This is a genomic window from Cellulomonas sp. (genome assembly GCF_017744555.1).
Taxonomy (GTDB): Bacteria; Actinomycetota; Actinomycetes; order Actinomycetales; family Cellulomonadaceae; genus Cellulomonas.
Genome location: NZ_JAGIBD010000008.1, coordinates 57,233 through 113,179, shown reverse-complemented (window position 1 = coordinate 113,179; position 55,947 = coordinate 57,233). Strand labels below are relative to the sequence as shown.

Genomic DNA, 55,947 nt, shown 5'->3' with positions numbered 1-55,947 from the left:
GTCGACGAGGGCACCCTGCTGAGTCATGAGACGAGTGTCTACACGCCGCCGCGCGGGACCGCAGGTCGACCGGGAGAATCCCCAGGGTGCGCCTGGCGACCTTCAACATCCTGCACGGCCGGTCCGTGGTGGACGGCGAGGTGCGGCTCGACCGCTTCGCCGCCGCCGTCGAGGCCCTCGACGCCGACGTGCTGGCCCTGCAGGAGGTCGATCGCGACCAGCCCCGCTCGCACGGCGCGGACCTCACATCGCTCGCGGCTGAGGCCATGGGCGCCCCCGAGCACCGGTTCGTCGCGACCCTGCACGGCGAGCCCGGCCTGTGGACCGCCGCGACGGGCGACCACCAGCCCGCGCAGGCGAGCTACGGCATCGCACTGCTCAGCCGCCATCCCGTGCTCGAGTGGCGCGTCCTGCAGCTGCCCACGTTGCGCCGCCGGACCCCGGTGCGCTGGCCCGGGACGCGCTGGCCGACGCTCGTGCGCGACGAACCTCGGGCGGCCCTCGCCGCGGTCGTGCAGGGCCCGCAGGGCGTCCTCAGCGTCGTCGCGACGCACCTGACGTTCATCCCCGGCTGGAACGGGCGGCAGCTGCGCCACCTCGTCACGCAGGTCCGTCCCCTCACCCGGCCGATGGCGCTGCTCGGGGACCTCAACCTCGACGAGCCCGGCGCCCTGCGCTGGTCGGGCATGCACCCGCTCGCCACCGCCCCGACGTTCCCCGTCGTCGAACCGACCCGACAGCTCGACCACGTGCTCGGCGACGGTCCCGTGCACGCCACCGGCGCCGCCCGCTCCGTCGACACCGGGCTGTCCGACCATCGCGCGCTCGTCGTCGACGTCGCGCTGGGCGCTCGGTGACGCCGAGCCGGCGGCGTCGGCCCCCGATGACGAAGGGCCGGTGCGGATCGCTCCGCACCGGCCCTCCTCGTCACAGGGACGGGGTCACTTGACCTCGCCCTCGACCGCCTTCACCCAGACGTTCTTGTTGTCGGCGCCGTACTTGTAGACGCCGATGAACGCGCTCGACGGGTCGTTGTCGGCGTTGAACGGACCGACACCGGCCTGGCCGGCGTACTGGATGTCCTTGCCGTCCTTGATCAGCGCGACGCAGTCCTTGAAGGACGTGCACTTCTCGCCACCGTCGGCACCGGAGACCGCCGCCATGTTCTTCTGGATGGTCTCGCCGTCCGTCGCCTTGCCCTTCTCGGCGGCCAGCGCCACGAGGATCGTCGCGTCGTACGACTCAGGGCCGTACGCGAAGTCCTTGAGGTTCGGGTCGACCTCCTTGAGGCGGGCCTGGAAGTCGTCCGACGGGAACGCGCCGGGGATGGTGCCCTGGGCGCCCTCGAGCGTGCCCGGCTGGAAGTCCGCCGAGTAGTCGGCGGTGTTGCCGTCGACCAGGTAGATGTTCGCCGGGCTCACGCCGCCGGCGACGAGGCCGGGGATGATCTGCTTCGTCTGCTCGAACGCGAGCACGACCACCGCGTCCGGGTTCGTGGCGAGCAGCGCCGTGATGTCCGAGTCGAAGCTCGAGGCCTTCGGGTCGAACTCCTGGCCCTTCTTGCCGTACGTGATCGTGCCGCCCGCGTCCTCGACCGTCTTCTCGACGACGTCGCGCAGCGACGTGCCGTAGTCGTCGTTGAACACGAGGATGCCGACGTTCTCGTGCCCGTCACCCGTGATGAGGTTGCCGAGCGCCGAGCCCTGGACCGTGTCCGGCGGGGCCGTGCGGAAGTAGAACGGCGAGTAGCCGGAGAGCTTCGTGGCCGTGTTGGCCGGCGAGACCTGGACGATCTTCGCGTTCGTGATGTCGTCGACGACGTTGAGCGTCACGGACGACGACGCGGCACCGATGATCGCCGAGACCTTCTTCGAGATGAGCTCGGTGACCGACTGGGTCGCGACCTCGGCGTTGTCCGCGTCTGACGAGTCGGTGTGCTCCACCGTGACGTCGTTGCCCAGCACGCCGCCGGCCTCGTTGATGTCCTTGATGGCCAGGTCCACGCCCGCGATCTCGGGCGGACCGAGGTACGCGAGGGAACCCGTCTGCGGCAGCAGCGAGCCGATCTTCAGCGGACCCGAGGCCGCAGCGGTCGACCCTTCGGTCGCGTCGTCGTCGCTGTCGCCGCCACCGCTGGAGCACGCGGCGAGGATCAGGGCGGCAGCGCCGGCCAGCGCGGCTGCACGAACTGCATGTGTCGAACGAATCATGCGTGGTACCCCTCTGTGAGTACTGCGATCCGCAGATCCATGGGGATCTAGCAGTGTTGCGCGAAGGTACTCATTCTTTGTGTCGGCCATGTGAATCCGCGACGTTTGTTGCAGAGTTGTGACAAAGCGGAGCCCGGCCGAACTGGACGTCCGACCGGGCTCGTGACCAGGGGTGACGCCTAGGAGGCGCCGCCTCCGACCTGCTCGATCACCGCGTCGGCGACCTCGCGCATGGTGAGGCGGCGGTCCATCGACGTCTTCTGGATCCACCGGAACGACTCCGGCTCGGTGAGGCCCATCTTCGTCATGAGCAGGCCCTTGGCGCGGTCGACGCGCTTGCGGGTCTCGAACCGCTCGGCGAGGTCCGCCACCTCCGACTCGAGCGCCGAGATCTGCGCGTACCGCGAGATCGCGATCTCCACGGCCGGCAGCAGGTCCGCCGGGCTGAACGGCTTGACGACGTACGCCATCGCACCCGCGTCGCGCGCGCGCTCGACGAGCTCGGTCTGCGAGAACGCCGTGAGCAGCACGACCGGCGCCAGGTGCGCCTTGCCGATCTGCTCGGCCGCCGAGATGCCGTCGAGCACGGGCATCTTCACGTCCATCACGACGACGTCCGGCTTGAGCTCGGTCGCCAGCGCGACCGCCTGCGCGCCGTCACCCGCCTCGCCGACCACGTCGAAGCCGGCGTCCCGCAGCGTCTCGACGACGTCCATGCGGATCAGCGCCTCGTCCTCCGCCACGACCGCGCGGCGCGCAGGACGTGCAGGGGCGGCGGCGGCCGCCGGCTCCTCGGCCGGTGCCGGCGCACTCAGGTCGAGAGCCTCGGGGGCCTGCTCGGTGGGCTCGGGGGTCACGTCGTTGGTCACGGGGACAGCGTAGTGGCCGGGTCCCGTGACGCCGCGATGGTTCCACTGTGAGCCAGGTCGCGCCGCGCGTGGGCCCGGGGCCGGCCGCGGTGCCTCACCGGGCTATCCTGCTGACCTGCTCGGCCCCGATAGCCCAACCGGCAGAGGCGTTCGGCTCAAACCCGATCCAGTGTGGGTTCGAATCCCACTCGGGGCACTCTTCTCGACCGCGGGCCCGATCGTCCGTTCAACGGTCCCCGTCCGGCTCGGCGGCCTCGGGATCCTCCTCCGGCTCGAACGTCGACGGCTCACCGGCGGAGATGCCGACGCCGCCGGACTCCGCGAGCTCCTCCGTGTCCGGACCTGGTGTCGCCTTGGCGTCGCCGGGCTGCGTCTCGCTCATGTCCCACCACCCCTGGATCCGCCTCGGACGAGTGCGGGCCGGTGCCGGTCGTCTTCTCCGACCGCGGCGTCGATCATCCGTCCGGTCGACGACCGCCGCATCCGGTCACCCTCGGTGGGCGCGGCGTGCGGCGGCGCGCGATCCCGGGACCTCGAGGGGCTAGACGAGGACGTCGCCGTCGCGGGCCACGACCCGTCCGCCCGACACCACCAGACGGCGCGGCGGGACGCGGACGAGGGCGTCGGGGACGTTCTCCGCGTCGACGAGCACGACGTCCGCCGGGGCACCGACGACCAGGTCGTGCACGGACCGTCCGACGAACCCCGCGGCGGACGAGGTCGCGAGGCGGACGGCGTCGGTGAGGTCGTCGTCGGTACGCAGCCCGTGCAGCCGCGCGAAGCCGAGGGCGATCCGCAGCACGTCGCCGTCGCCGAACGGCGACCACAGGTCGCGGATGCCGTCGGTCCCGAGCCCCACGGGGATGCCGCGCTCCCGCATCCCGCGCCACGGCAGCGGTGCCGTGCCGACGGGCGCGACGGTCGCCCAGGAGACGCCCGCGTCGCGCAGGTCGTCCAGCAGGGCGTCCTGCCGCGCAGGTGGGAGCTCGCCGAGCGCGAAGCCGTGGGCGACGGTGACGCGGCCGCTGAGGCCCGCACGCCGGGTCCGCTCGACGATGAGCTCGATCTGGAACGCCCCGAGCTCGCCGCGGTCGTGCAGGTGGATGTCGAGGCCGACGCCGCGCCGCTCGGCGATCGCGAACAGGCCGTCCAGCTGCGCCACGGGGTCGCGGTCGATGGAGGCGGGGTCGATGCCGCCGATGTGGGTGGCGCCCGCGACCGCGGCCTGGTCGAGCAGGTCGAGCACGCCGGGGCGCCGGATCACGCCGTCCTGGGGAAACGCCACGATGCTGACGTCGACGGCGCCGCCGAGCTCCTGCGCGGCCTCCCGCACGTGCGCGAGGCCGCGCAGCCCTACGCCGAGGTCGACGTCGACGTGCGTGCGCGTGGCGGTGGTGCCGTGCCGGACGAACTCACGCAGCACGGCAGCCGCTCCGGCCGTGCTGGGGATGCCGTACCGGTCCCTCAGCTCGCGCTCGTGCGCGATCCGGCCCTGCGTGGTGGCCTCGCCGCCGTACGAGACCCACGGCTGTCCCCACCAGCTCTTGTCGACGTGCGCGTGCGCGTTGACGAGGCCCGGCAGGGCGAGCAGCCCGGCGCCGTCGACGACCTCCGCGCCGTCCGGCAGCGGACCGCCCGCAGGGCTGACGGAGGCGATGACCCCGTCGCGCAGGACAAGGTCGGCTGCGGCGCCGCCCCACGGGCGCACACGGGTCAGGACGAGGGTGCTCATGCCCGTCAGGACTACCAGAGGCGGCCAACACCCGCCCCGGAGGGATGCGGCCCCCAGCCTTCGGGCGTACAACGGACGGCATGTTCGAAGAGGGTCAGCTCTACGCCCCCGTCACCGCGGACGAGGACGGCAAGGCCACGGTGCACCTCGCGGACGACCACCCTGGCGCCAAGGACGAGGAGTACCGCCGTCGTCGCAACGAGATCGCCGCCCCCGCGCTCGCGTGGCAGCCCGGCGAGCCGGTGCCGCGCGTCGAGTACACCGAGTCGGAGAACGAGATCTGGCGGACGGTGTGCCGCGAGCTCGCTCCGAAGCACGAGCGTCTCGCGATCCGTGGCTACCTGGAGGGCAAGGAGGCCCTGGCGCTGCCGACGGACCACGTGCCGCAGCTCGACGAGGTCAGCGCGGGGCTCATGCCGCTGAGCGGGTTCCAGCTGTACCCGGCCGCGGGGCTCGTGCCGCTCGACGTGTTCTACGGGTCGCTCGCGGACGGGGTGTTCCACTCGACGCAGTACCTGCGGCACCCGTCGCAGCCGCTCTACACGCCGGAGCCGGACATCCTGCACGAGGTGGTCGGGCACTGCAACCTGCTCGCGAACCCGGCGATCGCCGAGGTCAAGCGCCGGGCAGGCGAGGCGGCGCGGCGGTGCCAGACGCCCGAGGGGCTGCAGTACGTGGCGGACGTCTTCTGGTTCACGATCGAGTTCGGTGTCATGTACGAGCACGGTGAGCTGCGCGCGTACGGGGCCGGTCTGCTCTCGTCGTACGGGGAGATCGAGGAGTTCCGCGGTGCCGACATCCGGCCCGTCGACTTCCACCAGATGGCGACGCTCGCGTACGACATCAGCCACTACCAGCCGATCCTGTTCGCGTGCGACGGCATGGGTGAGCTGACCGACCGGGTCGCGGGGTTCTTCGCGGACTTCGACGACGACACGCCCGCCCGGCTGGCGCACGAGGCCGCGTAGGTCAGCGGGCCAGCACCAGGAGGTGCTGCCGGAAGAACGCGGCGAGCTCCGCGGTGGCGTCGAGCGAGAAGACCCCGGCGACGTACTGGTCGGGGCGCACGACGACGACGCAGCCGTCACGGTCGACGCCGCGCAGCTCGAAGATGTCGGCCACGGGATCGGCGGCGAACACCTTCTCGTAGTCGACCAGCTCGAACGGGCCGACGCGGGGCAGGAAGACCTCCGGCACCGCCGAGATGTCCACGTCGGCGTGCCGCTGCTGGAAGACGACCTTGATGTCGAGGACGCTGTCGCGCTCGTCGCCCTCGCGGGTGTGGGCGCGCACGGGCGAGTCCGGCGCCGACTCCATCCACTGCGCCCACGCTGCCAGCGCGGACGGCTCCCCCGCGCCCGGACGGTCCGCGAACGCGTAGACGCGCCACCGCCCGTCGGCCCGGTGCTGGTGACCGAGCTGCAGCGGGTTCGCGTCGGCGACGCGCACGACGGGCGCGGACTTGAACCGCTTGCCGACCGTGAAACCGGTGGCGAGGGCCTGATGCGTCGGCTCGGCGACCAGCATCGACGGCGGGTACTGCGTCATGAAGCCGAACAGGAACTCCGTCGTGCGCACGTAGAACTCCGCGAGCGCACCGGGGTCGTCGAGCTCGTCGGGCTTCTTCGCCATGAGCGACGACCACTCGCGGTCGAAGTCGATGAGGTCCTGCGCGATGACCTGTCGTTCCTTCGAGTACGTGGCGAGGAGGCTCTCCGGGCTGCGGCCGGTGAGCACGTAGCCGAGCTTCCAGCCGAGGTTGAAGCCGTCCTGCATCGACACGTTCATGCCCTGGCCGGCCTTCGCGCTGTGCGTGTGGCACGCGTCGCCCTCGATGAAGACCCGCGGGCTGCGCGTGCCGATCTCCTCGACGGGGACGTCGTCGAACCGATCGGTGACGCGGTGGCCGACCTCGTAGACGCTGTGCCACGCGACGTCCTTCACGTCGAGCGAGTACGGGTGCAGGATCGCGTTCGCGTGGTCGATGATCTGCTCGATCGTCGTGCTGCGGACCTCCCCGTGCGTCTCGCGCCGGACCTCGCCGAGGTCGACGTACATGCGGAACAGGTGGCCACCCTCGCGCGGGATGAGCAGGATGCTGCCGCCCGTGCCGGACTGGATGGCGCACTTGAGCCGGATGTCCGGGAAGTCGGTGACGGCGAGCACGTCCATGACGCCCCACGCGTGGGCCGCGTCCTGGCCGAGCCGGGTGCAGCCGATCGCCCGACGAACGCCGCTGTGCGCGCCGTCGGCGCCGACGACGTACCTCGCTCGCACGACCTTCTCGGTCCCGACGTCGTCGCCCGCGGTCCGCACGAGCCGGACCGTCACCGGGTGGTCGCCGGACGATGCGACGGAGAGGTCGCGGAACTCGTAGCCGTAGTCGGGGCGCATCCGGGTCGGGGCGTTGGCCATGCACTCGGCGAAGTAGTCGAGCACGCGGGCCTGGTTGACGATGAGGTGCGGGAACTCGGTGATGCCCGACGGGTCGTCGGGCGGCCGCTCGCCGCGGACGATCCGCGTGGGGTCGGTGGGGTCCGGGTGCCAGAAGCACATCTCGGTGATGCGGTAGGCCTCCTCGGCGATGCGCCCCGCGAAGCCGAACGCCTGGAACGTCTCGACGCTGCGCGCCTGGATGCCGTCGGCCTGGCCGATCGCGAGCCGGCCGGGGCGCCGGTCGACGATCCGCGTGGTGACGGACGGGAACTGCGACAGCTGGGCGGCGGTGATCATGCCGGCCGGGCCGGTGCCGACGATCAGGACGTCGACCTCGTCGGGCAGCTCGTCGGGCCGGTCGAGGCCGACCCCGGCGGCGGGCTGGACGCGGGGGTCCCCCGAGACGTACCCGTGGTGGTGGAACTGCATGCGATGGGCTCCTCGGACGACGGTGTCGAGGTGGATCTGCACGTCTTCTCTCGGATCGTATACGGTCGGAGAAACGCACGACGTCCCGACGAAGAGGTCGCGATGCCCTCGGTCTCCGCCCACACCGCCGTCACGCTCGCCGCGCACGTGGACCACGTGTTCGGCGTCATGGGCAATGGCAACGCGTACTTCCTCGACGCGCTCGCGCGCCAGACGTCGGCGACGTTCACCGCGGTACGGCACGAAGCCGGCGCGGTCGTCGCTGCGGACGCCTTCCACCGGGCGTCCGGCCGCCTGGCCGCGGCGACGACGACGTACGGCGCGGGCTTCACGAACACGCTGACCGCGCTCGCGGAGGCCGTCCAGGCGCACGTCCCGCTCGTGCTCGTGGTCGGCGACGAGCCCACCTCGGGCCCCCGTCCGTGGGACGTGGACCAGATCGCCATGGCGTCGGCCGTGGGAGCCCGCACGTACACGGTCGGCCGCGCGGACGCCGCGGCCACGACCCTGATCGCCGTCGAGCACGCCCTGACCTACCGCGTGCCGACCGTGCTCGCGATCCCGTACGACGTCGCGACCGTCGACGCGGGTCCCGTGCCCGAGACGTCCGCGCCGCGCCTGCCCGCACCGCTCGCACCCCGCGGTCCGTTCGCCGAGGCGAGCGTGCGGGACGTCGCCGCGGCCCTCGCGTCGGCCCGGCGACCGCTGCTCATGGCCGGCCGGGGCGCCTGGCTCTCCGGCGCTGGTGCGGCGCTCGGGGCGATCGCCGACGCAACCGGCGCGCTCACCGTCACGACGGCGCTCGGCCGGGGGGTGTTCCCACGGCCGGAGTTCGACCTGGGCGTCGCCGGCGGGTTCGGTGCCGAGCGTGCGATGGACCTCGTCCGGCAGGCGGACGTCGCCGTCGTCGTCGGTGCCTCGCTCAACCAGTTCACGATGCGGTTCGGGGAGCTGTTCGCACCCGGCACCCGGGTGTTCCAGGTGGACGTCGCGCCGGCCGCGACCCACCCCCACGTCGGCGGGTTCGTGCGCGGGGACGCCGCGACCGTCGCCGCCGCGGTCCTGGAGAAGCTCGACGGAACGACACCGAGCGGGTGGCGCGAGCAGGTCGACGTCACCGCTGCCCGGCAGTACGAGCCGGGTGACGGCACCGCGCCCGACGGGCGCCTGGATCCCCGCTCGGCGGCAGCACGGATCGCGGAGCTCCTGCCCGCCGACCGCGTCGTCGTCTCGGACGGAGGCCACTTCCTCGGCTGGGCGAACATGTACTGGCCCGTCGCGTCGCCCGACCGCATGATCATGGTCGGCACGGCGTTCCAGGCGATCGGGCTCGGGTTCGCGAGCGTCCTGGGCGCGGCCCTCGCGCGACCCGGCTCGACGGTCGTGCTCACGACGGGTGACGGGGGCGGTCTCATGGCGCTCGCCGACCTCGAGTCGGCGGTCCGCGTGGCGGGCGGCCGCGGCCTGGCGGTCGTCTGGAACGACGGCGCGTACGGCGCCGAGATCCACGTGTACGGGCGCAAGGGGCTCGCCCGGGACCCGATGCTCATCCCCGGGGTCGACTTCGCCGGCCTCGCGTCGGCGGCCGGCGCCTGCGGCATACCCGTGCGGTCCCTCGACGACCTCGACCGGCTGGGCGCCTGGGCCGCGCGGCCCGCGGACGAGCGCCCGTTCCTGCTCCTCGACCTGCACGTGTCGCCCTCCGTGGTCGCGCCCTACTTCGAGGAGATCGGACGGGCGAACAGCTGAGCACCCACGAACCGGCCCGCGCACACCGAGGACAGTGAGGGACGCACATGACAGACGATCGGCAGGGCCGCGGGGAGGCGGATCCCCGGTTCTCGGCACTCCCGTGCCGCCCGGGGAAGGTCGTCGCCGTCCACCTCAACTTCGTCTCGCGCGCCGACCAGCGCGGCCGCCGCCCGGCGCACCCGTCGTACTTCGTCAAGCCGTCGAGCTCCGTGGCGCCGTCCGGCGGCACCGTCGAGCGTCCCGCCGGGACGGAGCTGCTCGCGTTCGAGGGCGAGATCGCGCTCGTCATCGGCACGCCGGCCCGGTGGGTGCGGGTCGAGGACGCCTGGGAGCACGTGGCCTGGGTGACCGCGTCGAACGACCTCGGGCTCTACGACCTGCGGTCGGCCGACCGCGGCTCCAACGTCCGCTCCAAGGGCCGGGACGGGTACACCCCGATCGGTCCTGGGCTGATCGACGCCCGCACGGTCGACCCCCGCGCTCTGCGGGTGCGTACGTGGGTCAACGGCGACCTGCGCCAGGACGATTCCACCGCGGGGCTCCTGTTCCCTCTCCCCCAGCTCGTCGCCGACCTCTCGCAGCACCTCACGCTCGAGCCCGGCGACGTGGTCCTGACCGGGACGCCCGCGGGCTCGTCGGTCCTGCGACCCGGAGACGTCGTGGCGGTCGAGGTCGACGCACCGGACGCGCCCGGCGCGCCGTCGTCCGGCCGGCTCGTGACGACCGTCGTGCAGGGCGAGCACGCGTTCGACGAGGAGCTCGGTTCGCTGCCCACGGTCGACGACGCGCAGCGCGCCGAGGCCTGGGGGTCGCCCGAGGCCGCAGGTCTCGAACCCGCACGCGGGCCGTTTCGGCTGACCGCCGAGCTGCGGGACAAGCTCGGGCGCGCGCCCGTGGCCGGGCTGAGCGCGCAGCTGCGCCGACGCGGGCTGAACCAGGTGACGATCGACGGCGTCCGCCCGATGCACCCCGCGACGAAGCTCGTCGGCACCGCGCGCACGCTGCGGTTCGTCCCGGCCCGCGAGGACCTGTTCGCCCGCCACGGCGCCGGCCACAACGCGCAGAAGCGTGCGTTCGACGCGCTCGGCGAGGGCGACGTGCTCGTGATCGAGGCGCGCGGCGAGACCGGCTCCGGCACGTTCGGCGACATCCTCGCGCTGCGGGCCCGGGCCCGGGGCGCCGCCGGGATCGTCACGGACGGCGGCGTCCGCGACCACGACGCGGTCCGCGCCGTCGGCCTCCCGGTGTACTCGGCGGGCGCACACCCCGCCGTGCTGGGCCGCCGGCACGTGCCGTGGGACGTCGACGTGGCCGTCGCGTGTGGCGGGACCACGGTCGAGCCTGGGGACGTCGTCGTCGGGGACGCCGACGGTGTCGTCGTCATCCCGCCGGACCTCGTCGAGGAGGTCGTCGAGGCGACCCTCGCGCAGGAGGAGGAGGACGCCTGGGTCGCCGAGCAGGTCGCCGCGGGCCACCCGCTCGACGGGCTGTTCCCGATGGACGCGCAGTGGCGGGCCCGGTACGACGCGCGGCGGGGCGACCGATGACGGAGACGACAGGGAGCAAGTCGCAGCAGGCCTATCGCTGGATCCAGGAGCGGATCGCGGGCGGCCAGCTCAGACCCGGGTACCGGCTGGTGCTCGGGTCGATCGCCGGCGAGCTCGACATGAGCGTCGTGCCCGTGCGCGAGGCGATCCGCCGGCTCGAGGCCGAGGGTCTCGTGACGTTCGAGCAGCACGTCGGCGCGCGGGTCTCGATGATCGACGACTCGCAGTACCGGCAGAGCATGGAGACCCTCGCGCTCCTCGAGGGGGCGGCGACGGCGCTCGCCGCCCGGCAGCTCTCGGCCGACGACCTCCGGCGGGCGCGCGACCTCAACCGGCAGCTGGTCGAGCAGCTCGACGACTTCGACCCACGTCAGTTCACGTCGCTGAACCACGAGTTCCACCAGGTGCTCTTCGGCGCGTGCCCGAACCCCCGGATGCTCGCGCTCGTCGACGCCGAGTGGGTGCGGCTCGGCCACCTGCGCGACTCGACGTTCAGCTTCGTGCCCGGGCGGGCGCACGAGTCGGTCAGGGAGCACGATGCCCTCGTCGACCTCATCGAGGCGGGCGCCCCCCTGGCCGACATCGAGCGGGCGGCGCGTGCGCACCGGTCGGCGACCCTCGCGGCCTACCTCAGCCACGAGCACCCCGACGAGGCGCCCGCCGCGGCCGGCGCGACGACGGTCTGAGAGGTTGTGCGATGGACGACATCAGCACCGGACGGGCGGATGCACGCCACGTGCCCGACGGCGTGCCCGACCACCTGCGTCACCACGTCGGCGGCGAGGACGTCGACTCCGCGGAGGGTGCGACGTTCGACGTGCTCGACCCCGTGTCGAACGAGACGTACCTGCGGGCCGCCGCCGGCAAGGCCGCGGACGTCGACCGGGCGGTCGCCGCGGCCAGGCGCGCGTTCGAGGACGGACCGTGGCCGCGGATGCTGCCGCGTGAGCGGTCCCGGGTGCTGCACCGGGTCGCGGACGTCGTCGAGTCGCGCGACGCCCGGCTCGCCGAGCTCGAGTCGTTCGACTCGGGTCTCCCGATCTCGCAGGCCCTCGGCCAGGCCCGACGTGCCGCGGAGAACTTCCGGTTCTTCGCGGACCTCGTGGTCGCGCAGACCGACGACGCGTTCAAGGTCCCCGGTCGACAGCTCAACTACGTCAACCGCAAGCCCATCGGCGTCGCGGGGCTCATCACGCCGTGGAATACGCCGTTCATGCTCGAGTCGTGGAAGCTCGGGCCCGCCCTCGCGACCGGCAACACCGTGGTCCTCAAGCCCGCCGAGTTCACTCCCCTGTCGGCCTCCCTGTGGGCCGGGATCTTCGCCGAGGCCGGGCTGCCGACCGGCGTGTTCAACCTCGTGCACGGTCTCGGCGAGGAGGCGGGCGACGCGCTGGTCAAGCACCCGGACGTGCCTCTGATCTCGTTCACGGGCGAGAGCCGCACCGGTCAGCTCATCTTCGCGAACGCCGCGCCGCACCTGAAGGGCCTGTCGATGGAGCTCGGCGGCAAGTCCCCGGCCGTCGTGTTCGCGGACGCCGACCTCGACGCCGCGATCGACGCGACGATCTTCGGGGTGTTCTCGCTCAACGGGGAGCGCTGCACGGCCGGAAGCCGGATCCTCGTCCAGCGCGAGGTGTACGACGAGTTCGTCGAGCGGTACGCGGCACAGGCGCGGCGCGTCGTCGTGGGCCCGCCGCACCTGCCGTCGACCGAGGTGGGCGCGCTCGTCCACCCCGAGCACTTCGCGAAGGTCATGGGGTACATCGAGATCGGCCGCACCGAGGGGCGGCTCGTGGCAGGCGGCGGGCGGCCGGACGGGTTCCCGACCGGCAACTACGTCGCGCCCACGGTGTTCGCCGACGTCACGCCCGACGCCCGGATCTTCCAGGAGGAGATCTTCGGCCCGGTCGTCGCCATCACCCCGTTCGACACCGACGAGGAGGCGCTCGCGCTCGCGAACGGCGTGAAGTACGGGCTCGCGGCGTACGTGTGGACCAACGACCTGCGCCGGGCGCACACGTTCGCGCAGGGCATCGAGGCGGGCATGGTGTGGCTCAACAGCAACAACGTCCGCGACCTGCGGACCCCGTTCGGCGGCGTCAAGGCGTCCGGGCTCGGCCACGAGGGCGGGTACCGCTCGATCGACTTCTACACGCACCAGCAGGCCGTGCACGTGACGCTCGGCGAGCCGCACCACCCGACGTTCGGCAAGGGAGACCGCCCGTGAGCACCGACCCGATCCCCACGCCGACGTCTCCCCCACCCGACGTGCTGCGCTGCGCGTCGATGGAGCTCGTCGTCACCGACCTCGCAGCGTCGCGGCACTTCTACGTCGACGTCCTGGGGCTCGTCGTCACGGCCGAGGACGAGCACACCGTGTACCTGCGCACGTTCGAGGAGTTCATCCACCACAACCTCGTCCTGCGCCAGGGGCCCGTCGCGGCGTGCGCCGCCTTCTCGTACCGGGTCCGCGCTCCCCAGGACCTCGACCGGGCCGTCGCGTTCTACCGCGAGCTCGGCTGCCGGGTCGAACGGCGTCCCGACGGCTTCGCCCGGGGGGTCGGCGACTCGGTGCGCGTCGAGGACCCGCTGGGCTTCCCGTACGAGTTCTTCCACGAGGTCGAGCACGTCGAGCGGCTCGCGTGGCGGTACGACCTGCACGCGCCCGGCGTCCTCGTGCGACTCGACCACTTCAACCAGGTCACCCCGGACGTGCCGCGGGCGGTCCGCTACATGGAGTCCCTCGGCTTCCGCGTGACCGAGGACATCCAGGACGACGCCGGCACGACGTACGCGGCGTGGATGCGCCGCAAGTCGACCGTGCACGACACCGCGATGACCGGCGGTGACGGGCCGCGTATGCACCACGTCGCATTCGCGACGCACGAGAAGCACAACGTGCTGGCCATCTGCGACCGGCTCGGCGCGCTGCGGATGTCCGACAGGATCGAGCGCGGTCCGGGGCGGCACGGCGTGTCCAACGCGTTCTACCTGTACCTGCGCGACCCCGACGGGCACCGCGTCGAGACCTACACGCAGGACTACTACACGGGCGACCCGGACAACCCGGTCGTCACGTGGGACGTGCACGACAACCAGCGGCGCGACTGGTGGGGCAACCCGGTCGTGCCGTCCTGGTACACCGAGGCGTCGCTCGTCCTCGACCTCGACGGGAACCCGCAGCCTGTCGTCGAGCGCACGGACACCAGCGAGATGGCGGTGACCATCGGCGCCGACGGGTTCTCGTACACCCGCCCGGACGACGAGCCCGACGACCTGCCGAGCTGGAAGCAGGGCGAGTACAAGCTCGGGCACCAGCTGTGAGCGCCGACGGGACGACGCTCGACGCCGTGACCGTCGCGGCCGTCGCGGACGAGCTGGCCGCCGCCGAGCGCGACCGGACCACCGTCCCGCTCCTCACCACGCGCCACCCGGGCATGACGATCGACGACGCCTACGCGGTGCAGGCCGAGTGGCGCCGGCGGGCCGTCGCGGCCGGGCGGCGTCCCGTCGGGCGCAAGATCGGGCTGACGTCGAAGGTCATGCAGGCCGCGACCGGCATCGACGAGCCCGACTACGGCGCGATCTTCGCCGACATGGTCCACGAGGACGGCGCGACGATCGAGCACGGCCGGTTCTCGAACGTCCGCATCGAGGTCGAGCTCGCGTTCGTCCTGTCCGCGCCGGTCGACGGGCCCGACGCGACCGTCTTCGACGTCCTGCGCGCTACCGAGTACGTGGTACCGGCGCTCGAGATCCTGTCGTCCCGGATCGAGCTGCAGGGCCGCACGATCGTCGACACCATCAGCGACAACGCCGCGATGGGCGCCATGGTCCACGGCGGCACGCCCGTCGCCCCCGACGCCGTCGACCTGCCGTGGGTCGCCGCGATGCTGCACCGCAACGAGACTGTCGAGGAGTCCGGCGTCGCAGGTGCGGTGCTCGGCCACCCCGCCCGCGGGGTCGCGTGGCTCGCCAACAAGCTCGCCCGTCACGGCGACCGCCTCGAGGCCGGCGAGATCGTGCTCGCGGGCTCGTTCACGCGCCCGGTCTGGGTGCACCCCGGAGACACCGTGCTGGCCGACTATCGCGACCTGGGGACGATCACATGCCGCTTCGTCTGACGCCGACGTTCCGCGACGCCCTCGCCGCCCCGCGGGAACAGGGCCGTGCTCTCGTGGGCATGTGGGTGTGCTCGGGGAGCCCGCTCGTCGCCGAGATCTGCGCGGGCTCGGGACTCGACTGGCTCCTCGTCGACATGGAGCACTCGCCGAACGGGCTGGAGTCGGTGCTCGCGCAGCTGCAGGCGGTCGCGGCGTACCCCGTGACCCCGGTGGTGCGGGTGCCGGTCGGCGACGTCGTGACGATCAAGCAGGTGCTGGACCTCGGGGCGCAGAACCTGCTCGTGCCGATGGTGTCGTCCGCGGACGAGGCCCGCTCCGTGGTCGAAGCCGTCCGCTACCCACCCCGCGGACGCCGGGGTGTCGGCTCGGCCCTCGCGCGCTCGGCCCGGTGGAACCGGGTCGAGAGGTACCTCGACGACGCGGACACGCACGTGTCGCTGTTCGTCCAGGTCGAAACAGTCGAGGGTGTCGCGGCCGCCGGTGCCGTCGCGGCGGTGGACGGCGTCGACGGGGTCTTCGTCGGGCCGTCCGACCTCGCCGCCTCGATGGGGCTGCTGGGACGGCAGGACCACCCGGACGTCGTCGCGGCCGTCCACCGTGCGTTCGAGGCCGTGCGCGCCGCGGGCAAGCCGGTCGGCGTCAACGCGTTCGACCCAGCCTTGTCGCGCGCGTACGTCGGCGCCGGGGCCACGTTCGTGCTGGTCGGGGCCGACGTGACGCTCCTCGCCCGCGGGTCCGAGGCCCTCGCCCAGGCATTCGACGACCGCGCGGTCTGAGGGGACGTGCGCATGGCGAACCATCCCCGCACCGGCGTCCTGCTCCCTCGTGACCTGCCTGCCCGCCAGATCGTCGAGTACGCCCGCACCGCCGAGGAACTGGGGTTCGACGACCTCTGGGTGGTCGACCCGTTCGCCGCCCTCGCAGCGCTCGGCCGGACGATCTAGCGCAGACGAACACCGCGGCCCGCACCGAGCGGCGAGGGACGGACCAGCCGTTCGGTCACGACGACTCGTCGGCGTACGGTCGGCGCGCTGGCTGTGACGGACGCCGCACACCGCGCCGGTCAGATCGCGGTGCCCGCGGTCGATCTGTGCCTCGTGCCCTCCCCCGCCGACGCGCCCGAACCCCCGACCGCCCGGCTGCTCGGCCGTCCGGTCCGCCTGCCCGCCGGGATGCGAGCCCTCGCGCTGCCCAACTACCGCCGGTGGGCGGTGGCCGACCTCGTGTCGAACGTCGGTTCGTGGATGTCGACCGCGGCGCTCGGGTGGCTCGTGTTCGACATGACGGGTTCCGCGGCGGCGCTGGGTGCGGTGGTCGCGGTGAAGCAGGCACCGGCGCTCGTCCTGGGCCTGGCCGGCGGTGCGCTCGCGGACCGGCTCGACGCGCGGCGCGTCCTGCCGGTCACGCAGGGCGCGTTCGGGGTGCTCGCGGCCGGCCTCGCCGTGCTGACGTGGAGCGGGCACGCGCGCCTGTGGCACCTGTACGTGTTCGCCGCGCTCACCGGCGTCCTCGGCGTGCTCGACGGGCCGTGCTTCGGGCGGCTGCTCGCGCAGGTGCTCGGCCGGGACCACCTGTCCAACGGCATCGCACTCGGCTCCGTGACGCACTCGACGGGGTGGGTGCTCGGCCTCGGTGCCGGATCGGTGGTGCTCGCGGGGCCGGGCGCGTGGGCCGTGTTCGCGATCGACGCGGTGTCGTTCGCGACCGTCGCGCTGACCGTCCTGCGGCTGCGCACCGACCTGCTCCATCCCCTCGAGCGGGCCGCCCGCGGCGCGGACCGGGTGCGCGACGGCGTCCGGCACGTGCTGGGCAGCAGGCAGCTCGTCGTCGTCCTCGCGACGGGTGTCGTCACGGGTGCCGTGGGCCGCCACTTCCAGGTGACGATGGCGGCGACGGCCGCGTCGACCTTCCACGGCGGGCCGGGCCTCTACGGGCGCATGTTCACCTGCTTCTCGATCGGTGCGCTCCTCGGTGCCGCCGTCGCGGCGCGCCTGCGCCACCTGCGGATGCCGACCCTCCTCGGGTCGGCCGCCGCGGCAGCGGTGCTGCAGGCCGCATCCGGCGCGGCGCCCGTCGCGTGGCTGTTCGCCGGCGCGATGCTCGCTGTCGCGGCGTGCTGCATCGTGTACGACACAGCCGTCTCCACGACCGTGCAGCTGCTCGCGCCGGGACACGTGCGCGGCCGCGTCCTCGCCGTGCAGGGACTGGTCGGCTCGGTCACCTCGATGGCGGGGGCACCTCTCGTCGGGTGGCTGACCGACACTCTCGGCCCGCGCGCCGCTCTGGGCATCGGCGGTGCGACCTCGCTGGTCGCCGTCGTCGTCGCGGCCTGCGCGCTGGCCGGCGGCCCCGCCGCGGCCGGCCGGAAGGTGAGAGCGTGCGTCACACCCCGGGCGGTCGTGCCGGCCTGACCGGAACCATCGGCGCCGGGATCAACGGCGCCGCGCCCGTCCGACGGCCTTGCCGGCCTCGACCACCAGGAACACCCCGACGGCCAGCACGAACGGCACCCACCAGCCGCGCCACGGCACCGCCGCGGACCCGAACAGCGTGTGCATGAACGGCGCGTACACGAACACGGCCTGCAGCAGCACGAGCGCACCGGCCGAGATCCACAGCACGCGGTTGCCGCGAAGCACGTCGAGGCTCAGGCTCGACCGGTCCGTGAACCGGCAGTTGAACAGGTACGCGAGCTGCCCGAACGCGAGCATCGTGACGGCCGTCGTCTGCGCCTGGTCCACGGTCATGCGCCCGTCGCGCTCGACGAAGAACACCACGAGGGTCGCCGCACCGATGAGCGCCGACACGAGCAGGATCCGCCGCAGCGCCGGCCCGCCGAGGATCGACGCGTCGGCGTCGCGTGGCGGCCGGTCCATGATCCCGGGCTCGGCCTTCTCGTACGCGAGCGCGAGCGACAGCGTGACGGCGGTGATCATGTTGATCCAGAGCACCTGCACCGGCTCGAGCGGCATGGTGAGGCCGAACAGCACGGCCACGAGGATCACGAGGGCCTGCGCACCGTTCGTCGGCAGGAGGAACAGGACGGACTTGCGGACGTTGTCGTAGATCCGCCGCCCCTCCTCGACGGCCCGCTCGATCGTCGCGAAGTTGTCGTCGGCGAGCACGACGTCGGCGGCCTCCTTGGTCGCCTCCGTGCCCTTGATGCCCATCGCGACACCCACGTCGGCCTGCGTGAGGGCGGGCGCGTCGTTGACGCCGTCGCCCGTCATCGCGACCACCTGACGGTGCGCCTGCAGCGCGGAGACGATCCGGATCTTGTGCTCGGGGCTCGTCCGCGCGTACACGTCGACGTCCCGGACCACCTCGCGCAGCTGCTCGTTGCTCATCGCCTCGAGCTCGGCACCGGTGAGGACGACGGGCGCGTCGCGGTCGACCGCCGTCGGCGGGTGCGCGGGCCGACCGTCGGGCGTGAGCAGGCCGAGCTCCTGAGCGATGGCGGTCGCCGTGCCGGCGTGGTCGCCGGTGATCATCTTCACCGTGATCCCGGCCCGGTGGCACTCCGCGATCGCGTCGATGGCCTCGGGACGAGGCGGGTCGACGATGCCGACCAGGCCGCACAGCTCGAGGTCGCGCAGGTCGTCGTCGGCGATCGCGCTCGCGCCCGCAGGGGCGGTCCGCCGGGCGGCCGCCAGGACGCGCAGGCCGTGCGAGCCGAGCTCGTCGACCTGGTCCAGCCAGAACCCGGTGTCCACGGGCTCGGCCGTGCCGTCGGGTGCCGTCTGCGTGCGGCACAGCTCGAGCACGCGGTCCGGGGCGCCCTTGACGTGCAGCACGGTGACGGCGTGCGTGTCGTGCCGGTCGAGCGTCGCCATGTACTTGACCGCGGAGTCGAACGGCAGGACGGCGACCCGGTGCCAGTCCGACGTGGCGGTGCCCGCCTTGAGCGCGAGCGTCCGTAGCGCGCCCTCGGTCGGCTCGCCCACGAGCGACCACCTGCCGTCCGACTCCACCACCTGGGCGTCGTTGCACAGCGCCATCGTGTCGAGGAACGCGACGACGTCGGGCGTCTCCCCCACGACCAGCGGCTGGTCGCCGGCCGTGAGCCCGCCGTCGGGCGCGTACCCTGCGCCGGCCACGTCGACGGTGCGGTGCGCGGTGCGGATCGTCCGCGCCGTCATCTCGTTCTTGGTGAGCGTCCCGGTCTTGTCGGAGCAGATCGTGCTCACCGAGCCCAGCGTCTCGACGGCGGGCAGCCGCCGCGTGATCGCGTTGCGGTCCGCCATCTGCTGCACGCCGAGCGCGAGCGTGATCGTGACGAGCGCAGGCAGACCCTCGGGGACGGCCGCGACGGCGAACCCGATGGACGCCGACAGCAGGTCGTCGACCGACAGGTGGTGCACGGTGTGCCCGATCACGGCCATGACGACGCCCATCACGAGGATGAGCAGCGCGATCTGCGTCCCGAAGCGCCCGAGCTGACGCGTCAGGGGCGTCGCGAGCTCCTCGGCCTCGGCGACGAGGCTCTGGATCGCGCCGATCTCGGTCGCGGCCCCCGTGGCGACGACGACCCCCTCCCCCGAGCCGGCCGCGACGATCGTGCCCGAGAAGAGCATGCTCGACCGGTCGCCGACCCCCGCACGGGCGTCGACGGGCGCCGGGTCCTTCGTCGACGGGACGGACTCGCCGGTGAGGGCCGACTCCTCGACCCGCAGGTTCGACGCCGAGATCAGCCGGACGTCGGCCGGCACCCCGTCGCCGGCCCGCACGCGCACGACGTCACCGGGCACGACGGCGGCGGCGTCGACCTTCGTCCACCCGCCGTCGCGCCGGACCTCCGCTCCCGGCGAGAGCATCTTGCGGATCCCGTCGAGCGCGCTCTCGGCCCGACCCTCCTGGATGAGCCCCACGGCGGCGTTCACGATCGCGACCAGCAAGATCACCGCGAAGTCGATCCACTCCCCGAGGATCGCCTTGAGGCCGGCCGCGACGAGCAGCACGTAGACGAGCACGTCCTGGAAGTGCGACAGGACTCGACGCCACAGCGGCGGGCGTGGTGGCAGTGGCAGCTCGTTGGGGCCGTGCTCCGCGAGCCGGCGCTCCACGACGTCGGCGCTCAGGCCGTCGGCACCTGAACCGACCGCGGCGAGCACCTCGTCCGCGGGGAGCGACCAGGCGGCTCGGACGAGCACGCCCGGTGACTCGACAGGTGTGAGCACAGGCCCCATTCAACTGGTAGACCGTGAGTCCGCACACCTGGAGGCGCGGTCACGGGTTGCGAGACGGCCTCGGACGCAGCGCCACGGCCCCCACCGCGGCCGTGCCGGCCGTGACCACCGCGAGCGAGCCGAGCGCGACGGGCAGGCTGACGGCGACGGCGACCGCGCCGACCAGCAGCGGCCCTCCGGCGTCGCCGATCTCGCGGCCGAGCTCGGCGGCACCCATCGTGCGACCCATCCGCTCCGCCGGCGTCGAGGCGGCGAGGTGCGCGAACGCGAGCGGTGTCGCGACGCCGATGCCGAGCCCGACGAGCAGCGCCGCCGCGTACACGGTGACGGCGTGCGGCGCGACGGCCACGAGCAGCGTGCCCGCCGTCACGAGCGCCAGCCCGGTCGGGGCGCCTCGCCGGGTGTCGACGTGCCCCGCGTCGCGGAGCCGGCCGACGACGGGCTGCACCACGGTGGACGCGAGCGCGAGGACCGTGACCGCTGCCATGCTGGCCACCGGGTCGAGCCCGGCCCGCGTCGCCACCAGCGGCAGGAACCCGACCGCGACACCGAGCGCCGCTGTCGCCGCGGCGAGCACCGCGGTCGGGACGAGGAAGGTGGGGTCGGCGACCTGGCGCACCACGTCGGCGACCGTGGCACGCGGCCGCGGCAGGACCGCGATGGGCGGCAGCGCGACCGCGGCCCACACCGCAGCGCCCGCCGCGAGCACGGTCAGCGTGACGAACAGGGCGCGCATCCCGCCCACCGCCAGCAGCCCGGCGCCGAGCAGCGGACCGACCGCGTAACCGAGGCTCTTCCAGGCGCCGTACCGACCGAAGTACCGACCGGCGGCACCGGGACCGGCGAGACGGGCGACGGCCGCGGACGACGCCGGGGAGAACGCCGACGCCGCCGCGCCCTGGCCGAGCCGGGCGAGGGCGAGGACCGCGGGCGTCACGAGCACGGCGCCGAGGAGCGACACGGCGGCGAACGCGAGCAGACCGCCGACGACGAGGCGCTTCACGCCGACCCGGTCGCTCAGCGCGCCGAACAGCGGCTTGAGCAGCACCTCCGCGACGTCGTACAGCGCGAGCACGGCGCCGAACGAGAGCAGCGTGAGCCCCACGTCGTCGGACCGGACGCCCAAGGCGGCCGCGACGCCATGCGCACCGAACGCCGTCGTGAAGCCCGCGAGGTACAGCGGGGCGACGACCGTCGCGGCGACGGAGGGGGACGGCGTGCTCACCTCCCGACCGTACAGAGCGGCGACGCGGCGCCCCTCCCGCCGGCCACCACGCCATGACGCGACGCCCCGGGGACGGCAGACTCCGACCATGGGCGCACACATCCCCTGGGTGCTCCACGTGGACCTCGACGCGTTCGTCGCGGCCGTCGAGGTGCTGCGCCACCCGGAGCTCGCCGGGAGGCCCGTCGTCGTCGGGGGCCGCGGTGACCCCACGGAACGCGGCGTCGTGTCCACCGCGTCGTACGAGGCGCGCGCGTTCGGCGTGCACTCGGGGATGCCGCTGCGGATCGCGGCGCGCAAGCTGCCCGACGGCGTGTTCCTGCCTGTGGACGCCGCCGAGTACGACGCCGTGTCCGGGCGGGTCATGGACGCGCTGAGGTCGCTGGGCGTCGTGGTCGAGGTGCTCGGCTGGGACGAGGCGTTCCTCGGCGTCGAGACCGACGACCCGCAGGCCGTGGCCCGCAGCGCGCAGAGGGCGGTGCTCGAGGGGACACAGCTGCACTGCTCGGTCGGCATCGGCGACAACAAGGTCCGCGCGAAGATCGCCACGGAGTTCGGCAAGCCCGCAGGGACCTTCCGGCTGACCGCCGACAACTGGTTCGAGGTGATGGGCCACCGCCCCACCATCGAGCTGTGGGGGGTGGGCACGAAGGTGTCGAAGCGGCTGACCACGCTCGGCGTCACGACCGTGCGCGAGCTCGCCGCCGCCCCGACCGACGCGCTCGTCGGCGAGTTCGGGCCGAAGATGGGCCTCTGGTACCACCAGCTCGGGCAGGGGCTCGGCCCGACCACGGTCGACGACTCCCCGTGGGTCCCGCGCGGTCACAGCCGCGAGACGACGTTCCAGCAGAACCTCACGACGCCCGACCAGGTGCGCGAGGCCGTCGACGAGCTCGCGCGTGCCGTCGTCGAGGACGCGGCGCAGGACGGCCGCCCCGTGGTCCGCGTCGCGCTCAAGGTGCGCTACGCGCCGTTCGTCACGAAGACCACGAGCCGCAAGCTGCCGCAGCCGACCCGCGACGGCGCGACCGTGGCCGCGGCGGTGTCCGCGCTCGCCGAGGCGCTCGAGGACCGCGAGGTGCGGCTGCTCGGGGTGCGCGCCGAGATGGCCATGCCGGACGAGGGCGACCCTGTCGACCGGACTCCCGTGCGCGGGCGGATCTAGGCACACGGCCACCTGCTGCACGTCGAGCATCCCCTGGAAGCCGGGGATGACCTCGTGAAGTCGGCCGGGGCCTACTCGTCGGTCGGCTCGCCCGACGCCTGGGGCGCGTGCCGGTCGAGGAAGGCGTACACCTCACGCGCGTCGACCCCCGGGAACGCCCCGGTGGGCAGCGCGGAGAACACCTGCTGGTGGATACGGGCGCTCGGCCACGACGCGTCCTGCCAGCGGGCGGCCGCCGCGGCACCCGGTCGCCGGCAGCAGCCCTCGTCGGGGCACGTCGACCGGTGACGGTCGGTGGTGTCCCGTCCGCGGAACCACGTCGCGTGCGCGAACGGCACACCGACGGCGAGCGACAGCGTGCCCGTCGTGCCCGAACCGGTCTGGGTCGAGCACCAGAACGTGCCCGCGGGCGTGTCGGTGTACTGGTACGACTCGGACGACCGGTCCCGACGCGTCAGCGCGCGCCGCACGCCCCAGCTCCGACACACGAGCTGGCCTTCGATCGCGCCGGTCACGTCGGTGGGCAGCGGCAGCCCGTCGTTCGCGTAGGCCCGGTAGATCGCACCGTCGCCGCCGATCCGCACGAAGTGCACCGGGATGCCGAGGTGGTGCGTCGCGAGGCTGGTGAACCGCTGCGCGGCCGCCTCGTGCGTCACGCCGAACGCGTCGCGAAGGTCCTCGATCGCGAGGTCCTTCTCGCGCTTGTGCTGTGCGAGGTGGGCGACCGCGGCCGACTCCGGCATGAGGCAGCACGACGCGAAGTACGTGATCTCCATGCGCTGACGCAGGAACTCCTCGTACGAGGAGGGGCGCTCGTGGCCGAGCACGCGGTGCGCGATGGCCTGGAGCGCGAGCGACCGCAGCCCGTGACCACCCGGCGCGGACGCGGGCGGGAGGTAGATGCGGCCGTTCGCCAGGTCCGTGACGGTCCGGGTGGAGGTCGGCAGGTCGTCGACGTAGACGATGACGAACCCGAGCTGCTCGGCCATCCGCGTCACGGTGCGGTGCGTGAGCGCGCCGGAGGTGTACCCGGCCTTGCGCGCCATCTGCTCGGCGAGCCGCTCGATGTCGGGCAGGTGGTTGTCGCGCTCCTGACGCTCGAGGCGGATCTGGGTGTTGGCGCGCCGTGCCTCCTCGGGGGTGGCGACCGCCTCGAGCTCCCGGCGTGCGAGCTCGGCGTGCAGGCCGACGAGCTGCTCGAGGACGGGCAGCGGGAGGGTGCGCCCCGGGCGGACGGTCGGCAGCGCGAGACGCTCGAACCCGGCGGACCGCTGGGCGCGGTCGAGGGCGATCTCCAGGGCGGCGCGTCGCGTCGGCGGCTCGGCCTCCAGGAGGTCGGCGACGGTCACGTCGAGCGCGTCCGCGATGCTCCGCAGGAGCGCGAGCCGGGGTTCCCGACGGCCGTTCTCGACGAGCGACAGGACGCTGGGGTTCACGCCCACCGTGCGGCCCAGGGCGTCGAGCGTGAGCCCGCGCGCGGTGCGCAGGTGCCGGACGCGACGTCCGAGGGTGAGGGCGTCGGGGGTGCCGTGCAGGCCGGCCTGGTCGCGCTGCTCCGTTCCCACGATCCTCACTGTATGGCAAGAATCCACAAACTTGACGGGTGAGCCGCCCCGCAGAGCCCGCGTGCTTGCCATGAGATGGAAGAACACGCACGAACGCTGGAGGAGACCCGGACATGACGATGCTCGCGCCCCACCCGACCACGCCCCGCAGCCGCCCGGCGGTCCGCACGCTCGCCGACGTCACGTCCGTGGCCCTCACCGGCGACGTGCGCGCCTGGGTCGCCGCGGTCGCCGAACTCGTGCAGCCCGACGCCGTCGTCTGGTGCGACGGGTCGGACGCGGAGCGGCGCAGCCTGATCGGGCACATGGTCCGCACCGGCACCCTGCTCCCCCTCGACCCGGAGCTGCGGCCAGGCAGCTACCTGGCGCGCTCCGACCCCGACGACGTCGCCCGCGTCGAGTCGCGCACGTTCATCTGCCCGCGCGACCCCGCCGACGCCGGCCCCACGAACAACTGGCGCGAGCCGGCCGCCATGCGGGCCGAGCTCGAGACGGTGTTCACGGGCACCATGCGCGGCCGGACGATGTACGTGGTGCCGTTCTCGATGGGCCCCGTGGGCGGTCCGCTGTCGCGCGTCGGCGTGCAGGTCACGGACTCGCCGTACGCGGTGGTGAGCATGCACGTCATGACGCGGGTCAGCCGGGACGTGCTCGACCTCATCGACGCCGGCGAGCCCTTCGTCCCCGCGGTGCACTCGGTCGGCGCGCCCCTGCTCGACCGCGACGGCACGCGGCACGACGACGTCCCGTGGCCGTGCAGCGCGACGAAGTACATCTCGCACTTCCCGGAGACGCGCGAGATCTGGTCGTACGGGTCGGGCTACGGCGGCAACGCGCTGCTCGGCAAGAAGTGCTTCGCACTGCGCATCGCGTCCGTGATGGGCCGCGACGAGGGCTGGCTCGCCGAGCACATGCTGCTCGTCCGCCTCACGTCGCCACAGGGCCGCCGGTACCACGTCGCGGCCGCGTTCCCGTCGGCGTGCGGCAAGACGAACCTCGCGATGCTCGTGCCGACCCTGCCGGGCTGGCGCGTCGAGACGATCGGCGACGACATCGCGTGGCTGCGCCCCGGCCCGGACGGCTCGCTGCGGGCCATCAACCCGGAGGCAGGGTTCTTCGGCGTCGCACCGGGCACCGGCGTGACGACCAACCCCGCCGCCGTCGAGACCCTGCGCCGCGACACGATCTTCACCAACGTCGCCCTCACCCCTGACGGCGACGTCTGGTGGGAGGGCCTGACGCCCGAGCCGCCGCCGCACCTCGTGGACTGGACCGGTCGGGACTGGACGCCCGAGGACGGCGCCGCGGGTCGGACTGCCGCGCACCCGAACTCGCGCTTCACGGTCTCGGCGGCGCAGTGCCCGACGATCGCCGACGGCTGGGACGACCCCGAGGGCGTCACGCTCGACGCGATCGTGTTCGGCGGCCGCCGCGCCACCAACGTCCCGCTCGTCACGCAGGCGGAGAGCTGGGCGCACGGCGTGTTCATGGGCGCCACCATCTCGTCCGAGCGGACCGCCGCCGCCGAGGGGCTCGTCGGCGAGCTGCGCCGCGACCCGTTTGCGATGCTCCCGTTCTGCGGGTACGACATGGCCGACCACTGGGCACACTGGCTGCGGATCGGCGACCGGCTCGACGCCGACCGCCGGCCGCTCGTCTTCCAGGTGAACTGGTTCCGCAAGGGCGACGACGGCCGCTTCCTCTGGCCCGGGTTCGGCGAGAACTCACGGGTCCTCGCGTGGATCGTCGAGCAGGTGGACCGCACGCGCGGACTGCGCACCGACGTCGGCGCCGTCACCAGCCCCGTCGGGCTCCTGCCCGCGCCGGGCGCGCTCGACACCCACGGGCTCGACGTGTCGGACGCCGACCTGGCGCGGCTGTTCGAGATCGAACCCGACGCCTGGGCAGTCGAGGCCGACCTGACCGAGGAGTTCTTCGCGACGTTCGGCGACCGCGTGCCGCCCGAGCTACGGGAGCGGCTCACGCGTCTGAGGGCCGAGCTCGACCGCGCGCGCTGATCTGCCTGCGGCCACCACGTCGACGTCGTGGGCGGCGCGAGCGCGCGGGTAACGACCTCGTTTCCGCCATGGCGACCGCCGCTGCACCCGGCGTAGCGTCGATCGGACCAGCAGGCGTCACGGGCGACGAGAGGCGGTCGGCAGCAATGAGCATGATGGCGGACATGATGGGTTCGATGACCATGCCGGACACGATGGGCATGGACATGACGATGATGCAGCAGTGCGTGGAGGCCTGTTCGGCCGCGTCGATGGCGGCCACGATGTGTGCCGACGCCGACGCCGGCGAGAACATGGGCCGCTGCGCGTCGATGTGCATGAGCTGCGCCGACGTCGCCACGGCGACCATGCGCATGATGATGCGCCCGAACGGCTACGACATGGGCGTCATGCGCTCGATGATGACGGCCTGCATGGCGATGGGTGAGGCGTGCGCGGCGGAGTGCGACATGCACGCCGACATGTCCGAGCACTGCCGCATCTGCGCGTCGGCGTGCCGCGCGATGGTCTCGGCCTGTCAGGCCGCGATGGGCTCGATGGCCACCGCCTAGCGGCTCAGTCCTCGGGGTCGGCGAGCGCGCGGGCCGAGAACCACGCGCCGCCGACCGCGAGCACCTCCGCCACGGGGTGCACGGCGACCGGCTCGCCGATCTCCGGGCGGGCGCTCGTCGACAGGACGCGCACGCCACCGTCGAGCAGCACGACGGTCAGCGCGTCCTGCTCGTGCGCGGCGACCAGGCCGTCACGCCAGGCGCCCGGCGACGCGTTGGCGACGATCGACTGGATGGGAAGGACGTCGGTACGGGCGTGGTGGGCCACGTCAGCTCCAGGGGTGTGTCTGCGGAAGTCGAGTCGGGCTCCGCACCGTCGCGCCCCGTGAGGCGGCGTTCGGACGGCGTCGGGCTACGCCGCGGAGCGGCGGGACTGGTCCACACCCACCGGCCAGGCATGACGCCTGCGGGGGCTCCTCAGAGCTGGATGGACCGGCGCGACGAGGTCGTCAGCGACACATTCGACACAGACACCGGCGCGTCGACACGGCGTCGACGAGGTCCGCGCGGAGCGCGACCTGAGGCTCGGTGCTGGCGATGGGCATGCATCGAGTGTCCACAGGGGTCCACATGCTGTCAACGGTGCCCACGTGGCGAGACAGGACCGCCCGCGAGCGCCGGCGAGCCCCCGCGCCCCGACCTGAGGGACGCGGCACGGGGGGCTCGGTGCGGGCTCAGGCGCCGCAGCGGAGGTAGATGTAGATCGGCCAGTGGTGGTCGTAGGTGACCGGTCCGTCGTCCCAGTTCACGTCGAACAGGATCTCGCCGGTGTACTCGGTCGCGAGCAGCCGCTGCTCGCCGCGGATCGTCTCGCCCGGCTCGATCCTGCTGGGCAGGCCCACGAGCGGGCGGCTCGCGGGGTAGGCCCGGACGTTGCCGATCGTGCCGGCGACGTCGGCGTGGTTGGTCAGCTCCCAGGTGACGACCCACTGGCCCGCGACGGCGTCGCACTGCGCGAGTCCGCGGATGTCGATGTGGCGGTCGTTGGTCGCGCTCGCGGGCGCAGCGGCGAGGGCGACGACGGCGGCGAGTGCCACCAGGCACCCGGCGGCACGGCGGACGGCGGTCGAGAGGTGGTGCATGGACTCCCCCAGATGTCGTTGCTCGGGCTCTCGGATCGTTCGGCTGCCGAAGAAGGTCCCCACGTGTCTTGAGGGTGAGAGCGCTCTCAGAGCGCGTTTCGCGTGAATTGTCGTGACGGCCCGAGCGCGATGTCAAGGCACGCCGTAGGCACCGGGACCCGGTGGCCCGGCGGCGACCGCGAGCCGACCGAACAGACGCCCTCGTGCTGGTCACACGCCCGCGGAGTTACCCGAGGCGGGTGATCCGCCCGGCACCGCCTCGGCCCAGGATCGGGACGAGTCGACCCGTGACCTGCAGACGAGAGGAACCGAGCATGGCCGAGAACCGCAGCAGCCTGGCGGTGGGAGTCACCGTCTTCGCCGCGACCCTGATGATCATGATCGGCTTCCTGCACGCGATGCAGGGCTTGGTGGCCCTGTTCAACGACACGTTCTTCGTGGTGCGGGAGGACTGGATCTTCTCCTTCGACATCACGACGTGGGGCTGGGTGCACCTGCTGCTCGGCGTTCTCGTCGCGCTCGCGGGGTTCGCGCTCTTCAACGGCGCGGTGTGGGCCCGGACGGTCGGCGTCGTCGTCGCCGTGCTCAGCGCTGTCGCGAACTTCATGTGGCTGCCGTACTACCCGATCTGGGCGCTCGTCATCATCGCGCTCGACGTCTTCGTCATCTGGGCGCTCACCGTGCACGGACGCGACATCGTCGCGCAGGTCTGACTCTCACCCACGCCGAGGGAGGCGGCCTGACCCGCTGCCCTCCTAGCGTCGAGAACACCCATCGCAACCGAAGGAGCACCACCATGTCGGACGAGGTCCTCATCGACGCCGCCGCCATCAGCGACGGCGCGTACACCCTGCTCATCGCCGACTTCGCCGACACCGACGTCGCCTGGCAGGCGTACGAGGCGATCAAGGAGGCGGAGGACGGCTCGACCGTCAAGGTCGAGGGCGCCCTGGTCGTGAAGCGCGAGGTCGGCGGCAAGGTGGAGGTGCTCACTGCGACCGACCACAGCACGCGTCGCGGGCTCACGTGGGGCGTCGTCGGCGGCGTCGCGCTCGGCCTGATCTTCCCGCCGTCCATCCTCGGCAGCGCCGTCGCCCTCGGCGCCGTCGGGGCGGCGACCGGCAAGGGGCTGGAGATCCGCAACCGTCGCGGGCTCGAGGACGACCTCAAGGACGCGATCGAGCCCGGCCACTCCGGGATCCTCGTGCTCGTGTCCGACCCCGCGGTCGTCGAGCTCCGCAAGGCGCTGGAGAAGGCCGAGGGCATCGTCGAGAAGGCCGTCGACAAGGCCGAGGCGGCCGAGCTCAAGGCCGCGGCCGACGAGGTGGCGGCCGCGGAGGCGTAGGCCGACACTGGCGACCGGGCGGTGCCGCACCGTCCCCTGTGACGGGCGGAGGACGCTGTGCACCGGAGCCGGGTCTCGACCTTGCTGATCGACGTCCCGGTGGACGGGGCCGCACGGGCGGCCGCCTTCTGGGCGGCCGCCCTCGGCGTGGAGGCACGGCCCGTGCCCGGCGAGGAGCAGTTCACCTCGCTGGGGAGGGCGGTCTCCGGGCTGGTCACGTCGGTGCAGGCGGTCGACGACACGCCGCGCTACCACCTCGACATCGAGTCCGACGACGTCGCGGCGGAGACCGACCGCCTGCTCGCGCTCGGGGCCGTCGAGGTCGGCGGCTGGCTCGAGTGCCGGACGCTGCGCGTGCCGGGTGGCCACCTCGTGTGCGTGATCCCGGTGCACAGCGACCCCGACGAGTTCGCCGGGGCGGCCCACGTCTGGCCCTGACTCAGTCCGTCGGTGTGACCTCGACGAGCGGGCTCTGCGCCATCATCAGCTCGACGTCCGTGCGACCCCAGCGGGCGGCGGCGGCCTCGATGAGCGGACGTCGCTCCTGCGGGTCGTCGACGGCGCGCGCGAGTGCCGGGACGTCGGCGTGCACACCGCGCTTGAGGTGCACGACCACGTGCGGGTCCGCCTCGATGTTGCGCAGCCACGCCCGCTTCTCGGGCAGGGGCATACCTGAGATGAAGAGCCGGCCGTCGAGGTCGTGCAGGAAGATCTCGATCCGCCGCGGCTCGCCCGTGCGGCGACCCGTGGTGGTCAGGTCGATGACCTGGCTGCGGTGCAGCGCGTCGGCGACGGACGGGTCCATGGGCGGCCTCCTGGTCAGGCGTCGGTGACGGCGGTGAGCTCGGTGCCGCCGTCCGGCCATGGTGCCTCGCCACGACCGAACCGGTAGCTCTTGCTCGTGTCGTACGCGCCGACGCCCGTGATCACGAGGACGTCACCTGGGCGGACGTCGGCGGGGAGCCGCAGCCCCGCGTGCAGGACGTCGGTCTCCATGCAGGTGCGGCCGAGGACCCGTCCCGTGCCGCCGACTCGCACGAGAGCAGAGCCCCGACCCGGTCGCACGAGGAACCAGTCGTGACCGCTCCGGCCGACCTCCGGGGCGTCGGCGATCGACGCGTCGACCACGACGTCGGTCGCCCCCCGCTCGCCGCGCACGGCGAGGACGCGCGTCACGAGCGCCGCGAGCGGCTGCGCGACCGCCCGACCGGGTTCGAGCACGACGTCGTCCAGCGCGGTCAGCCGGCCGCGCGCCGCGGCGAGGGCCGGCGGCAGGTGCGGCAGCAGCTCGCGGAGCAGGTCGTCGGGCTCCCAGCCGCCGCCGAGGTCGAGGCACCGCACCGGCCGGCCCGACCGGCGCTCGAGCGCGACGCCCGCCGTGACGACCTCGTCGACGACGCGCCACCACCGCGCGGCGCCGACCTCGCGCGCCGGCACGTGGACGTGCAGGCCGACCCGCACGTCTGGCCGCAGGTGGGACAGCGACCCGGCGACGGCGTCGAGGACCGACGGGTCGTGGAGCTCCACGCCGAACCGTGACACCACGCCGGGCGGGCGGACGCGCACGCCCACGACCCCGGCCACCGGCGCACCGTCGTGCGGGCGGGCCGTGACGTCGCGCAGCTCGTCGACCGAGTCGCAGAACACCGCCGCGAACGGGCCCGGCGTGACCGGGACGGGCCACCACTTCGCGGGGCCGTTGAGCACGACCCGGTCGGGCGCGAAGCCCACGCCGACCGCGTGCTCGACCTCGAGCTGGCTGATGGCCTCGACCAGCAGTCCCTCGTCGCGTACCGCGCCCAGCAGACGACGGTCGGGGTTCGTCTTGACGCTGTACGCCGCGCGTACCCGGAGCCCGTCCATCGCTGCCGCGTCCACCATGCGCCGCACGCGGGCGACGTGCGCACGCGCGGCCGACCCCAGGTGCACGCGCAGGGGTGTCAGCGCGGGGTCGAGATGCGGGAGCACGTCAGCTGGGAGCTCACGCGTGGAGTGCGCCGGCTCGCGCCCGTCCACGGGCGGCTCCGTCGCCCGTCGCTCCCCCTCGGCCCCCGTCGGCGGCACCCACCCAGCGTGGCGCCCGCGCGGATGCCGTGTCCACCGGCTCCGGGGCGGGCTGCCCGTGGGGTGGCGCGATCGGGAAGACCTGGTACGACTGGAGTCTCTCGTCGCCTTGACCCTGGAGGTCCTCGTGCGCGCGTCCCGTCGTCCCGGCATGCTCGGCGGGCTCGCCGCCGCGGCAGCCGTCGCCCTCGTCGTCGGTGCGGCACCGGCGTCGGCCCACCACCCGCGCCCGGGCGACAAGGTGCCCGTCGCCGTCGGGAGCGGGGGCGCCGTCACCACGGTCGACGCCGACGCCACCCGCGTCGGCCTCGACGTGCTGCGTCGGGGCGGGAACGCCGTCGACGCCGCGGTCGCGGCGGCCGCGACGCTCGGCGTCACCGAACCGTTCTCGTCGGGGATCGGCGGAGGCGGCTTCTTCGTCTACTACGACGCCGCGACCGGCCAGGTGCACACGATCGACGGGCGCGAGACCGCGCCGCAGGCGATGCAGAGCGACGCGTTCGTGGAGGACGGCGTGCCGATCCCGTTCGCCGACGCGGTCACGTCCGGGCTGTCCGCCGGCGTCCCCGGCACGCCCGCGACGTGGGCGACCGCCCTCGAGCAGTGGGGCACGCTCGACCTGCGCCGAGCGCTGCAGGGCGCCACCCAGGTGGCTCGGCGAGGCTTCGTGGTGGACCCGACGTTCGCGAGCCAGGTCGCCTCCAACGCGGCCCGCTTCGCCGCGTTCACGTCGACCGCGCAGCTCTACCTCCCCGGCGGCGCTCCGCCGGCCGTCGGGTCGGTGCTGCGCAACCGGGACCTCGCGAACACCTACGACCTCCTCGCCCGCCACGGCGTCGACGCGCTGTACACCGGCCGGCTCGCGCAGGAGGTCGTGGACACGGTGCATCGTCCGCCCGTCGCTCCGGGCAGCACGCTCGTGGTCCGGCCCGGGCTCCTCGAGACCTCGGACCTGGCCTCGTACGAGGCGCTGCTGCGCGACCCGACGCACGTGCAGTACCGCGGGCTCGACGTGTTCTCGATGGGGCCACCGTCCTCCGGCGGGTCGACCGTGGGTGAGGCGCTCAACATCCTCGAGACGAGCGACCTCGGCGCGCTCGGCACGACCCAGGCCCAGCACCGATACCTCGAGGCGAGCGCCCTGGCGTACGCGGACCGCAACCGGTTCGTCGGCGACCCGGCGTTCGTCGACGTGCCGCTCACCGAGCTGCTCTCCGACGGGTTCGCGGCCGAACGGGCCTGCCTGATCGGCCCGACGGCCGCGACCAAGCCCGTCGCACCCGGCAGCCCGGACGGCGACTACGCCGCGTGCGGCGCGCCCGCGGCGGTCGGCGCGGACGGCACCGACGGGCAGTCGACGACACACCTGACGACGGCCGACCGGTGGGGCAACGTCGTGTCGTACACGCTCACCATCGAGTCGATCGGCGGCAACGGCATCGTCGTGCCGCACCGCGGGTTCCTGCTCAACAACGAGCTCACGGACTTCAACTTCACCGACACCCAGGGCGGGCTCGACCCGAACCTCCCCGCACCCGGCAAGCGGCCGCGCAGCTCGATGGCGCCGACGATCGTCCTGCAGGGCGGCACCCCGCTGCTCGCGCTCGGCTCACCGGGCGGCGCGTCGATCATCACGTCCGTGCTGCAGGTGCTGATGAACCGGCTCGACCTCGGGATGGACCTGCCCGCCGCCGTCGCCGCGCCGCGTGCGTCCCAGCGCAACAGCGCGTCGGTGCAGGCCGAGCCGCAGTTCCCGCGGACGGAGCTCGCTGCGCTCGGGCACACGTTCACCGACACCCCCGAGCTCGGCGCCGTGACCGCGATCGAGTTCCTCGGCCACGGGCGACAGCTCGCCGTCGCCGAGCCCGTGCGACGCGGTGGCGGGAGCGCGGCGGTCGTCTGGCCCGACAGGGGCCGCTGAGCGCGGCCGCCGGATCAGACGGCGAGCGCCTCCTTCAGGAAGGCGACGTCGTCGGCCTGCCCCTCGGCGGGGGTCTCGACGACGGCGTCGCAGCCGGCTTCCCGAACCACGTGTGCGATGAGCTCGGGCGGGATCGTCCCGTCGGCGAAGCTCGCGTGCCGGTCGCGGCCCGAGCCCGCCTCGTCACGCGAGCTGTTCGCGTGCACCAGGTCGATGCGGGCCGTGATCGCCCGCACGCGGTCGACCACCGTCTCGAGGTCCTCGCCCGACGCCCACGCGTGGCACGTGTCGAGGCAGAACCCGACGTCGTACTCCCCGATCGCGTCCCACAGCAGCGCGATCCGGTCCAGCGTCCGGGCGCACGCGTTCTCGCCGCCCGCGGTGTTCTCGACGAGCACGCGCACGGGGAACGTCGCGCGCTCGAACGTCTTGCGCCAGTTCTCGATCCCGACCGCGATGTCGTCGCCGTCCCCCACGTGCCCGCCGTGCACGACGAGGCCGCGGGCCTGCAGCTCGGCGGCCGCCGCGGAGTGCTGGGCGATCATGTTCCGGCTCGGGATGCGGATCCGGTTGTTCGTCGACGCGACGTTCACCAGGTACGGCGCGTGGACGTACACCCCGAGGCCCGAGTCGAGGATCGCGGCCGCGTCGTCGCGCGGCGCCGGCTTCTTCCAGCCCTGCGGGTCCGCCAGGAACACCTGCACGGCCTGCGCGCCGAGCTCGGCGGCGCCAGCCACCGGGTCGCCGCCGCGCACGTGCGCGCCGATCAGCACCACGTCGTTCTCCCCTCGGTGTCGGTCCGGACGGACCACGCGCCAGGCTAGACCGCACGGGTGACACGGGCGCACCAGGCAGCCCGCGGACAGGTCCCAAGGTTGTTCACAGGCACGCGCCCTAGCGTGGGTACCAGGCCGCCACCACCGCTGGAGGAACCATGACGACGGAGTCCCCTCACCCGGCCCCCGACCCGACTCCGGACGCGTCCGCCCGGGCGGGTGCGCCTGCGGGCACGCCTGCGGCAGGACCTCCGCCCGCCGGTCCGCACGCCGCCGGCCCACCACTCGCAGGGCCGCCCTCCGCAGGCTGGACGACGCAGCCGCTCCCCCCGCCCCCGTACCCGCCCCGACCGGCCCTCACGTCGGCGCCCGTCGGGTGGGTCATCGCCGCGATGCTCCTGTTCTGGCCCACCGGCATCCCCGCGCTGCTCGCCTCCCACCGGGCCGCACAGGCGTTCGGCGCGGGCGACGAGGCCGTCGCGCAGCGCGAGGCCGCCAGCGCACGCCGCTGGGGCATCGTCAGCGTCTGCGTCGGCGCGGGGCTCATCGTGCTGTCGGTCCTCGTGTCGATCGCGTGGCTCGTCCTCGCCGCGGTGGCCGTGCAGCGGTTCCACGACGAGACACCCTGGGACGACGGTCCGGGCTGGACCCAGAGGTCGGGCCCGGCCTTCCCGTTCGACGGCCCCGACCGCCCTGACCTGCACCCCCGCGGCGGCGGGCAGGGCTGAGGGATCCCGCGGGCGCTGCAGCGCCCGCCGCGCACGCCCGGGTGAAGGTCGCCGCGCCCGAGTGCGGGCCCACGGGCCTGCACCTACCGTCGAACGATGCTGGAACGACGTGCCACGGATCGGCCCGGCGCGCCGAGCCCGCCGGGGTCGGCGCCTGCGGCCGCCGCGCCGCGCACACCCGTGCGGGGAGCTGCGGCGCCACGCACCGCCGTCGTCGGCTCCGACGACGACCAGGGGACCGCGCTCGACGGCCGCTACCGTCTCGGTGACGTCGTCGGGCGCGGCGGCATGGCCACCGTCCACCGCGCGCACGACCTGGTGCTGCGGCGCGACGTCGCGGTCAAGGTCTTCTCGGCCGTCGACGAGGCCGACGACCTGTCGCGGCACGCGGCCGAGACCCAGGTCCTCGCCGCCCTCAACCACCCGAACCTGGTCACGCTGTACGACGCGGGCTCGCTGCCTGCGCCGCCCGGCCGGCAGGCGTACCTGGTGATGGAGCTCGTCGACGGGCCCACGCTCGCCGAGCGCCTGGCGGACGGGCCGCTGTCCGTCGAGGAGACGCTCGTCGTCGCGCACCAGCTCGCCGACGCCCTGTCGGCCGTGCACGACGCGCAGGTGGTGCACCGCGACATCAAGCCCGCCAACGTGCTGCTGACCTCCCCGACGAGCCTGCACGACCGCGACCCGCGGACCGCGCCGGTCGTGAAGCTCGCGGACTTCGGCATCGCCCGGCTCGCCGGCATGACGCGCCTGACCATGACGGGCGTCACGATCGGCACGATGCGCTACCTCAGCCCCGAGCAGGCCGCCGGCGGTCCGGTCGGTCCCCCGACCGACGTGTACGCCCTCGGTCTGGTGCTCATCGAGTGCCTCACGGGCGAACCGGCGTTCGCAGGCACGGCCGCGGAGGCCGCCGCGGTGCGGCTGACCCGCGGGCCGCACGTCCCGCCCCAGTCCGGCGAGGTGCTCGGGCCGTTGCTCGCCCGGATGACGGCGACCGACCCGGACGAGCGGCCTACGGCCGGCGAGGTCGCGGAGCTCACGGCTCCGGGCCGGCCCGTCGTGCAGCCGATGACCGCCGATCGCGCCGACGCCACGGCCGTCCTGCCGCTCGGCACGGGCACGCGCCCCGTCCCGACGGCTCCGGATGCCGCGCACCCGCACACGCGGCGGTGGCTCGCCGGGGCGGGAGCGCTGCTGCTCGCGGCGGGCGCGGTCGTCGTCGGGCTGCGGGCGTCGGGCGACGGCACGCAGGAGCCGACGGCGCCACCGAGCTACCCGACCGTCGAGGGGGACCTCGGGACCGCCCTCACGTCGTTGCAGCGGAGCGTGACGCCATGACCGGCCGGGCACGTCATCCGCTCGCCGCCGTCGTGCTCGCCGTCACGCTGGTCACCGCCGGCTGCGGCTCCCGCCCCGACCTCACGGACGACCGCGCCGCCACGCTCCAGGCCGCCGTCCTTCAGGTGACGTCAGCCGCCGCCGCCGGGCGCTGGGACGAGGCCGATGCCGCGCTCGCCGACACCCGCGCCCGCCTCGATGCCGGCGTGGATGCCGGTGAGGTCTCGACGGAGCGCTACCGCGAGATCGACCGGGCGCTGGACGGCGTCACCGCAGCGGTCGCGGCGGCGAAGGCCCAAGCCGCCGCGGCGCAGGCGGCTGCGGAGCAGGCGGCCGCAGCACAGGCCGCAGCAGCACAGGCGGCAGCAGCGCAGGCCGCCGCGGACCAGGCGGCCGCAGCACAGGAGGGTCCGCGGGGACCCGCGCCGAAACCGAAGGAGAAGGGCCCGGCGAAGCAGGAGCCAAAGGCCAAGGGCAAGGGCTGAGCGTCCCGCCCGCGCAGGCTAGCCGAACAGCGGGAGCGCGCGCGCCAGCAGCGCCGCGATGCCGAGGCCCACGGCGGTCCACGCGATCATGCTGCCGCCGAGGTACGCGACGAACCTCGCGCGGCGTCCGGGTTCCCACGTCGGAGCCGGCGCCCAGCGCACGGCGTGCGCGACGCTGCGGACAGTGACGGGGGCAGAGGTGGGGGCAGGCGTGGTGGCCATCGGAGCGCTCCTCGTGGGTGCACGGTCAGGGTGTCGGGGTCGCCGACCCGTCCATCGTCCCGCTGCCGTACGTCCGCCGGGTGGGATCTAGGGCCCATCCGGCGACGGCGGCGCCGCGTCGTCCTGCCGTGCGGCGCCCTCCTTGCTGACCCGTTCCCGGCCCCGCTGCACCGCCCCGACGAAGGCGCGGATGCCGAGGCCGAGGACCAGCAGGTCGAGCAGCATCTGGACCGTCACCATCATGCGAGCGGTCGGGCTGGTCGCGACGATGTCGCCGAACCCGACCGTCGCGAACACCGTGACCGTGAAGTAGAGCGCGTCGACCCGGGTGAGCCCGTCGCCCGTGAAGCTGTCGGGCTGCGCCTGCTCGAGCACGAGGTAGCCCGACGCGAACAGGAACAGGAACAGCGTCGCCGTGACGGTGAGCGCCTCGACCGCGCGGATCGCCGGATAGGGCGACAGGACCACGGAACGGATCTGGATCGCGGCCACCGCGAGCAGCGCGACCAGGCCGACGGTGAGCGAGAGCGGCAACGGCACGTCGGACAGCAGGTCGAAGGGGATGATCGCGAAGACGACCAGGATGAGGGCCACCGACCCGACGGACCGGAGCACGACCCCCGTCGCCCGGCGGGCCATGACGGTCCACCGCAGCGTGAGCGCCTCCTCGAGCCCCCCGGTCATGGCCGGGCCGTCCCGGTGGTCGCGCACAGCATCGCAGTCCTCCCGTCCGTCGGCCGCCTCCGACCGACGGTAGGCAGGCGGCGGGCGGCCGGCATCACACCCACCGGGTGACCCCGAGCTGCTGTCGTCGTCGGGCGAGTGTGTCGGGCCCGGATGCGGACGGCCCCGTGGGCGGGCAGCATGGGCCGGGACAGGTGCCCGCCCGTTCGAGCAGAAGGACGCGGTCCGGCCCACGCACAGCACGCGTCGGACGCCGTCCACCCCCCGGACGTCGGGCGGCCTGGCGCGGCGAAGGAGACCCGTGGTCCTCGACCAGGTCGTGCCGGAGCGTCCCCTCCCCGACTCCCCTTCCCCCGCGGTGGTCCCCCCGGTCCGCCTCGCGACCGTCAGGCCCGAGCAGCGCGTCGTCCCCGAGGCGGGTGGGCACGTCACGGTCCGCGTCGTCGGGTTCGACGAGCGCATCCGCGCGACGGCACCGGGCTGCGACCCGCTCGGCCGGCTCTCGGTGCGGCTCGTCCGCGACACCGACCACCTGGTCCGCGTCCTCGACCTGACCGGCGACGAGCTGGGCACGCTGCCGGAACCCTGGAACCTGCACATCGAGCGCGAGCTCGCCCACTGCGAGGCGGACGGCGTCGAAGCCGTCGCGCGCGCCACGCTGACAGGCCCACGGGACGCGCGCGACCTCTGCGTGCTCCTCGGGTGGCCCGGCGGCCGACGGCACGCGTTCTGAGACCGGAGGCAGTCATGACCGACCAGCCCGACGACGTCCGGCCCCTGCCGGACTCCGCACCGGTGACGGGTGAGCCCGACGAGGGCGACAACCAGGACGTGCCCGCGCGCAAGATCTACCCGACCGACCCGACGGGCGCCGACCCGGCGCCGCGATGACGACCGGGCCGGACGCTGCACGTCAGAACACGGGCTTGCCACCCGTCACGCCGAGCACGGTGCCGGAGACGTAGGACGCGGTCCTCTCGGCGGCGAGGAAGACGAACGCCGGTGCGACCTCGGCGGGCTGCCCGGCGCGGCCGAGCGGCGTGTCGGACCCGAACTTCTCGACCTTCTCGGCCGGCTGCGTCGCGGGCTGCAAGGGCGTCCAGATCGGGCCAGGTGCGATGGCGTTGACGCGGATGCCGCGGGGCCCGAGCTCGGCGGCGAGGTTCACGGTGAGGTTGTTGATGGCGGCCTTGGTCGACGCGTAGTCGAGCAACGACGGCGACGGCTGGAACGCCTGGATCGACGAGTTGTTGACGATCGCGCCGCCGGAGCCCATGTGCTCGAGAGCGGTCTGCGTGACCCAGAACAGCGCGTAGAGGTTCGTCTTGAACGTGCGGTCCAGGTCGTCGGTCGTGATGTCCGCGACGGACTCGCGGCGAGCCCACTGGAACCCGGCGTTGTTCACGAGCACGTCGAGCCCCCCGAGCCCCTCGACCGCCTGCCTCACGGCACCGCGGGCCTCGTCCTCGTGCCGCAGGTCGGCGGGCACCTGGACGCAGCGGCGCCCCGCCCGCTCGACCCAGCTCGCGGTCTCGTCCGCGTCGACCTTCTCCTCGGGCAGGTAGACGATCGCGACGTCGGCGCCCTCGCGTGCGAACGCGATGGCGACCGCGCGCCCGATGCCGGAGTCGCCACCGGTGATCAGCGCCTTGCGCCCCTCGAGCAGACCGGTGCCCTCGTAGGTCGACTCCCCGTGATCAGGCGCCGGGTCCATGGGCGGGGTGAGGCCGGGGGGCTCCTGCTGCTGGGCCGGGAACTGGGTGTCGGGATCGGGCATGACGCACTCCTGCGCGAGCGTCCGGGGCACCTGCGGTGCCCGTCGGTGCCGGATCCTTCAGCCCGTCGAGCCTCTCACCGACGCAGCCGCGCCGCGCGGTGTCCGTCGGGCGCGACGGGATGTCGGCCCGTCCGCCCTGCGTACCGCCCGCACGCGCTGCATGATGGCGCGAGGACAGGAGGCCGGCCGGTGGACGTGCACCTCATCGACGAGCAGGGCGTGCGGACGTGCGACGTCGAGGAGATCCCGGCGCTGCTCGCCGCGCGGCACGGGCTCCTGTGGGTGGACGTGCCCCAGTGGGACGCGCAGGCGGAGGACGTGCTCGGCCGGGTGTTCCACCTGCACCCCCTCGCGCTGCGTGACTGCGCGGTCCGCAACCGCCTGCCCAAGGTGCACGCCTACCCCGACGTGCTGTTCCTCGTGCTGCACGCCCCCGAGCGCGGCGAGGGCGGGCACATCCACCACGTCGAGCTCGACCGGTTCGTCGGGCCACGGTTCCTCGTCACCGTGCACGGGCCCGTCAACCCGGCGGTGCCGCGGGACGTGTCGCTGCGGGACACGCGCGAGGTGCTCGAGCGGATCCGGTCCGGGCGGCTGCGCCCGCGCACGTCGTTCGACATCTCGCACGCCATCGTCTCGACCATCACGCGGCGCATGGAACGGTTCGTCGAGACGCTGACCGAGGACGTCTGGGAGCTCGAGCAGCGGGTCACGGCCGACTCCTACAGCGACCCGGAGCGCTTCCTCGACGAGATGTTCCGGACCCGGCACGGGCTGCTGTCGGTGAAGACGATCGCGACGCAGACCGCCGAGATCTACCGCCGCGTCGCTGGTCTGTCAGCGGTTCCTGAGGAGAGCCGGCACCTGGTGGGTGACCTCATCGACCAGTTCGACCGGATCGCGGGGCTGGCCGGCGAGGAGAAGGACTACCTGCAGGGCGTCATCGAGTTCTACCGGACGCGCACGGACACGAAGATGACGATCGCCGCGGAGCGGCTCGCGGTGATCGCCGTCGTGACGCTGCCGATCACCGCCCTCGCCTCGGTGCTCGGCATGAACTTCATCGTCAACCAGCACACCATGGTGCTCGGGCTCACCGTGTCGCTCGTCACCATGGTCGCGATGTCGTTCGGGCTCCTGTGGTGGGCCCGTCGCATGGGCTGGTGGTAGGGGCGCCGCCACGGCGCCGCCCGGCCGCGTCAGGCGGCGGTGCGCCCCGCTCGGCCGCCGCGCACGGTGGTGCCGTCGGGCACGAGCGTGTCGGGTCCGACGTGCGCCCCGGGCTCGACGACCACGCCCGCCCCGATCTTCGCGCGGCTGTCGATGCGCGCACGGTCGCCCACGTACGTCCCGGGTCCCAGGTGCACGTTGCCGCCGACGCGCACGCCGGCGCCGACGTTCACACCGTGGTCCACCCAGCTGCCCTCGCCGACGGTCGTCTGTCGGCCGACCTGGGCGCCCTCCTCGACGTACGCGTTCGCCGCGATGGTCGCGTCGGGGTCCACGACCGCACGCGGGGACACGAGCCCACCGCCGTTGGGGTGCCGGTCGTAGTGCACGACCCGCCCGTCGTCGGCCTCGAACTCGACCCGTCCAGCCTTCCTCGCCATGCCACCCTCACTTCGCAAATGATTCTCAGGTGACATAACGGAACCTGCCCCCTGCAGATTCCGCAACGGCTCGGTTACCGGGGGTCGCTCGGCATGAGGATCCAGAGGATCGGGTACACCAGCAGCTGGCTGCCCGGGATGAGCATGAGCAGCAGCACGAACAGCAGCCGGGCGGGCCACGGCGAGATGCCGAACCGGCGACCGAGCCCCGCGCACACGCCGCCGAGCACCCTCCCCTGCCAGGGTCGCGCCAGCCCGCTGCGCGCCATGCCGTCGTGGATCTCGCCCATCGTCCGTTCTCCTTGTTCGTCGTGACCGACGCCCGTGCGGCGTCGACGTGCCCCACGATGCCGCCACGAGCCCGCCCTGCACATCGGGGACCACCCCCGGACCGCCCCTGAACGACCCCCGACCTGCTCGGGGCCGGACCCTGGTCCGACATCGGCGCGCGCCCACCGGACAGTCGTCGCCCACCGGCGCCCGACCCGCGATGATCACGTCGTGCCTGGCATCCGCATCCCGCACCGTCCCGACGTCGAGCGGACCCACCCGTGACCGCGCCCACGCCCGACGGAACCCTCCGCCGCCGCCTCGGCCTGTCCGACGCCGTCGTCGTCGGACTCACCGCGATGCTCGGCGCGGGCGCGTTCGGCGCATTCGGCCCCGCCGCCGCAGCGGGCGGCGCAGGCATGCTCGTCGGCCTCGGCTTGGCCGCGGTGGTCGCGCTGTGCAACGCGACGTCGTCGGCCCGTCTCGCGGCCGTCCACCCCGAGTCCGGAGGCACCTACGTGTACGCCCGGCACCGCCTCGGGCCGTTCTGGGGCTACCTCGCCGGGTGGTCGTTCGTGGTCGGGAAGACCGCGAGCTGCGCCGCGATGGCCCTGACGTTCGGCGCGTACGCGGCGCCGGGCCACGAGCGGCTCGTCGCGGTGGTCGCCGTCGTCGCCCTCACGGCGGTCAGCTACCGCGGCGTCGAGCGGACCGCCCGCGTCGGCCGGGTGATCGTGGTCCTGACGCTGGCCACGCTGACGGTCGTCGTGGTCGCGGCGCTCGGCGGCGGCACCGCCTCCGGCGACCACCTGCTGCCGTTCCCCGGTGCCGACGCGCGCGGGATCCTGCAGTCCGCCGGCCTGCTGTTCTTCGCCTTCGCGGGCTACGCGCGCATCGCCACGCTCGGCGAGGAGGTCCGCGACCCCGCGCGCACGATCCCTCGCGCCGTCGCCGTCGCCCTCGGCGTCGTCCTCGCGGTGTACGCCGTGGTCGCGACGAGCGCACTGCTCGCGGTCGGGCCCGATGCGCTGGCCACGAGCAGCGCACCGCTGCGCACGGTCGTCGAGGCCGGCTCGCTCGCCGGGCTCGCACCGGTCGTCCAGGTCGGCGCCGCCGTCGCGTCGCTCGGGGCCCTGCTGGGGCTCGGGCTCGGCGTGTCCCGCACCGCGCTCGCGATGGCCCGAGACGGGCACCTGCCCGGCACGCTCGCGGCCGTGCACCCGCGGTTCCGCACGCCGCACCACGCGGAGCTCGCCGTCGCGGTCGTCGTCGTGCTGCTCGTGCTGGCCGTCGACCTGCGCGGGGCGATCGGCTTCTCGTCGTTCCTCGTGCTCACGTACTACGCGCTCGCGAACGCCTCGGCGTTGCGGATGCGGTCCGACGAGCGTCGTCCGGCCCGCTGGGTGCCCGCGCTCGGCCTCGTGGGCTGCGCGGCGCTCGCGCTCACCGTGGTGCCTGCTGCCGTCGTCGGCGGTCTCGTGGTGCTCGCAGCGGGCTGCGTCGCCTGGGCCGTCCGGCGTCGCTGAGCTCAGGCGAGCAGGAGGTCCGCCAGACCGACCCCCAGCGCCGCCGCGGCCACGGTGACGACCAGCGAACCGAACGCGTTCACCAGCGCCCTCCGGTACGCGCCCGACTGGGCCAGCCGGACCGTCTCGACCATCGCGGTCGAGAACGTGGTGTACCCGCCGCAGAACCCGGTGCCGGCGACCACGAGGACAGACGGCCGGATCGCACCCGTCGCGAGCGCACCGCCGAGGAACCCGAGCAGCAACGACCCGGTCGTGTTGATGACGATCGTCGCGAGCGGCAGCCGCGTCGACCACCGTCCCCGGAACCACCCGTCGACCACGAACCGCGTGGCGGCTCCCGCCCCGCCGAGCAGGGCCATGAGCAGCACCGTCACCGGTCCGCCTCCGCGTCGCGCGGTCGCCGCAGCCGCGCCGCCAGCAGCACGCCGAGCGTGCACGTGACGAACCCGAGCACCACGCTGCCGACCCCGTACGCCGCGGCGAGGCGCAGGTCGCCTCCCGCACCGAGCTGCTGCACCTCGAGCGCGAGGCTCGACCAGGTGGTGAACCCGCCGAGCACCCCGGTGCCCGCACCGAGCCGGATCACCCGTCGGCGGCGGTCCTCGGCCCCGGCGCGCACCAGACCCTCCAGCAGCACGCCGAGCAGGAACGCGCCCAGCAGGTTCTCGGTGAGCGTCGACACGGGCAGGCCGCCCGCCGGGTGCGGGAGCACCTGGTTCAGCCCGTACCGTGCGAGCGTGCCGACCGCGCCGCCGGCGGCCACGACCGCGACGAGCCGCAGGTCCGTGTGGTGGGGGCGGCCGCTCATCGGACCGGTCCGTGGTGCACCGGGACCACGAGCACCGGCCGGTCCTGCGTGTGGGCGAGCCGTCCCGCCACGGACCCGCCGACGACCTCTGTCATCCACCCGCCGAACCCCGGCCGGCGCGTGCCGACCACGATCATCGGGGAGTCGTGCGCCTCGGCGGCGGCGTGCAGCCCTCGAGCGGTCTCGCCCGCCGCGTACTCGAAGCGCCACGAGATCCCGGTGCCGGCGAGCCGATCGCGGACCTGCGCGAACAGCGCGGCCTCGACGGGGCTGCCGTCGACGTCATCGTCCCGGTCGGGGTCGACGGGCGTCGTGTCCCACGTGCCGTCCTCCTCGACGGTGACGACCACCTGCGACGGGTCGACCCACACGCACACGAGCCCCGTGCCCAGAGCCCGGGCTAACCCGGCGGCCTGCGCGACGACCGTCGGGGGCTGGTCGGGCTGCACCCCGACCACCAGCGGCCGGGTGGGCTCGGGGCCCGACCACGGTCGCGGTCGTGTCCGGCTCATCGTCGCCTCCTCGGGTCAGGCGGCCGACACCACCGCCGGGCCGGACGGGCCGCAGGGTCGGGCTCGCCGGGTGTCGTCGCCACGGGCGACTGTACGACGGCGCGCGAGGGCCGCGCGGCTCCCGGGCCGCCCGCGGATGGCGGCGCTGGCCGACGTGCGGTAGCGATGGGCGGGTGCGCACCACCATGACCGACGTCGGCGAGGCCCGCGTGCACCACGCGGAGGTCGGCGCCGGGACGCCGGTGGTCGTGCTGCACGGCATGGGCGTCGACCACCGCGAACCGGCCGCGGCGCTCGAGCCGGTGCTCGGCGCCCGGACCGGGTACCGCCGGCTGTACCCCGACCTGCCCGGCATGGGCGGCACGACCGCGCCCGCCTCCGTCGCGAGCTCCGACGACGTGGTCGCGCTGCTGGCCGACTGGCTCGACGCGACGCTCGGCGACGCGCACGTGCTCCTGGTCGGCCACTCCTACGGCGCGTACCTCGCCCGTGTCCTGGCGGGCCGGCGCGCCGGCCGGGTCGACGGACTCGCCCTGCTGTGCCCGGCGGGTGCGCGGTCGCGCGACGTGCCCGCGCGGGTGGTGCTGCACGAGGAGCCCGGCGCGGACGACGGCCTCGACCCGGCCGCGGCGGAGCAGTACCGCGACTACTTCGTCGTCCGGACCGCTGCGACCCGACGCCGTTTCGACGAGGCGGTCCAGCCCGGAGCGGCGTCGCTCGACCTGCCCGCCCTGGAGCGCATCGCCGGCCCGTGGGAGCCCGACGAGACCGGCCTGGCACCGCTCGAGGTCCCGGTCCTGGTCGTCGCGGGGCGCCAGGACTCGAGCGTCGGGTACGCGGCGGCCTGGGACCTCGTCGAGCGGTACCCGCGGGCGACGTTCGCGGTCCTCGACCGCGCCGGGCACGCCCTGCTGCACGAGCAGGGCCCGCTGCTCGGTGCACTGGTCGACGAGTGGCTGGACCGTGTCGAGGAGGACCGCGCGACGCGGTGACCTCAGACGTCGAGCAGCTCCAGGTGCACGCCGACGGTGTCGCCGACGCCGATGCCCTGCGCGGCCCGGATCGCCTTCTTCACCGGCAGCACGTACGTCCCCGCCTTGTCGTCCGGGAAGATCGAGGTGGTCCAGACCGACGTCCCGACGGACACCCGGACCCGCAGCGACCCGAACCCGCGCGCGACCCCGGCACCACGTTCGAGCACCTCGTCCGCGACGTCCGTCGGCAGGCTCACGAACGTCCACGTGTCCGTCCGGCGCGCGTCCCACACCCAGAGCGGCGCCGTGAAGTCGTACGCCGTCACGCGGCCCGCTCCAGGAGCGTCACGACCTCGTAGTGCGTGCTCTGCGGGAACATGTCGAGCAGCCGCGCCCGCGCCGGCCGCAGCGACGGCATGGCGCTCAGGTCGCGGGCCAGCGACGTCGCGTTGCAGCTCGAGTAGACGACCCGGTCGACCGTCGACCGCTCCAGCCACCCGGCCAGCTCGGCGCCGATCCCCCGCCGCGGCGGGTTCACGATCACGAGGTCCGGCTCGCGGTCGGCGCCCACCGCGAACGCCGTGGCGTCCCCCACCTGGAAGTCGAGCCGCGTCAGGTCCGCCTCCCGGCGGCTCGTCTCGGCGCTCGTGACGGCCTCCGCGCTCGTCTCGATGCCCGTCACGTCGCGCGAGCCGTCGGCGCAGTGCAGCGCGAAGCCGCCGACGCCGCAGTACAGGTCCCACACCGACGACGGCGCGAGCTCGTCGACCCAGTCGCGCGCCTGCCGGTAGAGCGCCGCCGCGACCTCGGTGTTCGTCTGGAAGAAGCTCTGCGGCCGCAGGTGCATGTCGATCCCGTTGAGCCGCATCGTCAGCGTGTCCTGTGCGGTGAGCACGATCTCCCGGTCCCCCTCGAGCACCGCCTTGTGCTCGGGCTGCAGGTTCACCGAGACCACGCGCAGCGCCGGCAGCACGGCGAGCAGCCCGGGCAGGTGCTTGCGGATGCGCGTCACCGCCTCCTGCGACCGCAGCACGAACCGCACCATGAGCTCGCCCTCGGGCGACTGCGTGACGAGCAGGTGCTTGAGCTCCCCGGCGCGACGCCCGATGTCGTAGGGCTGGATCGCGGCCGTCGTGACGAACTGGGCGAGCACCGGGAACGCCGCGCGCAGCCCGTCCGGGTACAGCCCGCAGTCCCGCAGGTCGACGCCGACGCCGTCCACGTCGACGATCCCGAGGGCGGGCGCCTCGACCGACCCGGTGACGACCATCTTGGCCTTGTTGCGGAAGCCGGACTCCGCGCTCGTCACCGGCGACGACCACACGAGGTCGGGCCGCTCGCCCAGCAGGTGCCGGCAGTGCTCCTCCTTGCGGGCCACCTGCTCGCCGTACGGCTGCCCCATCCACGTGCAGGAACGGCACAGCTCCGCGTCGAAGTAGGAGCACCGCATGCCGACGAGTCTAGGTCGCGGGTACGACAGCCGGGTTCCGGGGCGTATCACCACGACGGGCACGAGCCTCCTCCGAGGGGATGACCGTCACGACCGTCCCCCGTCCGTCGCGGCACCCGTCCGAGGCCGCTACGCGCACGGCCGCGCCACGGATCGTCGGCCGGGAGGCCGAGCTCGCCCGCGTCGAGGCGCTGGTCCGCACGCTCGACGCCGGCGCTCGGTCGCTCGTGCTGGTGGGTGAGGCGGGCATCGGCAAGACGACGCTCTGGACGCACGCCGTCGAGCGCTGCCGGTCGGCAGGTGCCCGCGTGCTCGTGACCCGGCCCGCCGAGGAGGACCGGCACAGCGCCGGCCAGGGGCTGCGGGACCTGCTCGACGGCGTCGAGCTGCCCGACGACGTCCCGACCGCCCACCTGCTGGCGGACGACCTGCCCGCGCTGGACCGCTCGCGCGCGACGCTCGACACGCTGCGCGCCCTCGCCGTCCACGGTCCCGTCGTCGTCGCGGTCGACGACCTGCCGTGGCTCGACGACGTCACCTGGCGAGCCCTCCGGTTCTCTCTGCGACGCCTCGCCGACGCGCGGGTTTCGCTGCTCGCGACCGCTCGCACCTGGGCACCCGACACGCTCACCACGGCGGTGCCCGACGTCGGCCCCGGCGTCGACCTGCTCCCCGTCGGCGCCCTCTCGTCGGCCGACCTGCGCCGGCTCGTCGCCGCCGCCCTGCCCGGCACGAGCGCGCCCGTCGCGCTCCGCGCGGGCGACCTCGCGCACGGCAACCCCTTCTTCGCGCTCGAGCTCGCGCGCACGTCAGGCGACCCGTCGGCCCGCGTCCCGCAGGAGAGCACGCCGCTCGCGGCACTCGCCGGCAGGGTGCACCGTCTGCCGCCCGCGACACTGCGGCTCGCGCGCCTGCTGGCCGCCGCCGGGCCCTCACCCGTGCCGTTCCTCGCCGCCGTCGGACGCCTCACCGACGTCGAGCACGCGGTCCGGCCCGGGCTCGAGTCCGACACGTTCACCATCGGACCCGACTTCGTGCTCCGCTTCACGCACCCGCTCATCGCGACCGCGGTGCTCGCGGCGACGAACGCGTTCGACGCCCGCGAGCTGCGCCGCTCCCTCGCGGATGCCGTGACCGACCCCGACACCCGCGCCGTGCACCTCGCCCGGGCCGTCGTCGCACCCGACCCCGCGGTCGCCGAGGAGCTGGACCAGGCCGCCGCCCGGGTGGCCCGCCGCGGCGCGCCGCAGCTCGCGGCCGACCTGCTCGCCGACGCCGCACGCGTGACGCCGCCGGCCGACGTCGAGCCGCGCGTGCGCCGCACGCTCGCCCGGATGATGCAGTGCGCGACCGCGGGCGACCTGCCCGCGGCCCTGCGCCTGGCCTCGGCCCTGCTCGACGAACTCGGGCCGGGTCCGTTGCGGGCGCACGTGCTGACCAGCCGGGTGGTGCTCGACTTCACGGACGCCGAGACGTTCCTGCGCACGGCGCTCGACGACGTCCCGGCGGACGGGCTCCCCGACCACGAGCTGCTGCGCGGCCGGGTGCTCGGCCTGCTCGGCTGGCTCCTGGGCATCCACCTGGGCCGGCCCGCCGACGGGCTCCGGCACGCGTCCGAGGCGCTCGCGCTCGGCCGCGCGCACCACGACACGGTCCTCGTCGCACAGGCCGCCTCGGCCGTCGCGACGACGTCGCTGCTGCTCGGGCGGCGCGCCGACGACCTCGTGGCGGAGTCCGTGAGGCTCGGCGACGAGGTCGTCCAGTCGCAGCTCGCGCTGTGGCCGCGCGTGCTGCAGGGCCGGCACGAGCTCTGGGACGGGCACCTCACGGCCGCGCGCACGAACCACGAGGTCATGTACCGCCGGGCCGTCGCGAACGGCGCGGAGTTCCAACGCTCGTACCGGCTGACCGACCTCGCGCTGGTCGCCCTCGCGCAAGGCGACCTCGACCGCGCCGCACAGCACGCCGCAGACGGGCTCGAGGCCGCCGACGACTGCGGCGACGAGCGCGCGGTGGCGTGGCTCGCCTACCCGGCAGGTCTGGTCGCAGCCCTCCGCGGCGACGAGGCCGCGGCGGCGTGGTCCGCCGACCGCCTCGAGCACTGGGCCGCGCACGTCGGCGAACGCCCGCGGACCGCCATGGCGGCCCACGTCCGCGGCACGCTCGCCGCCGCGCGGCAGGACTGGGGGGCGGCCCTCGACCACCTCCTGCGTGCCCTCGCGGTGCTCGACGACCTCGGCATCGCCCATCCCGGCACGGTCCCGGTCCTCCCGCTCGCCGTCCACGCGGCGACGCTCGTCGGGGCGACCGGCACCGTCGAACAGCTCGCCGAGCGGCTCGGGCACCAGGCCGCCCACCTCGGCGCGCCGTGGGCGGACGCGCAGGCGGCCGCGGCCCGCGGTCAGCTCCTGCTGCTGCGCGACGACCCCGATGCCCACCCGACGCTCACGGCGGCACGGCAGGCGGCCGACGCGCTCGGGTACCGCCTCGACGCGGCTCGCATCGGCACGTTCGAGGTCGCCGCGGCGCTCCGCGCCGGTCGCCGGCTCGCCGTCCGACAGGTCGCCGACGAGACGCTCGACGTGTTCCGCACGCAGGGGGTCCTCGGGTGGGAGGATCTCGCGACCGACCTGCGCGACCGCGTCCGCGGCGGACCGGACGACGCGCTCACCGCGACCGAGCAGGAGGTCGCCGGGCTCGTCTCGACGGGACTGCGCAACCGGGAGGTCGCCCGACGGCTGTTCGTCAGCGAGTCGACCGTCGAGGCCCACCTCACCCGGGTCTACCGCAAGCTCGGGGTGCGCAACCGCGCGGAGCTCGTGCGGCGACTGGGCCCGGGCTGACAGCGGTCACAGATGGATCCAGCCGGCCACGAGCGCCACCACGCCCACGACGGCCCCCACGAGCGACACGACCAGGATGACGACCTCGCGCGGCGAGAACAGCCGCCGACCCTGCTCGCGCCGGGCCATGACGAACAGGACGGTCGCCGGCGCGTAGACGACGAAGGAGACCAGCAGGTACGTCAGCCCCGCCGCGAACAGCAGGAACGCCGTGTAGAGCGTCGCCAGCGCCCCGACGACGAGATCCCGGCGCAGCACCCCGCCACGCGGACGCTCCGGGGATCGCGCGAGCTTGAACGCGTACCCCGCGGCGAGCAGGTACGGCACCAGCGCGAGCGAGCTCGTGAGGTTGAGCGCGAAGTCGAACGCGTTCTGCGACAGCAGCGTCACCAGGAGGAACGTCTGCGCGGTCAAGGCGGTGAGCAGCAGCGCCGGCACGGGCACGTCGGCCGTGTTCACGCCGCGCAGGAACCGCGGCATGTCGTCGTCCTTCGCGGCGACGAACAGCACCTCGGCGGCCATCAGCGTCCACGCGAGGTACGCCCCGAGCACCGACACGACGAGACCCACGCTGACGAACGCGCTCCCCCAGCCGCCGACCGCCGCCTCGAGCACCCCGGCCATCGACGGCTGGCGCAGCCCGGCGAGCTCGCTCGCCGGCAGGATCCCGTACGACACGATCGTCACCGACGCGAACACCGCGAACACGCTGAGGAACCCGAGCACCGTCGCCCGCCCCACGTCCTCGCGCCGCCGGGCGTGCCGCGAGTACACGTTCGCACCCTCGACGCCCAGGAAGACGAACACGGTGACGAGCATCGTGCCCCGGACCTGGTCGAACAGCGACCCTGAGAAGTCCGCGCCCCGCAGGTTCGCGACGAGCACCGCCGGGTCGAGCGCGAACGCCGTGAGCAGCACGAACACGAGGATCGGGACGACCTTGGCGATCGTCACGACCCGGTTGAGCGACGTCGCCTCGCGCACCCCGCGACGGATCAGGAAGAAGAAGAGCCACAGTCCCACGGTCGACGCCGCGACCGCCGTGACCGTGTCCCCCGCACCGAGCGCCGGGACGAGCGCCCCGACGGTCGACATGATGAGCACCCAGTACGTGACGTTGCCGACGCACGCGCTCGCCCAGTACCCGAACGCCGAGAAGAACCCCAGGTACTCGCCGAACCCGGCCTTCGCGTACGCGTACACGCCCGCGTCGAGCTGCGGCTTGCGCACCGCCAGGTCCTGGAAGACGAACGCCAGCATGAGCATCCCCGTGCCGGCGACGGCCCACGCGATCAGCGCCCCGACGACCCCCGTCTCCTCCGCGAACCGCTGCGGCAGCGAGAAGACCCCGGCGCCGACCATGGAGCCGACGACCATCGTGGCGAGCGTCGCGACCGAGACCTTCGTCGCCCGCGCGGGCGCGACGCCGGTCGGAGCGACGTCGCCGGGGGCCGCCGTCCCGTCGTCGTCCGGTGTGCGCGTCACCGGGACCCGCCGTCCGGTCCCGTGCGTGCGTGCGACCCCTCCGCGTCGGCGACCTCACGCAGGACGAGGTGGCCGCAGCAGCGCAGGACGGCGTCCCGGTCCAGCGGCCCGCCGAGCGTCGACGTCACGACGTCCTGCACCTGCGGCTCGCGCAGCAGCAGGCTCGGGTGCCCGGGCTCGTCGACGGGGGTGAGGTCACCGTGCGGCAGCTCGGCCCGGACCCACTCGGCCAGCGCGGGCCAGCGCGTCGCGAGCACCGTCCAGAGCGCGAGCGTGCGCGGGTCCAGCGGCTCGAGCTCCGTCAGACGCGCGGCGAACCCCACGTTGTACGCCATGAGGAACCGCTTGGTGGCGCGCGGGTTCGGCTCGAGCAGGTCCGCGTACTCCTCCAGGAGGTGACGCTGCCGCTCCTGGCGGGCCGGGTCGGCCCGGCGCGTCTCGAGGGCGACGGCCGCGAGCCGTTGCCGCTCCGCGTCGCCCAGGCCCTGCGCCTCGCTCAGCAGCGTCGACATGCGTTCGTCGAGCGAGTGCGCTCCCGCCGTGTCCGACGGCGCCGCCCGGATCTTCTCCTCGAGCGCACCGGCGTCGACCGGTCCGACCTCGCGCGTGACGTCGAGCAGCCGCGCCAGGTAGCGGGAGACCTGCGACCGGTCCAGGCGCGGCAGCTCGATCCGCAGCTGGAAGAGCTTGTCGAGGAACAGGTGCCCGAGGGGCCGCCCCGGCTCGCTCACGGAGTCGGAGAACACCGCGTACGCGTTCTCGTACGCCGCCCGCAGCCACCGTCCGTCGCCCACGGCGAGCACGATGAGCGCCGGCGGGATGGTGGCCGCCTCGCGTCCACGCCCCTCGGGTCCGGACCGCAGCAGCGTCTGGACGGCGTCGAGCAGCTCGACGGTGAACCGTTCGTTGCACCGGTCGAGGTCGTCCAGCACGAGCAGGACGGGCCGGGGCGACGCACGACGGATCGCCCAGATCTGGTCGACGACCTCCTCCATCGGGTTGTCGTTGAGCAGCTGGTGCACCCGCGCACCCTGCAGCGACCCGAGCGAGAGGAACCGGCTCCCGAGGCCGCCGATCGCCACCACGACGGCGACCAGTGCGGTGATCACCGGGATCAGCCCCGCGACGTCGGTGAACAGCGCGAGGATCGCGAGCACCACCAGGACGAGCGCGGGCGGCACCCAGATCCGCCACAGCCGCCGGACCGTCCGCCACGTCCGCAGCAGCCCGAACCGCACCCGCCCCCACCCGTCGAGCGAGTCCGCGACACCCCGCCGCAGATGGCCGAGCACCGCCCACCACGCCGGCGAGAGCTGCGACGACCGCCACGCGTCGAGCGGGATCACCGTCCACGCAGTCTCCCCGTCGGGCCCGGGTTTGGCGAGCTCCCTGCCGATGAACCCGACGAGGGTGCTCTTCCCGGCGCCCCACGGCGCGTCGAGGTGGATGGCGAACGCCTCGGGCCGGTCGTGCGTCCGGCCCATCTCGCGGACGAGCGACGCGACCTCGATCGCCAGGCTCATCCGGCCCAGCTCGTCGTCCCCCGCCGGCTGGTCGTGCACCAGCCGGGTCCGACCGGCGGCTGACGCGGGCGGCGCCGGCGCCTCGTGGGGTACCCCGCGGGCCGGGGGCTCGGGCACCCCGTGCTGCCCGGGCGCGCCCGGACCGCGGGCAGCCGACGCGGGGCCGCCGGGTTCCTCGACGTCGACGAGCGTGCCGATCGAGACCGACCCTGAACCACCGGCGGGCGGCTCGACGCTCTCCGCACCGCCGCCGGCCGAGCCCTCCGACGCGTCGAGCAGCGCGGCGAACCGCACCGGGTCGTGCACCGCCACGCTGAGCTCCGCGCCCCGCGCCGCCGTCGCGAGGAACCCTCGCTCCATCGCGTGCCACGCGACCACGTCGTCGAGCCCACCGACGCCGGTGCCGAGCAACGGCGCGACGATCCACCGCACCTTGATCCCTGCGGCCAGCTTCGCGATCGAGGCGACGATCCCTTCGATGACGCCGGGGTCCGCCCCACCGGAGGACGAGTCGATGGTCACCGCGTACACGAGGTGACGGAAGGCCGACGCCGTCGGCGCCTCCAGGTGGACCACCTGCCCGGCCCGCATCACCCCGGACGGCGGCGCCGCGCCCACCGTCCGCAAGTACGTGAACCACGGCTCACCGACTCCGCCACGACCCGCGGTCGGGACGACGAGCATCTCGCCCGCCTGTCCCAGGGCATCTCCGGGGACGAGCTGGACGACGGGCGCCTCCCTGGACTTCTCCGCCACCGTCTCCCCCGGCCGTCACCGAACCTGGACGCGACCAGTGTGCTCGCTCCCGACGGCGAGCACCCAGGGGCGAGAGCTCGTGGGCTGCGGACGGGAACGCCGACGGGCCCCGGGGACGAATCCCCGAGGCCCGTCGAAGCACGGCGAGCGGAGCGTCAGGCGACGCGGCCGCCCGGGTTCTCCTCGTCACCGATCTTGTGGACGACGATCGAGTTCGTCGAGCCGACCACGCCGACGGGCGTACCGGCGACGACCACGACGTAGTCGCCGACCTCGGCGAGACCGTTCGCGCGCAGCGTCGCGTCCACCTGGTTGACCATCTGGTCGGTGTTGTCGACCGGCGGCACCTGGTAGGTGTTCACGCCCCAGCTGAGCGACAGGACGTTGCGCACCGAGTCGACCGGCGTGAACGCGAGCAGCGGGATCGCCGAGCGCAGCCGCGACATGCGACGCGCCGAGTCACCGGACTGCGTGAACGTCACGAGGTACTTGACCCCGAGCGCCTCGCCGATCTCGGCGGCGGCACGCGTGATGGCGCCACCCCGGGTGTGCGGCGTCGAGCCGAGCGGCGCGATGCGCTCGCGACCGAGCTCCTCGGTGGCCTCGATGATCCGGGCCATCGTGCGGACCGTCTCGATCGGGTAGTCGCCGACGCTCGTCTCGCCCGAGAGCATGACCGCGTCCGCGCCGTCGAGCACCGCGTTGGCGCAGTCGGACGTCTCGGCGCGCGTCGGCCGCGGGTTCGTGGTCATCGACTCGAGCACCTGCGTGGCGACGATGACCGGCTTCGCGTTGCGGCGGGCCAGCTCGACGGCCCGCTTCTGCACGAGCGGCACCTGCTCGAGGGGCAGCTCGACGCCGAGGTCGCCGCGGGCCACCATGATGCCGTCGAACGTCGCGACGATCTCGGCGAGGTTCTCGACGGCCTGCGGCTTCTCGATCTTGGCGATGACCGGGACGATCCGGCCCTCCTCCTCCATGATCCGGCGCACGTCGTCGTAGTCGGCCGCGTTGCGGACGAACGACAGCGCGATGATGTCCGCGCCGATCTGGAGGGCCCAGCGCAGGTCCGCCTCGTCCTTGTCGCTCATCGCGGGGATCGACACGGCCACGCCGGGGAGGTTGAGGCCCTTGTTGTTCGACACCGGGCCGGCGACCTCGACGCGCGTGACGACGTCGTTGCCCTCGACCGCGGTGACCCGCACGAGGACCTTGCCGTCGTCGATCAGGATCGGGTCGCCCGGCTTCACGTCGCCCGGCAGACCCTTGAACGTCGTGCCGACGCGCTCCTTGGTGCCCTCGATCTCGTCGGTCGTGATGGTGAACACGTCACCCACCGCGAGGTCGTGCCTGCCCTCGATGAAGCGGCCGAGACGGATCTTCGGGCCCTGGAGGTCGACGAGGACGGCAACGGAACGCCCGGAGGCCTTCGCGGCCGCCCGGACGTTGTCGTAGACCTTCTTGTGAGCCTCGGTGTCGCCGTGGCTCCGGTTGATGCGGGCCACGTCCATCCCCGCGTCCACGAGGGCCTGGAGCTGTTCGGCGGACTCCGTGGCGGGGCCGATGGTGCAGACGATCTTTGCTCTACGCATGGGACGAGCCTATGCCTTCCTGGTTTACGTGATCAGACCAACGTCCCGTCCGACCCCCAGGGCCGGCCGGTAGGGCGACGAGGTCGGGGGGTGGTCTTACGGGCGCATCGCCACGGTGGACGCGGTCACCGGTGACGGCAGCTCGGTGCTGCCGGACAGGTACGTGTCGACGGCGGCAGCTGCCGCACGGCCCTCGGCGATCGCCCACACGATGAGCGACTGGCCGCGACCCGCGTCACCGGCGACGAACACACCCGGGACGGAGGTCGCGAAGTCGTCGCCACGCGTGACGAGGCCGCGCTCGGTGAGCTCGATGCCGAGCTGCTCCGTGAGCGGTTCGGTCTCGGGTCCGGTGAAGCCCATCGCGACGAGCACGAGGTCCGCCGGGATCTCCCGCTCGGTGCCGGGCGTGGGCACGCGACGACCGTCCGAGAGGTACTCGGTGGTCGCGAGGCGCAGGCGCTCGACCTTGCCGTCGCCGAGGAACTCGACGGTCGACGCGAGGTAGTCGCGCGCACCGCCCTCCTCGTGGGACGACGAGACCTCGAACAGGATCGGGTCCGTCGGCCACGGCTGGTGCGCGGGACGCTCCTCCGGCGGTCGCTTGCCGATCGCGAGCGTCGTGACGGACGCCGCCCCCTGGCGCAGCGCGGTGCCGAGGCAGTCCGAGCCGGTGTCGCCGCCGCCGATGATGACGACGTGCTTGCCCTCGGCCGTGATCTGGTTCTCGACCGTCTTCCCGGCGGCGACCGCGTTGGCCTGGTGCAGGAACTCCATCGCGACGTGCACGCCGCCGAGCTCCTTGCCGGGCACCCGCAGCTCGCGCGGGACCGTCGCACCCGTGGCGATGACGATCGCGTCGTAGCGGGCCTGCAGCTGCGCCCACGTGAGGTCGCGGCCGATCTCGACGCCCGGACGGAACCGGGTGCCCTCGGCCTCCATCTGCGCCAGCCGGCGGTCGATGTGGATCTTCTCGAGCTTGAAGTCCGGCACGCCGTACCGCATGAGACCGCCGATGGCGTCGTCACGCTCGTACACGGCCACCGTGTGACCCGCGCGCGTGAGCTGCTGCGCGGCGGCCAGGCCGGCCGGGCCCGAGCCGACGATCGCGACCGTGTGCCCGGTGAGGCGCTGCGGCACCTGCGGGGTGACGTAGCCCCGCTCGTAGGCCTCGTCGATGATCGAGACCTCGATGTTCTTGATCGTCACCGCGGGCTGGTTGATGCCGAGCACGCAGCTCGACTCGCACGGCGCAGGGCAGATGCGCCCGGTGAACTCCGGGAAGTTGTTCGTCGCGTGCAGACGGTCGATCGCGTCCGACCACTGCTCGCGCCACACCAGGTCGTTCCAGTCCGGGATGA

General features: G+C 73.7%; 55 protein-coding genes and 1 tRNA gene (2 of these 56 only partly in view). 28 read left to right on the top strand and 28 right to left on the bottom strand.

Translation table 11 applies throughout. The annotated features are described in order from the left end of the window. Nucleotides 1-27, bottom strand: partial view of a hypothetical protein gene (locus J7523_RS07775; RefSeq protein WP_291884456.1) — the start only. Its footprint begins 609 nt before the window's first position; the window shows 27 of its 636 coding nt (coding positions 1-27); its start codon is at nucleotides 25-27; the stop codon falls past the left edge of the window. Between the two features lie 59 nt (nucleotides 28-86). Here J7523_RS07775 and J7523_RS07770 point away from each other — a divergent pair, with 59 nt between their 5' ends. Next, the gene (locus J7523_RS07770) at nucleotides 87-857 is read left to right on the top strand and encodes an endonuclease/exonuclease/phosphatase family protein (RefSeq protein ID WP_291884453.1); all 771 of its coding nucleotides are present in this window, start codon (nucleotides 87-89) and stop codon (nucleotides 855-857) included. Nucleotides 858-941: 84 nt separating this feature from the next. On the opposite strand, the gene J7523_RS07765 is transcribed toward J7523_RS07770, so the two are convergent. Together J7523_RS07765 and J7523_RS07760 are read right to left on the bottom strand one after the other, a co-directional pair. Then, nucleotides 942-2,210 carry an ABC transporter substrate-binding protein gene (locus J7523_RS07765; protein ID WP_291884450.1) on the bottom strand — a complete coding sequence of 423 codons (1,269 nt, stop codon included), beginning with the start codon at nucleotides 2,208-2,210 and terminating at the stop codon, nucleotides 942-944. Nucleotides 2,211-2,389: 179 nt separating this feature from the next. Further along, nucleotides 2,390-3,079, bottom strand: coding sequence for a response regulator (locus J7523_RS07760; RefSeq protein ID WP_291884447.1), 690 nt, complete (start codon nucleotides 3,077-3,079; stop codon nucleotides 2,390-2,392). A gap of 122 nt (nucleotides 3,080-3,201) precedes the next feature. On the opposite strand from J7523_RS07760, the gene J7523_RS07755 reads away from it, so the two are divergent. Next, a tRNA-Leu gene (locus J7523_RS07755) sits at nucleotides 3,202-3,275 on the top strand. 30 nt (nucleotides 3,276-3,305) lie between these two features. Here the strand turns inward: J7523_RS07755 and J7523_RS07750 are convergent. Next, entirely contained in the window at nucleotides 3,306-3,461 is a 156-nt protein-coding gene (locus J7523_RS07750) for a hypothetical protein (RefSeq protein ID WP_291884444.1), read from the bottom strand. A 159-nt stretch (nucleotides 3,462-3,620) separates the two neighbouring features. Then, complete coding sequence (locus J7523_RS07745; RefSeq protein ID WP_291884442.1) at nucleotides 3,621-4,811, bottom strand: amidohydrolase; 1,191 nt, start codon at nucleotides 4,809-4,811, stop codon at nucleotides 3,621-3,623. 80 nt (nucleotides 4,812-4,891) lie between these two features. Between J7523_RS07745 and J7523_RS07740 the strand changes: the two genes are divergently transcribed. After that, entirely contained in the window at nucleotides 4,892-5,779 is an 888-nt protein-coding gene (locus J7523_RS07740; protein WP_291884440.1) for a phenylalanine 4-monooxygenase, read from the top strand. A 1-nt stretch (nucleotide 5,780) separates the two neighbouring features. On the opposite strand, the gene J7523_RS07735 is transcribed toward J7523_RS07740, so the two are convergent. Next, nucleotides 5,781-7,676 (bottom strand): FAD-binding monooxygenase, encoded by a 1,896-nt coding sequence (locus J7523_RS07735; protein ID WP_291884437.1) that lies wholly within the window; start codon nucleotides 7,674-7,676, stop codon nucleotides 5,781-5,783. Between the two features lie 102 nt (nucleotides 7,677-7,778). Here J7523_RS07735 and J7523_RS07730 point away from each other — a divergent pair, with 102 nt between their 5' ends. The 9 genes from J7523_RS07730 to J7523_RS07690 all read left to right on the top strand — a co-directional run bounded on the left by J7523_RS07730 (nucleotide 7,779) and on the right by J7523_RS07690 (nucleotide 17,510). Next, nucleotides 7,779-9,425, top strand: a complete 1,647-nt coding sequence (locus J7523_RS07730; protein WP_291884435.1) for a thiamine pyrophosphate-binding protein — start codon at nucleotides 7,779-7,781, stop codon at nucleotides 9,423-9,425. A gap of 47 nt (nucleotides 9,426-9,472) precedes the next feature. Further along, nucleotides 9,473-10,975, top strand: a complete 1,503-nt coding sequence (locus J7523_RS07725; RefSeq protein WP_291884433.1) for a fumarylacetoacetate hydrolase family protein — start codon at nucleotides 9,473-9,475, stop codon at nucleotides 10,973-10,975. After that, nucleotides 10,972-11,661, top strand: a complete 690-nt coding sequence (locus J7523_RS07720; RefSeq protein WP_291884430.1) for a GntR family transcriptional regulator — start codon at nucleotides 10,972-10,974, stop codon at nucleotides 11,659-11,661. Before J7523_RS07725 ends, J7523_RS07720 begins: the two co-directional genes overlap by 4 nt. An 11-nt stretch (nucleotides 11,662-11,672) precedes the next feature. Then, nucleotides 11,673-13,202, top strand: a complete 1,530-nt coding sequence (hpaE, locus tag J7523_RS07715; RefSeq protein ID WP_291884427.1) for a 5-carboxymethyl-2-hydroxymuconate semialdehyde dehydrogenase — start codon at nucleotides 11,673-11,675, stop codon at nucleotides 13,200-13,202. Next, the gene (hpaD, locus tag J7523_RS07710) at nucleotides 13,199-14,299 is read left to right on the top strand and encodes a 3,4-dihydroxyphenylacetate 2,3-dioxygenase (protein ID WP_291884423.1); all 1,101 of its coding nucleotides are present in this window, start codon (nucleotides 13,199-13,201) and stop codon (nucleotides 14,297-14,299) included. The genes hpaE and hpaD overlap by 4 nt, the downstream gene beginning before the upstream one ends. Next, nucleotides 14,296-15,099, top strand: a complete 804-nt coding sequence (locus J7523_RS07705) for a fumarylacetoacetate hydrolase family protein (protein WP_291884420.1) — start codon at nucleotides 14,296-14,298, stop codon at nucleotides 15,097-15,099. The genes hpaD and J7523_RS07705 overlap by 4 nt, the downstream gene beginning before the upstream one ends. After that, complete coding sequence (locus J7523_RS07700) at nucleotides 15,084-15,875, top strand: aldolase/citrate lyase family protein (protein WP_291884417.1); 792 nt, start codon at nucleotides 15,084-15,086, stop codon at nucleotides 15,873-15,875. Before J7523_RS07705 ends, J7523_RS07700 begins: the two co-directional genes overlap by 16 nt. A 12-nt stretch (nucleotides 15,876-15,887) precedes the next feature. Further along, nucleotides 15,888-16,043, top strand: coding sequence for a hypothetical protein (locus J7523_RS07695; protein ID WP_291884414.1), 156 nt, complete (start codon nucleotides 15,888-15,890; stop codon nucleotides 16,041-16,043). 93 nt (nucleotides 16,044-16,136) lie between these two features. Beyond that, complete coding sequence (locus J7523_RS07690; RefSeq protein WP_291884412.1) at nucleotides 16,137-17,510, top strand: MFS transporter; 1,374 nt, start codon at nucleotides 16,137-16,139, stop codon at nucleotides 17,508-17,510. 21 nt (nucleotides 17,511-17,531) lie between these two features. Here J7523_RS07690 and J7523_RS07685 read toward each other — a convergent pair whose 3' ends face one another. Together J7523_RS07685 and J7523_RS07680 are read right to left on the bottom strand one after the other, a co-directional pair. After that, a complete protein-coding gene (locus J7523_RS07685) occupies nucleotides 17,532-20,276 on the bottom strand; it encodes an HAD-IC family P-type ATPase (RefSeq protein WP_291884410.1) in 2,745 nt (914 codons plus the stop codon). A 49-nt stretch (nucleotides 20,277-20,325) separates the two neighbouring features. Next, complete coding sequence (locus J7523_RS07680) at nucleotides 20,326-21,510, bottom strand: MFS transporter (protein WP_291884407.1); 1,185 nt, start codon at nucleotides 21,508-21,510, stop codon at nucleotides 20,326-20,328. An 88-nt stretch (nucleotides 21,511-21,598) separates the two neighbouring features. Here J7523_RS07680 and J7523_RS07675 point away from each other — a divergent pair, with 88 nt between their 5' ends. After that, on the top strand, nucleotides 21,599-22,675 hold the full coding sequence (locus J7523_RS07675) for a DNA polymerase IV (RefSeq protein WP_291884404.1): 1,077 nt from the start codon (nucleotides 21,599-21,601) through the stop codon (nucleotides 22,673-22,675). A 71-nt stretch (nucleotides 22,676-22,746) separates the two neighbouring features. On the opposite strand, the gene J7523_RS07670 is transcribed toward J7523_RS07675, so the two are convergent. Then, a complete protein-coding gene (locus tag J7523_RS07670) occupies nucleotides 22,747-24,240 on the bottom strand; it encodes an XRE family transcriptional regulator (RefSeq protein WP_291884401.1) in 1,494 nt (497 codons plus the stop codon). A gap of 113 nt (nucleotides 24,241-24,353) precedes the next feature. On the opposite strand from J7523_RS07670, the gene J7523_RS07665 reads away from it, so the two are divergent. Both J7523_RS07665 and J7523_RS07660 read left to right on the top strand, forming a co-directional pair. Then, on the top strand, nucleotides 24,354-26,258 hold the full coding sequence (locus J7523_RS07665; RefSeq protein WP_291884398.1) for a phosphoenolpyruvate carboxykinase (GTP): 1,905 nt from the start codon (nucleotides 24,354-24,356) through the stop codon (nucleotides 26,256-26,258). Between the two features lie 146 nt (nucleotides 26,259-26,404). Then, nucleotides 26,405-26,809 (top strand): aldehyde dehydrogenase, encoded by a 405-nt coding sequence (locus tag J7523_RS07660; protein WP_291884395.1) that lies wholly within the window; start codon nucleotides 26,405-26,407, stop codon nucleotides 26,807-26,809. A gap of 4 nt (nucleotides 26,810-26,813) precedes the next feature. On the opposite strand, the gene J7523_RS07655 is transcribed toward J7523_RS07660, so the two are convergent. Both J7523_RS07655 and J7523_RS07650 read right to left on the bottom strand, forming a co-directional pair. Next, nucleotides 26,814-27,077, bottom strand: a complete 264-nt coding sequence (locus tag J7523_RS07655) for a hypothetical protein (RefSeq protein ID WP_291884392.1) — start codon at nucleotides 27,075-27,077, stop codon at nucleotides 26,814-26,816. A 406-nt stretch (nucleotides 27,078-27,483) separates the two neighbouring features. Further along, nucleotides 27,484-27,891 (bottom strand): hypothetical protein, encoded by a 408-nt coding sequence (locus J7523_RS07650; RefSeq protein WP_291884390.1) that lies wholly within the window; start codon nucleotides 27,889-27,891, stop codon nucleotides 27,484-27,486. A 314-nt stretch (nucleotides 27,892-28,205) separates the two neighbouring features. On the opposite strand from J7523_RS07650, the gene J7523_RS07645 reads away from it, so the two are divergent. From J7523_RS07645 to J7523_RS07635, 3 genes are all read left to right on the top strand, one after another. Then, nucleotides 28,206-28,604 carry a hypothetical protein gene (locus J7523_RS07645; RefSeq protein WP_291884387.1) on the top strand — a complete coding sequence of 133 codons (399 nt, stop codon included), beginning with the start codon at nucleotides 28,206-28,208 and terminating at the stop codon, nucleotides 28,602-28,604. Nucleotides 28,605-28,687: 83 nt separating this feature from the next. After that, complete coding sequence (locus J7523_RS07640) at nucleotides 28,688-29,236, top strand: DUF1269 domain-containing protein (protein WP_291884385.1); 549 nt, start codon at nucleotides 28,688-28,690, stop codon at nucleotides 29,234-29,236. A 57-nt stretch (nucleotides 29,237-29,293) separates the two neighbouring features. Further along, nucleotides 29,294-29,674, top strand: a complete 381-nt coding sequence (locus J7523_RS07635; RefSeq protein ID WP_291884382.1) for a VOC family protein — start codon at nucleotides 29,294-29,296, stop codon at nucleotides 29,672-29,674. A gap of 1 nt (nucleotide 29,675) precedes the next feature. Here the strand turns inward: J7523_RS07635 and J7523_RS07630 are convergent, their stop codons facing one another. Both J7523_RS07630 and J7523_RS07625 read right to left on the bottom strand, forming a co-directional pair. Then, the gene (locus J7523_RS07630) at nucleotides 29,676-30,041 is read right to left on the bottom strand and encodes a nitroreductase family deazaflavin-dependent oxidoreductase (RefSeq protein WP_291884380.1); all 366 of its coding nucleotides are present in this window, start codon (nucleotides 30,039-30,041) and stop codon (nucleotides 29,676-29,678) included. Nucleotides 30,042-30,055: 14 nt separating this feature from the next. Next, complete coding sequence (locus tag J7523_RS07625; RefSeq protein WP_291884378.1) at nucleotides 30,056-31,252, bottom strand: hypothetical protein; 1,197 nt, start codon at nucleotides 31,250-31,252, stop codon at nucleotides 30,056-30,058. Nucleotides 31,253-31,451: 199 nt separating this feature from the next. Between J7523_RS07625 and ggt the strand changes: the two genes are divergently transcribed. Beyond that, on the top strand, nucleotides 31,452-33,221 hold the full coding sequence (gene ggt, locus J7523_RS07620; RefSeq protein WP_291884499.1) for a gamma-glutamyltransferase: 1,770 nt from the start codon (nucleotides 31,452-31,454) through the stop codon (nucleotides 33,219-33,221). A gap of 14 nt (nucleotides 33,222-33,235) precedes the next feature. Here the strand turns inward: ggt and J7523_RS07615 are convergent, their stop codons facing one another. Beyond that, entirely contained in the window at nucleotides 33,236-33,997 is a 762-nt protein-coding gene (locus tag J7523_RS07615; protein WP_291884376.1) for a deoxyribonuclease IV, read from the bottom strand. Nucleotides 33,998-34,155: 158 nt separating this feature from the next. On the opposite strand from J7523_RS07615, the gene J7523_RS07610 reads away from it, so the two are divergent. The 3 genes from J7523_RS07610 (at nucleotide 34,156) to J7523_RS07600 (ending at nucleotide 36,551) form a co-directional block, all read left to right on the top strand. Continuing rightward, entirely contained in the window at nucleotides 34,156-34,725 is a 570-nt protein-coding gene (locus tag J7523_RS07610; protein ID WP_291884374.1) for a CD225/dispanin family protein, read from the top strand. 96 nt (nucleotides 34,726-34,821) lie between these two features. After that, nucleotides 34,822-36,066 carry a serine/threonine-protein kinase gene (locus J7523_RS07605; protein WP_291884372.1) on the top strand — a complete coding sequence of 415 codons (1,245 nt, stop codon included), beginning with the start codon at nucleotides 34,822-34,824 and terminating at the stop codon, nucleotides 36,064-36,066. Then, nucleotides 36,063-36,551, top strand: a complete 489-nt coding sequence (locus tag J7523_RS07600; RefSeq protein WP_291884369.1) for a hypothetical protein — start codon at nucleotides 36,063-36,065, stop codon at nucleotides 36,549-36,551. The genes J7523_RS07605 and J7523_RS07600 overlap by 4 nt, the downstream gene beginning before the upstream one ends. A gap of 18 nt (nucleotides 36,552-36,569) precedes the next feature. Here the strand turns inward: J7523_RS07600 and J7523_RS07595 are convergent, their stop codons facing one another. Continuing rightward, nucleotides 36,570-36,773 (bottom strand): chemotaxis protein CheW, encoded by a 204-nt coding sequence (locus tag J7523_RS07595; protein ID WP_291884367.1) that lies wholly within the window; start codon nucleotides 36,771-36,773, stop codon nucleotides 36,570-36,572. A gap of 87 nt (nucleotides 36,774-36,860) precedes the next feature. Next, a complete protein-coding gene (locus J7523_RS07590; RefSeq protein ID WP_291884364.1) occupies nucleotides 36,861-37,457 on the bottom strand; it encodes a potassium channel family protein in 597 nt (198 codons plus the stop codon). Nucleotides 37,458-37,758: 301 nt separating this feature from the next. Between J7523_RS07590 and J7523_RS07585 the strand changes: the two genes are divergently transcribed. After that, a complete protein-coding gene (locus tag J7523_RS07585) occupies nucleotides 37,759-38,190 on the top strand; it encodes a hypothetical protein (protein WP_291884361.1) in 432 nt (143 codons plus the stop codon). Nucleotides 38,191-38,204: 14 nt separating this feature from the next. After that, a complete protein-coding gene (locus tag J7523_RS07580; protein WP_291884359.1) occupies nucleotides 38,205-38,348 on the top strand; it encodes a hypothetical protein in 144 nt (47 codons plus the stop codon). A gap of 22 nt (nucleotides 38,349-38,370) precedes the next feature. Here J7523_RS07580 and J7523_RS07575 read toward each other — a convergent pair whose 3' ends face one another. Continuing rightward, the gene (locus J7523_RS07575) at nucleotides 38,371-39,234 is read right to left on the bottom strand and encodes a glucose 1-dehydrogenase (RefSeq protein WP_291884356.1); all 864 of its coding nucleotides are present in this window, start codon (nucleotides 39,232-39,234) and stop codon (nucleotides 38,371-38,373) included. 189 nt (nucleotides 39,235-39,423) lie between these two features. On the opposite strand from J7523_RS07575, the gene J7523_RS07570 reads away from it, so the two are divergent. Beyond that, the gene (locus J7523_RS07570) at nucleotides 39,424-40,404 is read left to right on the top strand and encodes a magnesium transporter CorA family protein (protein WP_291884355.1); all 981 of its coding nucleotides are present in this window, start codon (nucleotides 39,424-39,426) and stop codon (nucleotides 40,402-40,404) included. A 29-nt stretch (nucleotides 40,405-40,433) separates the two neighbouring features. Here the strand turns inward: J7523_RS07570 and J7523_RS07565 are convergent, their stop codons facing one another. Together J7523_RS07565 and J7523_RS07560 are read right to left on the bottom strand one after the other, a co-directional pair. After that, nucleotides 40,434-40,844: a transferase gene (locus J7523_RS07565; protein WP_291884353.1), complete on the bottom strand. Its 411-nt coding sequence runs from the start codon at nucleotides 40,842-40,844 to the stop codon at nucleotides 40,434-40,436. 74 nt (nucleotides 40,845-40,918) lie between these two features. Beyond that, entirely contained in the window at nucleotides 40,919-41,134 is a 216-nt protein-coding gene (locus tag J7523_RS07560; RefSeq protein WP_291884351.1) for a PspC domain-containing protein, read from the bottom strand. A gap of 261 nt (nucleotides 41,135-41,395) precedes the next feature. Here J7523_RS07560 and J7523_RS07555 point away from each other — a divergent pair, with 261 nt between their 5' ends. After that, nucleotides 41,396-42,640 carry an APC family permease gene (locus J7523_RS07555; protein WP_291884349.1) on the top strand — a complete coding sequence of 415 codons (1,245 nt, stop codon included), beginning with the start codon at nucleotides 41,396-41,398 and terminating at the stop codon, nucleotides 42,638-42,640. A 2-nt stretch (nucleotides 42,641-42,642) separates the two neighbouring features. Here the strand turns inward: J7523_RS07555 and J7523_RS07550 are convergent, their stop codons facing one another. Genes J7523_RS07550 through J7523_RS07540 form a run of 3 tightly spaced genes read right to left on the bottom strand, consistent with a single transcriptional unit; the run spans nucleotide 42,643 to nucleotide 43,963 of the window. Beyond that, a complete protein-coding gene (locus J7523_RS07550) occupies nucleotides 42,643-43,017 on the bottom strand; it encodes a CrcB family protein (protein WP_291884348.1) in 375 nt (124 codons plus the stop codon). Further along, entirely contained in the window at nucleotides 43,014-43,451 is a 438-nt protein-coding gene (locus J7523_RS07545; protein ID WP_291884345.1) for a CrcB family protein, read from the bottom strand. The genes J7523_RS07550 and J7523_RS07545 overlap by 4 nt, the downstream gene beginning before the upstream one ends. Next, complete coding sequence (locus tag J7523_RS07540; RefSeq protein WP_291884342.1) at nucleotides 43,448-43,963, bottom strand: universal stress protein; 516 nt, start codon at nucleotides 43,961-43,963, stop codon at nucleotides 43,448-43,450. Before J7523_RS07540 ends, J7523_RS07545 begins: the two co-directional genes overlap by 4 nt. Nucleotides 43,964-44,136: 173 nt before the next feature. On the opposite strand from J7523_RS07540, the gene J7523_RS07535 reads away from it, so the two are divergent. Beyond that, the gene (locus J7523_RS07535; protein WP_291884340.1) at nucleotides 44,137-44,955 is read left to right on the top strand and encodes an alpha/beta hydrolase; all 819 of its coding nucleotides are present in this window, start codon (nucleotides 44,137-44,139) and stop codon (nucleotides 44,953-44,955) included. A gap of 2 nt (nucleotides 44,956-44,957) precedes the next feature. Here the strand turns inward: J7523_RS07535 and J7523_RS07530 are convergent, their stop codons facing one another. Together J7523_RS07530 and rlmC are read right to left on the bottom strand one after the other, a co-directional pair. After that, nucleotides 44,958-45,263, bottom strand: a complete 306-nt coding sequence (locus tag J7523_RS07530; RefSeq protein ID WP_291884337.1) for a DUF1905 domain-containing protein — start codon at nucleotides 45,261-45,263, stop codon at nucleotides 44,958-44,960. Then, the gene (rlmC, locus tag J7523_RS07525) at nucleotides 45,260-46,387 is read right to left on the bottom strand and encodes a 23S rRNA (uracil(747)-C(5))-methyltransferase RlmC (RefSeq protein ID WP_291884335.1); all 1,128 of its coding nucleotides are present in this window, start codon (nucleotides 46,385-46,387) and stop codon (nucleotides 45,260-45,262) included. The genes J7523_RS07530 and rlmC overlap by 4 nt, the downstream gene beginning before the upstream one ends. An 80-nt stretch (nucleotides 46,388-46,467) precedes the next feature. On the opposite strand from rlmC, the gene J7523_RS07520 reads away from it, so the two are divergent. After that, a complete protein-coding gene (locus J7523_RS07520; protein ID WP_291884331.1) occupies nucleotides 46,468-49,230 on the top strand; it encodes a LuxR family transcriptional regulator in 2,763 nt (920 codons plus the stop codon). A gap of 6 nt (nucleotides 49,231-49,236) precedes the next feature. Here the strand turns inward: J7523_RS07520 and J7523_RS07515 are convergent, their stop codons facing one another. The 4 genes from J7523_RS07515 to J7523_RS07500 all read right to left on the bottom strand — a co-directional run. Further along, nucleotides 49,237-50,715 carry a basic amino acid/polyamine antiporter gene (locus J7523_RS07515; protein WP_291884328.1) on the bottom strand — a complete coding sequence of 493 codons (1,479 nt, stop codon included), beginning with the start codon at nucleotides 50,713-50,715 and terminating at the stop codon, nucleotides 49,237-49,239. Next, nucleotides 50,712-52,994 carry a P-loop NTPase fold protein gene (locus J7523_RS07510; protein ID WP_291884326.1) on the bottom strand — a complete coding sequence of 761 codons (2,283 nt, stop codon included), beginning with the start codon at nucleotides 52,992-52,994 and terminating at the stop codon, nucleotides 50,712-50,714. Before J7523_RS07510 ends, J7523_RS07515 begins: the two co-directional genes overlap by 4 nt. Nucleotides 52,995-53,149: 155 nt before the next feature. Next, complete coding sequence (gene pyk, locus J7523_RS07505) at nucleotides 53,150-54,586, bottom strand: pyruvate kinase (RefSeq protein WP_291884325.1); 1,437 nt, start codon at nucleotides 54,584-54,586, stop codon at nucleotides 53,150-53,152. Between the two features lie 96 nt (nucleotides 54,587-54,682). Further along, nucleotides 54,683-55,947, bottom strand: partial view of a glutamate synthase subunit beta gene (locus J7523_RS07500; RefSeq protein ID WP_291884322.1) — the 3' portion only. The gene runs 196 nt beyond the window's last position; only the last 1,265 of its 1,461 coding nucleotides appear in the window; its start codon lies off the right edge, out of view — the gene reads right to left on this strand; it ends in the stop codon at nucleotides 54,683-54,685.

Coding starts and splice junctions, on each gene's coding strand:
- J7523_RS07725 (WP_291884433.1), top strand. CDS start 9,473: ATGACAGACGATCGGCAGGGCCGCGGGGAGGCGGATCCCCGGTTCTCG.
- J7523_RS07605 (WP_291884372.1), top strand. CDS start 34,822: ATGCTGGAACGACGTGCCACGGATCGGCCCGGCGCGCCGAGCCCGCCG.
- J7523_RS07740 (WP_291884440.1), top strand. CDS start 4,892: ATGTTCGAAGAGGGTCAGCTCTACGCCCCCGTCACCGCGGACGAGGAC.
- hpaE (WP_291884427.1), top strand. CDS start 11,673: ATGGACGACATCAGCACCGGACGGGCGGATGCACGCCACGTGCCCGAC.
- J7523_RS07560 (WP_291884351.1), bottom strand. CDS start 41,134: ATGGGCGAGATCCACGACGGCATGGCGCGCAGCGGGCTGGCGCGACCC.
- J7523_RS07765 (WP_291884450.1), bottom strand. CDS start 2,210: ATGATTCGTTCGACACATGCAGTTCGTGCAGCCGCGCTGGCCGGCGCT.
- J7523_RS07575 (WP_291884356.1), bottom strand. CDS start 39,234: ATGCCCGATCCCGACACCCAGTTCCCGGCCCAGCAGCAGGAGCCCCCC.
- J7523_RS07675 (WP_291884404.1), top strand. CDS start 21,599: ATGGGCGCACACATCCCCTGGGTGCTCCACGTGGACCTCGACGCGTTC.
- J7523_RS07600 (WP_291884369.1), top strand. CDS start 36,063: ATGACCGGCCGGGCACGTCATCCGCTCGCCGCCGTCGTGCTCGCCGTC.
- J7523_RS07610 (WP_291884374.1), top strand. CDS start 34,156: ATGACGACGGAGTCCCCTCACCCGGCCCCCGACCCGACTCCGGACGCG.
- J7523_RS07630 (WP_291884380.1), bottom strand. CDS start 30,041: ATGGACCCGTCCGTCGCCGACGCGCTGCACCGCAGCCAGGTCATCGAC.
- pyk (WP_291884325.1), bottom strand. CDS start 54,586: ATGCGTAGAGCAAAGATCGTCTGCACCATCGGCCCCGCCACGGAGTCC.
- J7523_RS07545 (WP_291884345.1), bottom strand. CDS start 43,451: ATGAGCGGCCGCCCCCACCACACGGACCTGCGGCTCGTCGCGGTCGTG.
- ggt (WP_291884499.1), top strand. CDS start 31,452: ATGCTCGGCGGGCTCGCCGCCGCGGCAGCCGTCGCCCTCGTCGTCGGT.
- rlmC (WP_291884335.1), bottom strand. CDS start 46,387: ATGCGGTGCTCCTACTTCGACGCGGAGCTGTGCCGTTCCTGCACGTGG.
- J7523_RS07720 (WP_291884430.1), top strand. CDS start 10,972: ATGACGGAGACGACAGGGAGCAAGTCGCAGCAGGCCTATCGCTGGATC.
- J7523_RS07735 (WP_291884437.1), bottom strand. CDS start 7,676: ATGCAGTTCCACCACCACGGGTACGTCTCGGGGGACCCCCGCGTCCAG.
- J7523_RS07540 (WP_291884342.1), bottom strand. CDS start 43,963: ATGAGCCGGACACGACCGCGACCGTGGTCGGGCCCCGAGCCCACCCGG.
- J7523_RS07745 (WP_291884442.1), bottom strand. CDS start 4,811: ATGAGCACCCTCGTCCTGACCCGTGTGCGCCCGTGGGGCGGCGCCGCA.
- J7523_RS07580 (WP_291884359.1), top strand. CDS start 38,205: ATGACCGACCAGCCCGACGACGTCCGGCCCCTGCCGGACTCCGCACCG.
- J7523_RS07650 (WP_291884390.1), bottom strand. CDS start 27,891: ATGCACCACCTCTCGACCGCCGTCCGCCGTGCCGCCGGGTGCCTGGTG.
- J7523_RS07590 (WP_291884364.1), bottom strand. CDS start 37,457: ATGACCGGGGGGCTCGAGGAGGCGCTCACGCTGCGGTGGACCGTCATG.
- J7523_RS07565 (WP_291884353.1), bottom strand. CDS start 40,844: ATGGCGAGGAAGGCTGGACGGGTCGAGTTCGAGGCCGACGACGGGCGG.
- J7523_RS07730 (WP_291884435.1), top strand. CDS start 7,779: ATGCCCTCGGTCTCCGCCCACACCGCCGTCACGCTCGCCGCGCACGTG.
- J7523_RS07595 (WP_291884367.1), bottom strand. CDS start 36,773: ATGGCCACCACGCCTGCCCCCACCTCTGCCCCCGTCACTGTCCGCAGC.
- J7523_RS07665 (WP_291884398.1), top strand. CDS start 24,354: ATGACGATGCTCGCGCCCCACCCGACCACGCCCCGCAGCCGCCCGGCG.
- J7523_RS07695 (WP_291884414.1), top strand. CDS start 15,888: ATGGCGAACCATCCCCGCACCGGCGTCCTGCTCCCTCGTGACCTGCCT.
- J7523_RS07660 (WP_291884395.1), top strand. CDS start 26,405: ATGAGCATGATGGCGGACATGATGGGTTCGATGACCATGCCGGACACG.
- J7523_RS07700 (WP_291884417.1), top strand. CDS start 15,084: ATGCCGCTTCGTCTGACGCCGACGTTCCGCGACGCCCTCGCCGCCCCG.
- J7523_RS07645 (WP_291884387.1), top strand. CDS start 28,206: ATGGCCGAGAACCGCAGCAGCCTGGCGGTGGGAGTCACCGTCTTCGCC.
- J7523_RS07520 (WP_291884331.1), top strand. CDS start 46,468: ATGACCGTCACGACCGTCCCCCGTCCGTCGCGGCACCCGTCCGAGGCC.
- J7523_RS07750 (WP_291884444.1), bottom strand. CDS start 3,461: ATGAGCGAGACGCAGCCCGGCGACGCCAAGGCGACACCAGGTCCGGAC.
- J7523_RS07640 (WP_291884385.1), top strand. CDS start 28,688: ATGTCGGACGAGGTCCTCATCGACGCCGCCGCCATCAGCGACGGCGCG.